General features: G+C 70.7%; 53 protein-coding genes and 4 tRNA genes (1 of these 57 running past the window's edge). 42 read left to right on the forward strand and 15 right to left on the reverse strand.

Annotated features, from left to right (window positions below; all coding sequences use genetic code 11):
* Window positions 1-695: 695 nt before the first annotated feature.
* The 6 genes from ACFZB3_RS10195 (at window position 696) to ACFZB3_RS10220 (ending at window position 7,678) form a co-directional block, all read left to right on the forward strand.
* Window positions 696-1,706: a polyprenyl synthetase family protein gene (locus ACFZB3_RS10195; protein ID WP_391372664.1), complete on the forward strand. Its 1,011-nt coding sequence runs from the start codon at window positions 696-698 to the stop codon at window positions 1,704-1,706.
* A gap of 118 nt (window positions 1,707-1,824) precedes the next feature.
* Window positions 1,825-2,760: a CHRD domain-containing protein gene (locus ACFZB3_RS10200; protein WP_391372667.1), complete on the forward strand. Its 936-nt coding sequence runs from the start codon at window positions 1,825-1,827 to the stop codon at window positions 2,758-2,760.
* A gap of 249 nt (window positions 2,761-3,009) precedes the next feature.
* Entirely contained in the window at window positions 3,010-4,266 is a 1,257-nt protein-coding gene (locus ACFZB3_RS10205; RefSeq protein ID WP_391372670.1) for an outer membrane lipoprotein carrier protein LolA, read from the forward strand.
* 60 nt (window positions 4,267-4,326) lie between these two features.
* Entirely contained in the window at window positions 4,327-5,346 is a 1,020-nt protein-coding gene (locus ACFZB3_RS10210) for an ATP-binding cassette domain-containing protein (RefSeq protein ID WP_391372673.1), read from the forward strand.
* Window positions 5,333-6,220, forward strand: a complete 888-nt coding sequence (locus ACFZB3_RS10215; RefSeq protein ID WP_391372676.1) for an ABC transporter permease — start codon at window positions 5,333-5,335, stop codon at window positions 6,218-6,220. Before ACFZB3_RS10210 ends, ACFZB3_RS10215 begins: the two co-directional genes overlap by 14 nt.
* 168 nt (window positions 6,221-6,388) lie before the next feature.
* Window positions 6,389-7,678, forward strand: coding sequence for a tetratricopeptide repeat protein (locus tag ACFZB3_RS10220; protein ID WP_391372679.1), 1,290 nt, complete (start codon window positions 6,389-6,391; stop codon window positions 7,676-7,678).
* Window positions 7,679-7,693: 15 nt separating this feature from the next.
* On the opposite strand, the gene ACFZB3_RS10225 is transcribed toward ACFZB3_RS10220, so the two are convergent.
* From ACFZB3_RS10225 to ACFZB3_RS10235, 3 genes are all read right to left on the reverse strand, one after another.
* On the reverse strand, window positions 7,694-8,158 hold the full coding sequence (locus ACFZB3_RS10225; RefSeq protein ID WP_391372682.1) for a VOC family protein: 465 nt from the start codon (window positions 8,156-8,158) through the stop codon (window positions 7,694-7,696).
* 31 nt (window positions 8,159-8,189) lie between these two features.
* Window positions 8,190-9,155, reverse strand: coding sequence for an EamA family transporter RarD (gene rarD / locus ACFZB3_RS10230; RefSeq protein ID WP_391372685.1), 966 nt, complete (start codon window positions 9,153-9,155; stop codon window positions 8,190-8,192).
* Between the two features lie 123 nt (window positions 9,156-9,278).
* Window positions 9,279-10,130: an NAD(P)H-binding protein gene (locus tag ACFZB3_RS10235; protein ID WP_391372688.1), complete on the reverse strand. Its 852-nt coding sequence runs from the start codon at window positions 10,128-10,130 to the stop codon at window positions 9,279-9,281.
* Window positions 10,131-10,372: 242 nt separating this feature from the next.
* Between ACFZB3_RS10235 and ACFZB3_RS10240 the strand changes: the two genes are divergently transcribed.
* Window positions 10,373-10,711, forward strand: coding sequence for a helix-turn-helix domain-containing protein (locus tag ACFZB3_RS10240; RefSeq protein ID WP_361283349.1), 339 nt, complete (start codon window positions 10,373-10,375; stop codon window positions 10,709-10,711).
* A gap of 87 nt (window positions 10,712-10,798) precedes the next feature.
* Here ACFZB3_RS10240 and ACFZB3_RS10245 read toward each other — a convergent pair whose 3' ends face one another.
* The 5 genes from ACFZB3_RS10245 to ACFZB3_RS10265 form a co-directional block, all read right to left on the reverse strand.
* Entirely contained in the window at window positions 10,799-11,872 is a 1,074-nt protein-coding gene (locus tag ACFZB3_RS10245; protein WP_391372691.1) for a thiamine pyrophosphate-dependent enzyme, read from the reverse strand.
* Window positions 11,865-13,793 carry a 2-oxoacid:acceptor oxidoreductase subunit alpha gene (locus tag ACFZB3_RS10250; RefSeq protein ID WP_391372693.1) on the reverse strand — a complete coding sequence of 643 codons (1,929 nt, stop codon included), beginning with the start codon at window positions 13,791-13,793 and terminating at the stop codon, window positions 11,865-11,867. The genes ACFZB3_RS10245 and ACFZB3_RS10250 overlap by 8 nt, the downstream gene beginning before the upstream one ends.
* 202 nt (window positions 13,794-13,995) lie before the next feature.
* Window positions 13,996-14,703 carry a LuxR C-terminal-related transcriptional regulator gene (locus tag ACFZB3_RS10255; RefSeq protein WP_391372696.1) on the reverse strand — a complete coding sequence of 236 codons (708 nt, stop codon included), beginning with the start codon at window positions 14,701-14,703 and terminating at the stop codon, window positions 13,996-13,998.
* A 422-nt stretch (window positions 14,704-15,125) separates the two neighbouring features.
* The gene (locus ACFZB3_RS10260; protein ID WP_391374009.1) at window positions 15,126-16,481 is read right to left on the reverse strand and encodes a sensor domain-containing protein; all 1,356 of its coding nucleotides are present in this window, start codon (window positions 16,479-16,481) and stop codon (window positions 15,126-15,128) included.
* 135 nt (window positions 16,482-16,616) lie between these two features.
* Window positions 16,617-17,807 (reverse strand): sensor domain-containing protein, encoded by a 1,191-nt coding sequence (locus ACFZB3_RS10265; RefSeq protein WP_391372698.1) that lies wholly within the window; start codon window positions 17,805-17,807, stop codon window positions 16,617-16,619.
* A 249-nt stretch (window positions 17,808-18,056) separates the two neighbouring features.
* Here ACFZB3_RS10265 and ACFZB3_RS10270 point away from each other — a divergent pair, with 249 nt between their 5' ends.
* From ACFZB3_RS10270 to ACFZB3_RS10330, 13 genes are all read left to right on the forward strand, one after another.
* Window positions 18,057-18,467 carry an NADH-quinone oxidoreductase subunit A gene (locus tag ACFZB3_RS10270; RefSeq protein WP_350780313.1) on the forward strand — a complete coding sequence of 137 codons (411 nt, stop codon included), beginning with the start codon at window positions 18,057-18,059 and terminating at the stop codon, window positions 18,465-18,467.
* Complete coding sequence (locus tag ACFZB3_RS10275) at window positions 18,458-19,063, forward strand: NADH-quinone oxidoreductase subunit NuoB (RefSeq protein WP_391372701.1); 606 nt, start codon at window positions 18,458-18,460, stop codon at window positions 19,061-19,063. The genes ACFZB3_RS10270 and ACFZB3_RS10275 overlap by 10 nt, the downstream gene beginning before the upstream one ends.
* Entirely contained in the window at window positions 19,060-20,511 is a 1,452-nt protein-coding gene (locus tag ACFZB3_RS10280) for an NADH-quinone oxidoreductase subunit C (protein ID WP_391372704.1), read from the forward strand. The genes ACFZB3_RS10275 and ACFZB3_RS10280 overlap by 4 nt, the downstream gene beginning before the upstream one ends.
* The gene (locus tag ACFZB3_RS10285) at window positions 20,508-21,476 is read left to right on the forward strand and encodes a complex I subunit 1 family protein (RefSeq protein ID WP_217549043.1); all 969 of its coding nucleotides are present in this window, start codon (window positions 20,508-20,510) and stop codon (window positions 21,474-21,476) included. The genes ACFZB3_RS10280 and ACFZB3_RS10285 overlap by 4 nt, the downstream gene beginning before the upstream one ends.
* Window positions 21,476-22,075, forward strand: coding sequence for a 4Fe-4S binding protein (locus tag ACFZB3_RS10290; protein WP_391372708.1), 600 nt, complete (start codon window positions 21,476-21,478; stop codon window positions 22,073-22,075). The genes ACFZB3_RS10285 and ACFZB3_RS10290 overlap by 1 nt, the downstream gene beginning before the upstream one ends.
* The gene (locus ACFZB3_RS10295; protein ID WP_391372710.1) at window positions 22,072-22,713 is read left to right on the forward strand and encodes an NADH-quinone oxidoreductase subunit J; all 642 of its coding nucleotides are present in this window, start codon (window positions 22,072-22,074) and stop codon (window positions 22,711-22,713) included. The genes ACFZB3_RS10290 and ACFZB3_RS10295 overlap by 4 nt, the downstream gene beginning before the upstream one ends.
* Entirely contained in the window at window positions 22,713-23,090 is a 378-nt protein-coding gene (gene nuoK / locus ACFZB3_RS10300) for an NADH-quinone oxidoreductase subunit NuoK (protein WP_391372712.1), read from the forward strand. The genes ACFZB3_RS10295 and nuoK overlap by 1 nt, the downstream gene beginning before the upstream one ends.
* Window positions 23,087-25,081 (forward strand): NADH-quinone oxidoreductase subunit L, encoded by a 1,995-nt coding sequence (locus tag ACFZB3_RS10305; protein ID WP_391372715.1) that lies wholly within the window; start codon window positions 23,087-23,089, stop codon window positions 25,079-25,081. The genes nuoK and ACFZB3_RS10305 overlap by 4 nt, the downstream gene beginning before the upstream one ends.
* Window positions 25,082-25,087: 6 nt before the next feature.
* Entirely contained in the window at window positions 25,088-26,671 is a 1,584-nt protein-coding gene (locus ACFZB3_RS10310) for an NADH-quinone oxidoreductase subunit M (protein ID WP_391372718.1), read from the forward strand.
* Window positions 26,668-28,191 carry a proton-conducting transporter membrane subunit gene (locus tag ACFZB3_RS10315; protein WP_391372721.1) on the forward strand — a complete coding sequence of 508 codons (1,524 nt, stop codon included), beginning with the start codon at window positions 26,668-26,670 and terminating at the stop codon, window positions 28,189-28,191. The genes ACFZB3_RS10310 and ACFZB3_RS10315 overlap by 4 nt, the downstream gene beginning before the upstream one ends.
* Before the next feature lie 227 nt (window positions 28,192-28,418).
* Complete coding sequence (gene htpX / locus ACFZB3_RS10320; RefSeq protein WP_089099496.1) at window positions 28,419-29,282, forward strand: zinc metalloprotease HtpX; 864 nt, start codon at window positions 28,419-28,421, stop codon at window positions 29,280-29,282.
* Entirely contained in the window at window positions 29,279-29,671 is a 393-nt protein-coding gene (locus ACFZB3_RS10325; RefSeq protein ID WP_351709018.1) for a YccF domain-containing protein, read from the forward strand. The genes htpX and ACFZB3_RS10325 overlap by 4 nt, the downstream gene beginning before the upstream one ends.
* A gap of 133 nt (window positions 29,672-29,804) precedes the next feature.
* Window positions 29,805-30,371, forward strand: coding sequence for an SMI1/KNR4 family protein (locus ACFZB3_RS10330; protein WP_391372726.1), 567 nt, complete (start codon window positions 29,805-29,807; stop codon window positions 30,369-30,371).
* Between the two features lie 197 nt (window positions 30,372-30,568).
* Here the strand turns inward: ACFZB3_RS10330 and ACFZB3_RS10335 are convergent, their stop codons facing one another.
* On the reverse strand, window positions 30,569-31,837 hold the full coding sequence (locus ACFZB3_RS10335; RefSeq protein ID WP_391372728.1) for an amino acid permease: 1,269 nt from the start codon (window positions 31,835-31,837) through the stop codon (window positions 30,569-30,571).
* Window positions 31,838-32,027: 190 nt separating this feature from the next.
* Between ACFZB3_RS10335 and ACFZB3_RS10340 the strand changes: the two genes are divergently transcribed.
* Window positions 32,028-32,294 (forward strand): GlsB/YeaQ/YmgE family stress response membrane protein, encoded by a 267-nt coding sequence (locus tag ACFZB3_RS10340; protein ID WP_391372731.1) that lies wholly within the window; start codon window positions 32,028-32,030, stop codon window positions 32,292-32,294.
* Between the two features lie 79 nt (window positions 32,295-32,373).
* Here the strand turns inward: ACFZB3_RS10340 and ACFZB3_RS10345 are convergent, their stop codons facing one another.
* Entirely contained in the window at window positions 32,374-32,862 is a 489-nt protein-coding gene (locus ACFZB3_RS10345) for a YajQ family cyclic di-GMP-binding protein (protein ID WP_132890235.1), read from the reverse strand.
* A 227-nt stretch (window positions 32,863-33,089) separates the two neighbouring features.
* On the opposite strand from ACFZB3_RS10345, the gene ACFZB3_RS10350 reads away from it, so the two are divergent.
* Window positions 33,090-33,171, forward strand: a tRNA-Tyr gene (locus ACFZB3_RS10350).
* Window positions 33,172-33,369: 198 nt separating this feature from the next.
* Window positions 33,370-33,582 carry a hypothetical protein gene (locus ACFZB3_RS10355; RefSeq protein WP_390043347.1) on the forward strand — a complete coding sequence of 71 codons (213 nt, stop codon included), beginning with the start codon at window positions 33,370-33,372 and terminating at the stop codon, window positions 33,580-33,582.
* 4 nt (window positions 33,583-33,586) lie between these two features.
* Here the strand turns inward: ACFZB3_RS10355 and ACFZB3_RS10360 are convergent, their stop codons facing one another.
* Window positions 33,587-34,243: an NAD(P)H-binding protein gene (locus ACFZB3_RS10360; protein WP_391372734.1), complete on the reverse strand. Its 657-nt coding sequence runs from the start codon at window positions 34,241-34,243 to the stop codon at window positions 33,587-33,589.
* Between the two features lie 178 nt (window positions 34,244-34,421).
* Complete coding sequence (locus ACFZB3_RS10365) at window positions 34,422-35,690, reverse strand: hydrolase (RefSeq protein ID WP_391372737.1); 1,269 nt, start codon at window positions 35,688-35,690, stop codon at window positions 34,422-34,424.
* A 266-nt stretch (window positions 35,691-35,956) separates the two neighbouring features.
* Between ACFZB3_RS10365 and ACFZB3_RS10370 the strand changes: the two genes are divergently transcribed.
* The 8 genes from ACFZB3_RS10370 to ACFZB3_RS10405 all read left to right on the forward strand — a co-directional run bounded on the left by ACFZB3_RS10370 (window position 35,957) and on the right by ACFZB3_RS10405 (window position 40,841).
* Window positions 35,957-36,029: transfer RNA gene (locus ACFZB3_RS10370), tRNA-Thr, on the forward strand.
* A gap of 46 nt (window positions 36,030-36,075) precedes the next feature.
* A tRNA-Met gene (locus tag ACFZB3_RS10375) sits at window positions 36,076-36,148 on the forward strand.
* A gap of 89 nt (window positions 36,149-36,237) precedes the next feature.
* Entirely contained in the window at window positions 36,238-36,402 is a 165-nt protein-coding gene (gene rpmG / locus ACFZB3_RS10380) for a 50S ribosomal protein L33 (protein WP_003948671.1), read from the forward strand.
* A gap of 116 nt (window positions 36,403-36,518) precedes the next feature.
* The gene (locus tag ACFZB3_RS10385; protein ID WP_391372739.1) at window positions 36,519-36,980 is read left to right on the forward strand and encodes a MaoC family dehydratase N-terminal domain-containing protein; all 462 of its coding nucleotides are present in this window, start codon (window positions 36,519-36,521) and stop codon (window positions 36,978-36,980) included.
* 7 nt (window positions 36,981-36,987) lie between these two features.
* Window positions 36,988-37,416, forward strand: a complete 429-nt coding sequence (locus tag ACFZB3_RS10390; RefSeq protein WP_391372742.1) for a MaoC/PaaZ C-terminal domain-containing protein — start codon at window positions 36,988-36,990, stop codon at window positions 37,414-37,416.
* A 144-nt stretch (window positions 37,417-37,560) separates the two neighbouring features.
* A complete protein-coding gene (locus ACFZB3_RS10395; RefSeq protein ID WP_391372744.1) occupies window positions 37,561-38,142 on the forward strand; it encodes a TetR family transcriptional regulator in 582 nt (193 codons plus the stop codon).
* Window positions 38,143-38,236: 94 nt separating this feature from the next.
* Entirely contained in the window at window positions 38,237-39,673 is a 1,437-nt protein-coding gene (locus ACFZB3_RS10400; protein WP_391372747.1) for a DHA2 family efflux MFS transporter permease subunit, read from the forward strand.
* Window positions 39,674-39,785: 112 nt separating this feature from the next.
* Window positions 39,786-40,841 carry a UDP-N-acetylmuramate dehydrogenase gene (locus ACFZB3_RS10405; protein WP_391372749.1) on the forward strand — a complete coding sequence of 352 codons (1,056 nt, stop codon included), beginning with the start codon at window positions 39,786-39,788 and terminating at the stop codon, window positions 40,839-40,841.
* 26 nt (window positions 40,842-40,867) lie between these two features.
* On the opposite strand, the gene ACFZB3_RS10410 is transcribed toward ACFZB3_RS10405, so the two are convergent.
* Entirely contained in the window at window positions 40,868-41,497 is a 630-nt protein-coding gene (locus ACFZB3_RS10410; protein WP_391372752.1) for an NAD(P)H-binding protein, read from the reverse strand.
* A 175-nt stretch (window positions 41,498-41,672) separates the two neighbouring features.
* Between ACFZB3_RS10410 and ACFZB3_RS10415 the strand changes: the two genes are divergently transcribed.
* The gene (locus tag ACFZB3_RS10415; protein WP_391372755.1) at window positions 41,673-42,302 is read left to right on the forward strand and encodes a TetR family transcriptional regulator; all 630 of its coding nucleotides are present in this window, start codon (window positions 41,673-41,675) and stop codon (window positions 42,300-42,302) included.
* A gap of 7 nt (window positions 42,303-42,309) precedes the next feature.
* On the opposite strand, the gene ACFZB3_RS10420 is transcribed toward ACFZB3_RS10415, so the two are convergent.
* Together ACFZB3_RS10420 and ACFZB3_RS10425 are read right to left on the reverse strand one after the other, a co-directional pair.
* Window positions 42,310-43,350, reverse strand: a complete 1,041-nt coding sequence (locus ACFZB3_RS10420) for an adenosine deaminase (RefSeq protein WP_391372758.1) — start codon at window positions 43,348-43,350, stop codon at window positions 42,310-42,312.
* Window positions 43,351-43,510: 160 nt separating this feature from the next.
* Window positions 43,511-44,737, reverse strand: a complete 1,227-nt coding sequence (locus ACFZB3_RS10425; protein WP_391372761.1) for an aminotransferase class I/II-fold pyridoxal phosphate-dependent enzyme — start codon at window positions 44,735-44,737, stop codon at window positions 43,511-43,513.
* Window positions 44,738-44,998: 261 nt separating this feature from the next.
* Between ACFZB3_RS10425 and ACFZB3_RS10430 the strand changes: the two genes are divergently transcribed.
* The 10 genes from ACFZB3_RS10430 to ACFZB3_RS10475 form a co-directional block, all read left to right on the forward strand.
* Window positions 44,999-45,071, forward strand: a tRNA-Trp gene (locus tag ACFZB3_RS10430).
* Between the two features lie 109 nt (window positions 45,072-45,180).
* Complete coding sequence (secE, locus tag ACFZB3_RS10435; protein ID WP_093499675.1) at window positions 45,181-45,465, forward strand: preprotein translocase subunit SecE; 285 nt, start codon at window positions 45,181-45,183, stop codon at window positions 45,463-45,465.
* Between the two features lie 80 nt (window positions 45,466-45,545).
* Window positions 45,546-46,406 (forward strand): transcription termination/antitermination protein NusG, encoded by an 861-nt coding sequence (gene nusG, locus ACFZB3_RS10440; RefSeq protein WP_391372764.1) that lies wholly within the window; start codon window positions 45,546-45,548, stop codon window positions 46,404-46,406.
* Window positions 46,407-46,632: 226 nt separating this feature from the next.
* Complete coding sequence (gene rplK, locus ACFZB3_RS10445) at window positions 46,633-47,067, forward strand: 50S ribosomal protein L11 (RefSeq protein WP_132857189.1); 435 nt, start codon at window positions 46,633-46,635, stop codon at window positions 47,065-47,067.
* Between the two features lie 81 nt (window positions 47,068-47,148).
* Window positions 47,149-47,874, forward strand: a complete 726-nt coding sequence (gene rplA, locus ACFZB3_RS10450) for a 50S ribosomal protein L1 (protein WP_189268819.1) — start codon at window positions 47,149-47,151, stop codon at window positions 47,872-47,874.
* 177 nt (window positions 47,875-48,051) lie between these two features.
* Window positions 48,052-48,972, forward strand: coding sequence for a hypothetical protein (locus ACFZB3_RS10455; RefSeq protein WP_391372768.1), 921 nt, complete (start codon window positions 48,052-48,054; stop codon window positions 48,970-48,972).
* 411 nt (window positions 48,973-49,383) lie between these two features.
* A complete protein-coding gene (gene rplJ, locus ACFZB3_RS10460; RefSeq protein WP_009330729.1) occupies window positions 49,384-49,914 on the forward strand; it encodes a 50S ribosomal protein L10 in 531 nt (176 codons plus the stop codon).
* Window positions 49,915-50,049: 135 nt separating this feature from the next.
* Window positions 50,050-50,433, forward strand: coding sequence for a 50S ribosomal protein L7/L12 (rplL, locus tag ACFZB3_RS10465; RefSeq protein ID WP_355720058.1), 384 nt, complete (start codon window positions 50,050-50,052; stop codon window positions 50,431-50,433).
* A 555-nt stretch (window positions 50,434-50,988) separates the two neighbouring features.
* Window positions 50,989-54,474, forward strand: coding sequence for a DNA-directed RNA polymerase subunit beta (rpoB, locus tag ACFZB3_RS10470; protein ID WP_391372770.1), 3,486 nt, complete (start codon window positions 50,989-50,991; stop codon window positions 54,472-54,474).
* A 97-nt stretch (window positions 54,475-54,571) separates the two neighbouring features.
* Window positions 54,572-55,958: the 5' end (the start) of a DNA-directed RNA polymerase subunit beta' gene (locus ACFZB3_RS10475; protein ID WP_391372773.1), read on the forward strand. It continues 2,513 nt past the right edge of the window; only the first 1,387 of its 3,900 coding nucleotides appear in the window; it begins with the start codon at window positions 54,572-54,574; its stop codon lies off the right edge, out of view.

Here is a 55,958-nt window from a genome sequence, read left to right on the forward strand (position 1 = left end):
CCGGTCGGGCTCAACGGCAAGGTCGAGGCGGCTGGTTGACGGGTCCGGGTGCCGGGGGTGCGCCGAGGGTCGTTGTGTGCACGTGATTCTCGTCACTTCGGGAGGGGTGGGTCGGGGGAAGCGGGCCGGGGAGCGGGGATCGCCGGTCCGGGTGTCCACCGTGAGGACGGAACCTCCCCTGTGGTGCGAGTCGTTGACATGGCGGCAGCCCGGGCGGGGATGCCGGTCGGGGGGTATGGGTCCAGGAGGCGCAGGCCGGGGGCGGAGGCCGAGGGGTGCAGGCCGATCGATCGCGGAGGTCGTCCTGCGTGGTCCCGTGGAGGAAGGGGGTGCGGATGGGTGCGGGGTGCCGCCGTTCGTGCATCGTGTGCCCCCGCCGGCTTGGACGGGCGGTGGAAGGGGTACGCCCGGGCGGGTGGCGTCACCCGGGATCCGGACCCGGCGCGGAGCCCGATGCGGGACACGACCCGGGCCCCGGTTCGGGACAACTGTGGGCACTTCCTGTTAAGTCAGTGGATGTCAGGTCGTATCGGCTGATCAAAAACATAACGGTCGTGATCCGATAGCGCCCGGGGTGTAACCGTGGGCGCTATCGGTGATCGAAACCTGACCGGATACGCTGACTTGAGTGATGGCAGCGACCTATCGACAAACCGTGTAATCGCCAGTAGACACCAGCAGACAGGAGACCCCTCGTGACCGTCGTCGGGCCGTTCGGGCTGAGCGTGCGGGACCAGGCTCTGGAAGCCGATGTCCAGGCCGGATTGACGGCTGTCGAGGAGGGCTTGCTAGAAGCCACCAAGAGCGAGGTCCCGTTCATCACGGAGGCCGCGCAGCACCTCGTCCGGGCCGGCGGGAAGCGGTTCCGCCCGCTGCTGGTGATGCTCGCCGCGCAGTTCGGCGACCCGTACGCGCCCGGTGTCGTGCCGTCGGCCGTCGTCGTCGAGCTCACCCACCTGGCCACGCTGTACCACGACGACGTCATGGACGAGGCCGCCGTGCGGCGCGGTGTCGACAGCGCCAACACCCGCTGGGGCAACTCGCTCGCCGTCCTCACCGGCGACTTCCTCTTCGCCCGCGCCTCCCAGATCCTCGCCGACCTCGGCCCCGAGGCGGTCCGGGTCCAGGCCCTCGCGTTCGAGCGGCTGGTGACCGGTCAGATCCTTGAGACGGCAGGCCCGTCGGACGGTCGTGACCCGGTCGAGCACTACCTCGACGTGCTCAGCGGCAAGACCGGCTCGCTGGTCGCGGTCTCCTGCCGCTTCGGCGCCATGCTCTCCGGTGCCGACGAGACGGTCGTCGACGTCCTCACCCAGTACGGCGAACGGCTCGGTGTCGCCTTCCAGCTCGCCGACGACGTCCTGGACATCGCCTCCGACTCCCAGGAGTCCGGGAAGACCCCGGGGACGGACCTCCGCGAGGGCGTCCCCACGCTTCCGGTGCTGCGGCTGCGGGAGCGGGCGGCCCGGCTGGGGCTGGCCGAGGACATCGCCCTGTGCGAGCTGCTGGACTCCGACCTCACGGACGACGCGCGGCACGCGGAGGCGCTGACGGCGCTGCGGGCGCATCCGGCGCTGGAGCTGGCCCGCCGGGACGCGGTCCGGTATGCGGAGGAGGCGCGGGCCGCGCTGGCTCCGCTTCCGGAGTGCGACCCGAAGGCCGCGCTGGTGGAGCTGTGCGACGCGGTGGTGCACCGAGCCGGATAGTCCGATATGTGACCCAGGTCACATAATTGGACTGAGTCCAATCCAGGACGCGTTCCGTACTCCTACCCAGAAGCCGACGCAGGGGGCGTCGGCTGACACAGGGGGAGAAAACGGAATCATGGTCATCGACGCAACGCGCCGCAAGAGCCTCGTCGCCGCCGCCATCACCGTCACCGCTCTCGGCCTCACCGCCGTCCCGGCATCGGCCGCCACCAGCCACGGCTCCACCGCCGGTCACGGCTCCACCGCCTCCGTCGTCCTCGCCGCCAGCCTGCGCGGCGCCAACGAGGTGCCCGTCGCCGGTGGACCCGCCGTCGGGGACAAGGACGGTGCGGCGCTGGAGTTCATCCAGGTCAAGGGGGACGAGGTGACCGTCGCCGTGACCTGGCGCGGTACCGGCAGGCCCACCGACCTGCACATCCACCAGGGCGCCAAGGGCACCAACGGCGGCGTCAAAATCGACTTCGGGAAGCTGCTGAAGAAGGCCAAGGGCCACAGCGTCACCGGCAGCGTCAAGGTCACCGACAAGGCCCTGCTCAAGCAGCTCACCACCGACCCCGGGGCCTTCTACGCCAACCTGCACACCGCCGAGTTCCCCGGCGGAGCCCTCCGCGGCCAGCTGCACGCCGTCACCACCGTCTCCGGCCTCAAGGGCGGCTTCCAGGCCTCCGTCGTCACCGGCAGGCAGATCTACGAGTGCAAGCCTGCCGACGGCGGCGGCTACGCCTTCGCCCAGCGCGATGTCAGCGCCAAGCTCGGCGGCGGTATCCGCCACTCCTTCGTCGCACCGAACTCCGGTACCCCGCAGTGGGTCGCACCCGACGGCACCGCGGTCACCGGAGCCGTCCTGACCAAGACGGCGAACGGCACCGGCAACATCCCCGAACTGGACCTCAAGACCACCCGGTCCGGCAAGAAGCACGGGCTGCTCGCCCACACCGGCGAGATCCTGCGCCTGAACACCGTCGGCGGCGTCGCCCCGGCCGGCTCCTGCACCCCGGGCGCCGTCGTCGGCGTCCCCTACCGGGCGGACTACGTGTTCGTGCAGCACTGAGCCGACACGGCACGTGACAGGAGGCGCCTTCGCCGCACGACCCCTACGGGTCACGGGAGGCGCCTCCACCCTTGTGTCATACCGCAGGTGTACGCGGAGTTGGCTCCGTGGGCTGACGACTGACCGCCCTCGATTTGGTGAGATGGAAACCACGGAAATCACCACCACTCACCGATTCGGGTGAGAATGGCGGCTCAGGGTGGGACACGTGCGAGGACGGCCGCCGCCGACGACGGAGGTAAGGCACACATGGCACCGTACGAATCCGACGACAGCACGGGGGCCGCGCAGGCGGACGACGAGCTGCGCGCCGAGTTGCGCGCCGAGCGGCGGCGCAAGGCCGCACGATATGTCGTCCCGGTCGCGGTGGTAGGCGTGGCCGCGGCCACCATCGGCCTGGTCCCGGCGCTCGCCGACTCCGGCGACCCCGACCTGCCGAAGATCACCGCGCAGGAACTCATCGACAAGATCGCCAAGTCGGACGTGCAGCAGCTGTCCGGCACCGTGAAGATCAGCACCGACCTCGGCCTGCCCGACCTCGGCGGTCTGGAGAGCGGCCTGCTGTCGGGCGCGACGCAGGGCGGCGGCGACGGCTCGTCGGCCGACCCGACGAGCAAGCTCACCGAGCTGGCCTCCGGCACGCACACCCTGCGGGTGGCCGCCGACGGCCCCGAGAAGCAGAAGGTGTCGGTGCTGGAGAGCGGCGCCGAGTACAGCCTCATCCACAACGGCACCGACGTGTGGGGCTACGACAGCAAGTCCAACGAGGTCTACCACTCCACCGCCGCCGACTCCGGCAAGGCCGAGCAGCACGAAACCCCCGCCACGCCCAAGGACTTCGCCGACGAGGTCCTCAAGTCGGTCGACGACACCACGTCGGTGACGGTGGACGGCACCGCCCAGGTGGCCGGCCGGGACGCCTACCGGCTCGTCATCAAGCCCAAGCAGTCCGGTACGACGGTCGGCGCGATCAGCATCGCGGTGGACGCCAGGACCGGTACCCCGCTGAAGTTCACGCTCACCCCGTCGAGCGGCGGCGCGGCCGTGATCGACGCCGGCTACACCCAGGTCAGCTTCGCGAAGCCGGCCGCCTCCACCTTCGACTTCACCCCGCCCAAGGGCGCCAAGGTCACCGAGGGCGACAAGGCCGGCAAGGACACCGGGACCGACGGGTGGGACAAGGGAGGCAAGGCCTCCGAGACGCCCGGCCACGGCTCCGCCAAGGGCCTCGACAAGTCCGGTTTCGACGTCCTCGGCAAGGGCTGGAACTCCATAGCCGTCCTTGACACCGGCAGCAAGGGCGGGCTGCCCACCGGCTCCGGCTCCGCCGCCGGCGGCGACCTGAGCGGCTTCCTCGGCTCGCTCGGAGACCCCGTCTCCGGCAAGTTCGGCAAGGGCACCGTCTTCTCCACCCGGCTGATCAACGCCCTGATCACGGACGACGGGAAGGTGTACGTCGGCGCCGTCGACAAGGCCGCGCTGGTGAAGGCCGCCGACGCGGGGTAGCAGAGAGGGCGGCGCGGGTGCGGTCAGCACCCTCTGCCGCACGACGAATCGAGGGAGCCGATGGACCGACCGTCCGCCGCGGAGCGGGAGCCGGAGGACCCGGGGAACTCCGGGCACCCCGGGGACCCGGGGGACGACGCGCCGGTGGCCGCGGGTGTCATCGACACCCGCGGCCTCACCAAGCGCTACCGCGGCGGACAGCTCGCCGTGGACGGTCTCGACCTGACCGTCCCCGCGGGCAGCGTCTTCGGCTTCCTCGGCCCGAACGGCTCCGGCAAGACCACCACCATCCGCATGCTGATGGGCCTGATCGCCCCCACCTCGGGCACGGCCCGCGTCCTCGGCCACCCGATGCCGCGCGCCTCCCGTGTCGTACTGCCGCAGGTCGGCGCCCTCATCGAGGGCCCGGCGCTGTACGGCTTCCTCTCCGGCCGCGACAACCTGCTCCGGTACGACGCCGCCGACCCGGCCGCCGACCCCCGCACCCGGCGCGCCCGCGTCGAGGCCGCGCTGGAGAGGGTGGGCCTCGCGGCCGCCGCGGCGAAGAAGGCGAAGGCCTACTCCCTCGGCATGAAGCAGCGCCTGGGCCTGGCCGCCGCGCTGCTCCAGCCCCGCAGGCTGCTGGTCCTGGATGAGCCGACCAACGGCCTCGACCCGCAGGGCATGCGGGAGATCCGCACCCTGGTGCGGGAGCTGGCCGGGGACGGCACCACCGTCTTCCTCTCCTCCCACCTCCTCGACGAGATCGAGCAGGTCTGCAGCCACGCGGCCGTGATGGCGCAGGGCCGGCTGATCGCCCAGGGCGCGGTGGCCGACCTGGTGGCCGGGGCCCGCGGCCGGCTCGTGGTGACCACCCCGGACCCCGCGGAGGCGGCCCGGGTGCTCAAGGAGCAGGGCGTCGCGGACGTCGTCGTCGCCGAGGACCGGGTGACCGGCGAGCCGCCCGAGCGCGACCTCGCCGAGGTGAACGCGGCGCTCGTCACGGCGGGCGTCCGGGTCCGCGGCTTCACCGTGGAACGGGCCTCCCTGGAGGACGCGTTCGTGGCACTGACCGGAGAGGGCTTCGATGTCGCGGGCTGACCTGGCCGTCCCGGACACAGCGGCCGCACGGCCGAACCCGCTGTGGAGCCTCGGCCTGTTGCGCAGCGAACTCGTCACCACGTTCCGCCGCTGGCGCACCCTCGCCCTGCTGGGCGTACTGGCGGCGGTGCCGATCCTCGTCGGGGTCGCCGTCCGGATCGAGACGCGGGGCGGCGGGGAGGTCGGCCGAGGCGGCGGCGCGGGCCCGGCGTTCATCGCCCAGGTCACCAACAACGGACTGTTCCTGGTGTTCACGGCACTGGCCGCGACCCTCCCGTTCTTCCTGCCGATGGCCGTCGGAGTGGTCGCCGGGGACGCGGTCGCGGGCGAGGCCGACGCCGGCACCCTGCGCTATCTGCTGGTCGCCCCGGCGGGCCGCACCCGCCTCCTGCTGGCCAAGTACGCGACGACGATGGCCTTCTGCCTGGTCGCGACCCTGGTCGTGGCGGCCTCCGCGCTCGCCGTCGGTGCACTCCTCTTCCCGCTCGGCGACCTGACGACGATCTCGGGCACCCGGATCTCCTTTGCCGACGGCCTCGGCCGCGCCCTGCTGATCGCCCTGGTGGTCGCCGTGTCCCTGGCCGGCCTCGCCGCCCTCGGCCTGTTCGTGTCCACCCTGACCAACAGCGGCATCGCGGCCATGGCGACGACCGTGGGCCTGCTCATCACGGTCCAGATCCTCGACCAGATACCCCAGCTGCACGCGCTGCAGCCGTACTTCTTCTCCCACTACTGGCTGTCCTTCGCCGACCTGATGCGCGACCCCGTCTACTGGGACGACCTGGTCAAGAACCTGGAGCTGCAGGCCCTGTACACGGCGGTGTTCGGATCGGCGGCCTGGGCGCGGTTCACGACGAGGGACATCACGGCCTAGCGGGGCCCGCAGGGTCCTGGTCCGGCCGGGGCCCGCCGGGCGCTCCTTCCTGGTGCGAGGCTGTGACGTCGCGGTGACGCGCGAGTCGTGCCGGGCGGAGACACTGGATCGTACGCACGAGTACGACCTGGGTACGACCGGATGGTGACGCCGGGGGAATGAGGGCCGATGTCCCGACTCAGCCGCGAGGAGAAGCGGGAAGTCCAGCACGAGGGGCGCCTGGTACCGGTCGACGTCCGGGTGGCGGGCGCGGCCGCGTCCGTGGACGGCGTACCGCTGTTCCCGGGTCCGGGTGAGGAACCCCAGCAGGCGGTCCTCAACCACCTCCAGCGCCTCGCCCGCGCCGCCGGCCGGCCGGTCCTCGCCACCGTCCACGACACCCGCATCGGCTATGTGGTCCCCCTCCAGGTGAACCTGGACGGCTCCAGCAGCTTCACCGGCGACCCGGTGCGCCTGGCCCAACCGGCGGCCGAAACGGCGGAACAGCCCGCGCGGAACGCATCCGGGCCGAACGCATCCGCGCCGCAGCCATCCACTCCGACGGAAACGGCATCGACGGAACAGGCACCGAAGGAACAGGCACCGAAGGAACCGGCACCGAAGGAACCCGCGCAGGCCGTGGTGCCCGCGTTCCCGCAGCAGGCGTTGCGGCCGTTGCGGGCGGTGCCGCAACCGCCCGCCGCCCCGCCGGCACCGCCGGTGCCGCCGACACCGCCCGTCCCGCCGGCCGTGGTCCCGCCCCTGCCGCCCGCTCCGGGCACCGTGCGGCCGCCCACCGGCGTCTTCGGCCCGCCGCCCGTGATGAGCCCTCCGGCTCCTGCTCCTGCCTCTGCTCCGGCCGCTGAGACGGCCTCCGCCCCCGCCCCCGAAGCGCCGCCGGCCGACCGGAACCCGGACCCCGACCCCCGTGCCACCCCCACCCCCGCCCGCGGCTTCGACGCGGTCGCCGAGGGCGTGCTCGGGGACGAGCCCGTGACGCTGACGGCGGAAGGGGCCGCGCTGCTCACCGAGCCGGTGGCGCGGATCAACGAGGCCGTCCGGACGGGCCGTATCGAAGCGGCGGCCGAGCTCGCGGAGCGCACCGTCGCCAAGGCCGCCGCGGTCCTCGGCGAGGACCACACCGAGGTCCTGCACCTGGGCGAGCTGACGGCGTACATCTCCTACCTGGCGGGCGACCCGGTGCGGGCCTTCCACCTCTCCCTCGACCTGGCCCGGCAGCGCCGGCACGCGCGGGACGGCGAGGCGGCCTACGGGAACGTGCGGAGCGCGGCGACCGCCTGGCGCGCGGTGCGCGACCCCGAGCACGGGCTGCGCCTGGGCCGCGAGCTGATCGACCTGTGGGCGCAGCTCGCCGCCGAGGAGGGCCCGGCGGCCGACGACGCCGAGGACCTGGAGTCGGCCCGCGCCCGGATGGCCCGCCTCACGGAACGCGCCCGTCGCGCGGCCGGGAACGCCTGAGCGTCGCCGCCGTCGTCACTGCACGCAGAACTCGTTGCCCTCCGGATCGGCCATCACGGTCCACGCCCCGGAGGGTTCGGAGACATGCCGCACCACGGCCGCGCCCAGCGCCTCCAGGCGCGCCACCTCGTCCGCCCGCCGCCCCTCCCCGGCGTGCAGGTCGATGTGGAGCCTGTTCTTGCCGGACTTCGCCTCCGGCACCCGCTGGAACAGCAGCCGCCGTCCCAGCCCCGTCCCGCGCTCCTCGTCGTACGGGTCGTCCGGGTGCCGTACGGCGATCAGGTCACGGAAGGCGGCCCGGCCGTGGTACTCCAGGGTCGCCGCGCCCGGCAGCGCGCCCAGCTCCAGCAGCCGGGCCACGAACGCGCTGTTGTCCTCGGCCACGTAGTGCAGCGCGGCGGCCCAGAAGTCGGCCTGCGCGTGCGGGTCACGGGCGTCGACGACGAGCTTCCAGTGCAGGGGTGCGGGCGTCTGCGTCATGCCGCCCACTTATAGCCGACGGCTCCGACAGTCACACCTGACTTGCGGGAGTCTCCGCGACCGGGGCGGCCGGCCGTGGTACCGGCGCCGCCGCGAGCGCCTGCGCGGCCCGGCGGGCGGTGCGCAGCGCGTCCCAGGTGAGCAGGGCGAGGGCGAGCCAGACCAGGGCGAAGCCGGCCCAGCGCTCAGCGGGCATGGCCTCGTGGAAGTAGAGGATGCCGAGCAGGAACTGGAAGACCGGTGCCAGGTACTGCAGCAGGCCGAGCGTGGAGAGCGGCACGCGGATCGCGGCGGCGCCGAAGCAGACCAGCGGGACGGCGGTGACGATGCCGGTGGAGGCCAGCAGGGCCGCGTGCCCGGCGCCGTCGTTGACGAAGCTCGACTTGCCGTGGCCGACCAGCCACAGCAGATAGCCGAGCGCCGGCAGGAACTGGATCGCGGTCTCCGCCGCGAGCGACTCGATGCCGCCGAGGTTGACCTTCTTCTTGACGAGTCCGTAGGTGGCGAAGGAGAAGGCGAGGACGAGGGAGATCCACGGCGGCTGCCCGTAACCGACGGCCAGCACGACGACGGCGGCGAATCCGACGCCCACCGCCGCCCACTGCGCCGGCCGCAGCCGTTCCTTCAGCAGCAGCACGCCCATGGCGATGGTCACCAGGGGGTTGATGAAGTAGCCGAGGGACGCCTCGACCACGTGCCCGGCGTTCACGGCCCAGATGTAGACGCCCCAGTTGACGGTGATCACGGCGGCGGCGACCGTCACCAGGGCCAGCCGGCGCGGCTGCCGCAGCAGCTCGCCCGCCCAGGCCCAGCGCCGTACGAAGACGAGTGCGACGGCGACGAAGACGAGGGACCACACCATCCGGTGGGCCAGGATCTCCACCGACCCGGCGGGCTTCAGCAGCGGCCAGAACAGGGGGACCAGCCCCCACATCCCGTAGGCCGCGAAGCCGTTCACCAGTCCTGTCCGCCGCTCACCCTTCGATATGTCGGCCACCGGCCCTCCTCACGCCCAGTTTCTTCAGCACACCGGGACGAAGGTAGCGCCGAGCACCCCGGTCTGTCATGGCCGTATCGGCATACGGTCATGACAGACCGGGGTGGGTCGTCTCTTCCGGGTCTACTTGAGCGCGGCGGTGATCGCCTCCGAGATCGGGGAGGTCGGGCGGCCGGCCAGACGGGAGAGGTCGCCGGAGTCGACGACCAGCTCGCCCTTGGCGATCGACGCATCGACGTCGACCAGGATCGCGGCGAACATCTCCGGCACGCCCGCGCCGGTGAGGATGCCCTGGAGTACCTCGCCGGGCACGGAGTTGTAGGCGATCTCCTTGCCGGTCTGCTTCGTGAGCTCGGCCGCGTACTCGGCGAAGCTCCAGGCGACGTCGCCGCCCAGCTCGTACGTCTGGTTCTCGTGGCCCTCGCCGGTCAGCACGGCCACCGCGGCGGCCGCGTAGTCGGCGCGGGAGGCCGAGGAGACCCGGCCCTCGCCGGCGGCCGTGACGACGGCGTCGTGCGCGAGGACCGGGGCGAGGTTCTCGGTGTAGTTCTCGTGGTACCAGCCGTTGCGCAGCAGGGTGTACGGCAGGCCGGAGGCGAGCAGCACCTCCTCGGTGGCCCGGTGGTCGTCCACCAGCGAGGCGTGCAGGCTGCCCGGGGCGCTGGTGTACGCCAGCAGGGCCACGCCGGCCGCCTTGGCGGCGTCGATGACGACCTTGTGCTGGGCGGGGCGGCCCTTGTCGAACTCGTTGCCGGAGATCAGCAGCACCTTGTCGCCGGCGGCGAAGAGACCGTCGAAGGTCTCGGGGGTGTTGTAGTCCGCGACGGCGATCGTCACGCCCGCGGCGGCGAAGTCGGCGGCCTTGGCCTCGTCGCGCACGACGGCGGTGATCTGCTCGGCCGGGACCTTCTCCAGCAGCTGCGTCACGACGTGACGGCCGAGGTGTCCGGTGGCTCCGGTGACAACGATGCTCATGGTGTGCGATCTCCTTGTGGGGTTCCGATGCCACTAACCCTAGGAGGAGCGCTAACCAGAAGAAAGTACCCACTTTGAAGTAAGGTACTGGCATGCCCGTAAGTGCCGCCGAAGCCGAAGCCGAAGCCGAAACCCAAGCCGAAGCCGAAACCCAAGCCGAAGCCAAAGCCAAAGCCAAAGCTGAAGTCGAAGCCAAGATCGAAGCCGCGCCGAAGGCCGGGACGTACGTCGTCGGTGTGGAGATGTGCCCGTACCGCCTGGTCCTGGAGCACGTCACCAGCCGCTGGGGCGTCCTGGTCCTGATCCAGCTCCTCGACCGCCCGCACCGCTTCAGCGAGCTGCGCCGGGCGATCGGCCGGGTCAGCGAGAAGATGCTCACCCAGACCCTGCAGACCCTGGAACGCGACGGCCTCGTCCACCGCGACGCCAAGCCCGTCATCCCGCCCCGCGTCGACTACTCCCTCACCGACCTCGGCCGCGAGGCCGCCCAGCAGGTGCGGGACCTGGCCCTGTGGACCGAGCGGCGGATGGCGGACGTGGAGCGCGCCCGGACGGCGTACGACGACGCGAAGCGCGCCTGAGGCCGCTGCCCCCCGGGAACACGAGTGGGGCCCGGACGCACCGTCCGGGCCCCGCTCACCGTTTTCCCGTCCTGCGGACTCCCCGGGTCAGCCCACGACCGTCCAGGTGTCCCCGCCGGCCAGCAGCCCCGCGAGGTCGCCCTTGCCGTGCTGCTCGACCGCGGTGTCCAGCTGCTCGGACATCTGCACGTCGTAGACGGGCCGTTCCACCGAGCGGAAGACACCGAGTGGCGTGTGGTGCAGGGTGTCGGGGTCGGCGAGGCGGGAGAGGGCGAACGCCGTGGTCGGGGAGGGGGAGTGGGCGTCGTGGACGAGGACCTCGGCTTCGTTGTCCGCGGTCACGTCGATGACTTTCAGGTCGCCGGTGAGCCGGTCCCGTACGACGCCGCGCGCGCCGTCCGTGCCGAAGCGGATGGGCTTGCCGTGCTCCAGGCGGATCACCGCCTCGTCGGCCGACTGCTGGTCCTTGAGCGCGTCGAAGGCGCCGTCGTTGAAGATGTTGCAGTTCTGGTAGATCTCGATGAGGGCGGTGCCCGGGTGGGCGGCGGCGGCGCGCAGTACTTCGGTGAGGTGTTTGCGGTCGGAGTCGATGGTGCGGGCGACGAAGGACGCCTCCGCGCCGATCGCGAGGGACACGGGGTTGAAGGGGGCGTCCAGTGAGCCCATCGGCGTCGATTTGGTGATCTTGCCGACTTCGGAGGTGGGGGAGTACTGGCCCTTCGTCAACCCGTAGATGCGGTTGTTGAAGAGGAGGATCTTGAGGTTGACGTTGCGGCGGAGGGCGTGGATGAGGTGGTTGCCGCCGATGGAGAGGGCGTCGCCGTCGCCGGTGACCACCCATACCGACAGGTCCCGTCGGCTGGTGGCCAGCCCGGTGGCGATGGCGGGGGCGCGGCCGTGGATGGAGTGCATGCCGTAGGTGTTCATGTAGTACGGGAAGCGGGAGGAGCAGCCGATGCCCGAGACGAAGACGATGTTCTCCTTCGCCAGTCCCAGCTCCGGCATGAACCCCTGCACGGCCGCGAGGATCGCGTAGTCACCGCAGCCCGGGCACCAGCGCACCTCCTGGTCCGACTTGAAGTCCTTCATGGACTGCTTGGCCTCGGCCTTGGGGACGAGCTGCAGCAGTCCGTCGGCGGCGTCGGTCACGGCGTCAGTCATGGATGGCCTCCTTGAGCGCAGTGGCGAGCTGCTCGGCCTTGAACGGCATGCCGTTGACCTGGTTGTACGAATGCGCGTCCACCAGGTACTTCGCCCGGATGAGGGTGGCGAGCTGGCCGAGGTTCATCTCGGGGATCACCACCTTGTCGTAGCCCTTGAGCACCGCACCGAGATTCTTCGGGAACGGGTTGAGATGCCGCAGGTGCGCCTGTGCGATCGGCTCGCCGGCCGCCCGCAGCCGCCGCACCGCCGCCGTGATCGGCCCGTACGTCGACCCCCAGCCCAGTACCAGGGTGCGGGCGCCGTCCGGGTCGTCGACCTCGATGTCGGGGACGACGATGCCGTCGATCTTGGCCTGCCGGGTGCGGACCATGAAGTCGTGGTTGGCGGGGTCGTAGGAGATGTTGCCCGTGCCGTCCTGCTTCTCGATGCCGCCGATGCGGTGCTCCAGCCCCGGTGTCCCGGGAACGGCCCAGGGGCGGGCCAGGGTCTGCGGATCCCGTTTGTACGGCCAGAAGACCTCGGTGCCGTCGTCGAGGGTGTGGTTCGGGCCGCTCGCGAACTGCACCCGCAGGTCGGGCAGTTCCTCCAGCTCCGGGATCCGCCAGGGCTCGCTGCCGTTGGCCAGGTAGCCGTCGGAGAGCAGCATGACCGGCGTCCGGTAGGTCAGCGCGATCCGGGCCGCCTCCAGAGCCGCGTCGAAGCAGTCGGCCGGCGTCCGCGGGGCGACGACCGGGACCGGTGCCTCGCCGTTGCGGCCGAACATCGCCTGCAGCAGGTCGGCCTGCTCGGTCTTGGTCGGCAGCCCGGTGGACGGCCCGCCCCGCTGGATGTCGACCACCAGCAGCGGAAGCTCCAGCGAGACCGCGAGCCCGACCGTCTCCGCCTTCAGGGCGACACCCGGACCGGACGTCGTCGTCACCGCCAGCGAGCCGCCGAACGCCGCCCCCAGGGCCGCGCCGATGCCGGCGATCTCGTCCTCGGCCTGGAAGGTGCGCACGCCGAAGTTCTTGTGCTTGGACAGCTCGTGCAGGATGTCGGAGGCCGGGGTGATCGGGTACGACCCGAGGAACAGCGGCAGATCCGCCTGCCGGCTCGCGGTGACCAGGCCGTAGGCCAGGGCCAGGTTCCCCGAGATGTTCCGGTACGTGCCGACCGGGAACGCGGTCGTCGCGGGGGCGATCTCGTAGGAGACGGCGAAGTCCTCGGTGGTCTCGCCGAAGTTCCAGCCCGCGCGGAACGCCGCCAGGTTGGCCTTCATGACCTCGGGCTTGCGGGCGAACTTCTGCTGGAGGAACCTCTCCGTGCCCTCGGTGGGCCGGTGGTACATCCATGACAAGAGGCCGAGCGCGAACATGTTCTTGCTGCGCTCGGCCTCCTTGCGGCTGAGGTCGAATTCCTTGAGTGCCTCCACGGTCAGCGTGGTCAGCGGCACCGGGTGGAGGCTGTAGCCGTCGAGCGACCCGTCCTCCAGGGGCGAGGCGTCGTAGCCGACCTTCTGCATCGCCCGTTTGGTGAACTCGTCCGTGTTGACGATGATCTCCGCACCGCGCGGCAGATCCCCGATGTTCGCCTTCAGCGCGGCCGGGTTCATCGCGACCAGCACGTTCGGCGCGTCACCCGGGGTGAGGATGTCGTGGTCGGCGAAGTGCAACTGGAACGACGAGACCCCCGGCAGAGTGCCTGCGGGGGCCCGGATCTCGGCGGGGAAGTTCGGCAGGGTCGACAGATCATTGCCGAAGGACGCTGTCTCCGACGTGAACCGGTCACCGGTGAGCTGCATACCGTCACCCGAGTCCCCCGCGAACCGGATGATCACCCGATCGAGGCGCCGGACGGCCTTCACACCGCCCGGCCTGCGCTGCTCTCCCACGACGGTTCCGTCGGCCTGTTCCGTTGTCCTGCTGACCTGGCTGGTCACTGAACTGGACCTCCTTCGAGGCGGCTGTCCGGGCGTGGCCGTCCCACGGACCATCCCGTAATCAACCCTACGTCGGTTAGGGTCGCCTTCCCGTGCCCGCTCGCATGCTGGACGGAGTTCTGAGACGACCTGTCGCCCTGACTTGTCACGATTTTCCCTCGCCCTGGCCGCCTTCCGGTGCCGACACGGTGCCGTCGGCCCGTCAGGAGTTCAGATACGTCAGAACGGCCAGAACGCGCCGGTGGTCACCGTCGCTCTGGGAGAGCCCCAGCTTGAGGAAGATGTTGCTGACGTGCTTCTCGACGGCCCCGTCGCTCACGACCAGCTGCCGGGCGATCGCCGAGTTCGTCCGCCCCTCGGCCATCAGCCCCAGCACCTCCCGCTCCCGCGGGGTGAGGCCCGCAAGGACGTCCTGCTTACGACTGCGGCCCAGCAACTGGGCGACGACCTCCGGATCGAGCGCCGTACCGCCCTCGGCGACCCGCACCACGGCGTCCACGAACTCCCGCACCTCGGCGACCCGGTCCTTCAGCAGATACCCCACGCCCCGGCTGGATCCGGCCAGCAGTTCGGTGGCGTAGCGCTCCTCCACGTACTGCGACAGCACCAGCACCCCGAGCCCCGGATGCGCCTTCCGCAGCTGTACGGCGGCCCGCACGCCCTCGTCCGTGTGTGTCGGCGGCATCCGCACATCCGCGACGACGACGTCCGGCAGCGCATCCTGCGCGTCCAGGTCGGCGATGGTCTTGACCAGCGCCTCCGCGTCCCCGACACCTGCGACGACGTCATGCCCCCGGTCGGTCAACAGCCGGGTCAGCCCCTCTCGGAGCAGCACGGAATCCTCGGCGATGACCACCCGCACCCTGTCCTCCACGATCTCCCGGCCCCCCACACCCCGTCCGGCGTACATGCCTGCCCTGTCGGAAAGTCCAGCATTCCAGCATTCGGATCGGAGTGCGTGCGGGTAAGGAGAGGAGACGAACCAAATCAGACCGTGGGGCCACGTTCTCGGTCGGCCTGGACCCCCACTGTCCAGCCCGTCCGGCGTTCGAGGGCGAGGGTCGGCCGGCACCACGACTCAGCCCGTCCGGCGTCCGAGGACGAGAGCCGACCGGCACCACGACTCAGCCCGTAAGGCGTTCGAGTACGAGGACTGGCCGACACGACAACTCAGCCCGTCCGGCGTTTGAGGACGAGGCCGTTCAGGCCGATGCGGGGGTCCGGGGGCGGCAGCCCCCGAACAGCGCGGCGGTCGCGACCGGGAGGTCGAAGGGGGCGCACCCCCTTCAGGACGGGACGGGTAGGGGCGGCGGGGGCGAGAAAAACCCGCCCTCAGCCCCGCCAGGGCAGCTCCGCCGTCACCCGCGTGGGCCCGCCCACCGGCGAGTCCACCACCAGAATCCCGTCGACCGCGTCCAGCCGCTCGGCCAGCCCCGCCAGCCCCGACCCCCTCGCCGTGTCCGCACCCCCCACCCCGTCGTCCACGACCTGCAGCATCAACCGGTCCTCACTCCGCCACACATCCACCGCCGCCGCACTCGCCCGCGCATGCTTGCTGACGTTCTGCAGCAACTCGGACACCGTGAAATACGCGATCCCCTCGATCGCCGCCGCCGGCCGCTCCGCCAGATCGACCTCCACCCGCACCGGCACCGTGCACCGCGAGGCCACCGACGACAGCGCCGCATCCAGCCCCCGGTCGGTCAGCACGGCCGGATGGATCCCGCGGGCCAGGTCCCGCAACTCCTGCAGCGCGGTCTTCACCTCACCGTGCGCCTCGTCCACCATCCGCGCCGCGACCTGCGGATCCTCCCGCAGCTTCTCCTTCGCCAGCCCCAGATCCATGGCCAGCGCCACCAGCCGCGCCTGCGCCCCGTCGTGCAGGTCCCGCTCGATCCGCCGCAGATCGGCGGCGGCCGTGTCCACCACGATCCCCCGGTCCGACTCCAGCTCCACCACCCGCGACGCCAGCTTCGACGGCCCCAGCAGCCCGTTCACCATCACCCGGTCCACCAGCGTCAGCGCCCGGACGATCCACGGCGTCGCCAGTGTGAACAGCAGCCCCACCAGCGCGGTCACGGTGATCTCGAACGGGTTGTCGAGGTAGACGCTGTGGTGAGCGTCGCCGTACAGCTGGAGCCCGCCCTGCCCGGCCCACATCGGGAACACCCAGAACCACAGCGGATACGTCAGCAGGGCCCATCCGTACGCCCAGAAGTTGAGGGCGACGACGAAGGAGAACATCGACCAGGGGAACTGCAGGACCGCGTACAGCAGGTGACGCCAGGACGTGCCGCTCTTCAGCACCGCGCCGACCCAGGCGAAGAACCCCGGCTTGCGCATCCGCAGCGGCTCCGGGTCGGCCACCTCCAGCTTCAGCAGCCCACGCGCGCGTGCCCGTTCCAGCGCCCCGAAGCCGCGGCATCCGGCGAGGGCCACCGCCAGCAGCGGGATCCCGATGAAGGTCACCACCAGACCGACCCCGAGGGACAGCATCGTCACGGTCCACACGAACAGCGTGACGCCGACCGGCAGGCCCAGCAGGACATAGCCGAACTCACGCCAGCTGCGCGCCTCGAACGGTGCCCGCAGCACCGCCGGCACCCGATGCCGGCGCTCGCCGTACGGCTCGTAGCCGTATCCGGGGTCCTGCCCGTACCCGTACTGGTGTCCGTACTCCGTGGCCATCGGTGCCGTCCCGTCCTCTCCCAGTCTCATCGGCCCTGTCCTGCCGTATCTCCACCCTGCTCTGTCGCAGGTCGGGTGACCATGGAGTCCGTCGGCGTCTTGAACGGGGGGTTTTCCCCACCCCCCGGCGCTGGCCTACGCCCGGTCGCGCCAGGGCAGCTCGGCGGTGACCGTCGTGGGCCCGCCGGCCGGTGAGTCGACGACGAACAGGCCGTCGACCGCGCCCAGCCGGTCCGCGAGCCCGCGCATCCCGGAGCCGCCGTCCAGGCTCGCCCCGCCGTGCCCGTCGTCCCGTACCTGGATCAGCAGCCGGTCGTCGGCCCGCCACACCTCCACCGAGGCGGTACGCGCCCCGCTGTGCTTGCTGATGTTCTGCAGCAGCTCGGAGACGGTGAAGTAGGCGATGCCCTCGATCGCGGGCGCCGGTCTGGACGGCAGGTCGGCGGTCACCTGGACCGGCACCGTGCAGCGCGAGGCCACCGACGACAGCGCCGCGTCCAGCCCCCGGTCGGTCAGCACCGCCGGATGGATGCCCCGGGCGAGATCCCTGAGCTCCTGCAACGCCAGCTTCACCTCACCGTGCGCCTCCGCGACCATCGCGGCGGCGGCGTCGGGATCCTCCAGCAGCTTCTCCTTCGCCAGACCGAGCCCCATCGCCAGACTGACGAGCCGGGCCTGCGCGCCGTCGTGCAGGTCCCGCTCGATGCGCCGCAGGTCGGCGGCGGCCGTGTCGACGACCACTCCGCGGTCCGACTCCAGTTCGGCGATACGGCGCTCCAGCTCGTCGGAGGGCGACAGCAGGCCGCGCACCATCGCCCGGTCCACGTTGGCCAGCCCGCGCGCGACGAACGGCAGCACCGGCCACAGCACGAACAGCGAGACCAGCGTGACGCAGAAGGTGAGGACGCCCCACGGCAGCCGGATGAAGTCGTACAGCAGCGTCCGCCAGCCCACCGGGTCCTTCAACGTCAACCACAGCCGCCCGGTGCCCGCACCGCGTCTGCTCCACGGCAGCGGGGTCGGCTCCTCCACCCGCACCCCGAGCAGCGCACGCGCGCGTGCCCGCTCCAGCTTCCCCAGCTGCCGGGCGCCCAGCAGAGTCGCGGCGAGCAGGGGTATGCCGATCACCGTCAGTGTCAGCACACCGCTCACCCACACCGTCGTGACGACGTAGACGAAGCCGAACAGCGACATCGGCAGGTTCAGCAGGAGATGTGCGATCTCCTTCCAGGTGTGACCGTCGAACGCGAAGCGCACGGGCGGCAGCCGGTCAGGGTCCTCCCCGTCGTCGGCGATGCTGGGGGATCGGGGTGCTGGTGCGGTCATATGCGCCAGCGTGCCGTGTGCCGTGGCACGACGCCATGGAGTTCCCCGCCCGAGCCGCCCTGGGGAAAACCCCACCAGCCGGCCCCGGTCTCCTGTCCCACCGTGCCCCACCGCGTGACGACCTGCTTACCGTGTCTTTATCAGGGCCTAGACTCCCGTGCGTACAGATCGTCGAATCAAGAGTTGACTGAGGTCACGGCACCGGGCCAGGTCGGGCCTGTGGTCTGTCGAGGGAGCGAGGGACGGACGATGCGGGAGACGGTGGGCGGTGAACCGACCGCGGTCGTCGCCGCGGACTACTTCGCGTCCTACTCGGTCGTGGGACTGCTGACACTGGTCGGCGTGCTCTTCGTCGCCGTCGCCTTCGGCGCCGGCCGGCTGCTGCGCCCGGTGGTCCCCACGCCCGAGAAACTCCTCACCTACGAGTGCGGTGTCGACCCTGTCGGCGAGGGCTGGGCCCACACCCAGGTCCGCTACTACGTCTACGCCTTCCTCTACGTCATCTTCGCCGTCGACTCGATCTTCCTGTTCCCCTGGGCGACGGTCTTCGCCGCCCCCGGCTACGGCGCCACGACGCTCGTGGAGATGTTCATCTTCCTCGGCTTCCTCGCCGTCGGCCTGCTGTACGCATACAAGAAGGGCGTCCTGACATGGACGTGACGCCGGAGCCCGTGCTCCTGCCGGAACCGAAGCGGCTGGGCGCGCTCGCCCGCCTCGCCCCCGAGCCGATGAAGGTCGTCCTCAACTGGGGCCGCCGCTACTCGCTCTGGGTCTTCAACTTCGGCCTCGCCTGCTGCGCGATCGAGTTCATCGCCGCGTCGATGGCCCGCCACGACTTCATCCGCCTCGGCGTGATCCCCTTCGCGCCGGGCCCCCGCCAGGCCGACCTGATGGTGGTCTCGGGCACGGTCACGGACAAGATGGCCCCGGCGGTCAAGCGCCTGTACGAGCAGATGCCCGAACCGAAGTACGTCATCTCCTTCGGCGCCTGCTCGAACTGCGGCGGCCCCTACTGGGACTCCTACTCCGTCACCAAGGGCGTCGACCAGATCATCCCCGTCGACGTCTACGTCCCCGGCTGCCCGCCGCGCCCCGAGGCGCTCCTGCAGGGCATCCTCAAACTCCAGGAGAAGATCGCCGCGGAGTCCCTGGGCGAGCGCTACGGCACCCCCCGCCCGTCCGCCGCGGCCCTCCAGAGCGGCCTGGTCCGTCCGCCCACCCCCAGCGGCGCCGAGGACGAAGGGGACGCGCCATGACGGCCCCGGCCGGCTGGCTGCCGGCCCCCGTCGAGGAACTCTTCGGCACGGACGCCACGGCCGACGAGTCCTACGACGTCCTCACGGTCGACGTCCCTCCCTCCTCCTGGCTCGCCGCCCTGGAGATCGCCCGTACGACGCTCTCCTGCACCTACTTCGACTGGCTGAGCGCGGTCGACGAACCCGGCACCGGCTTCCGCGTCTCCGCCCACGTCGTCGCCCTCGCCCCGGTCCGCCGCCTGCTCCTGCGCACGACCGTCCCGCACACCGCCCCCGAACTCCCGTCCGCCGTCGGCGTCTACGCGGGCGCACGCTGGCACGAACGCGAGACCCACGAGATGTTCGGCGTCCGCTTCACCGGCCACCCCGGCCTGGCCCACCTCCTCCTCCCGGAGAACTTCGAAGGCCACCCCCTCCGCAAGGACTTCGTGCTCGCCGCCCGCGTCGCCAAGGCCTGGCCCGGCGCCAAGGAACCGGGCGAGTCCGACCACGGCGGCCCCAAGCGCCGCCAGATGCTTCCCCCGGGCGTCCCCGACCCGAACGAGTGGGGCCCCCTCAAGGGCCAGCTCCCGGCCGCCCCCGCCCGCCCGGCCCGCACCGCCGCAAGCCGCCCAGCCGGCGACCGCCCGTCCCGTCCGCCCCGCACCGCCGAAGACCGCCCGGCGCGCCGCTCACGCACGGCCGCGGACGGCTCGGCGAGCCAGGCGACCGAGCCGACGGCGGCGGCCGAGGCGACCGGGGCTGCCGGGGCTGCCGGGGCCACTGCGGCGGCCGAGGCGACCGCGGCGTCGGGTGCGTCAGGCGCGCCTGGGCCGACGGCCGCCCCGCGCAGGGCACGGACCGCGGGCGAGGGGTCCGCCTCGCAGCGGACAGCCTCCGGCACGCAGGACGCGTCCGCCGAGAGGACCGCCGAGGAGGCCGCTCAGAAGACCGCCGAGGAGGCCGCCGAAGAGGTCGTTGTCGTTGCGGAAGGCACCGGTGCAGAGGGGGCCGCTCCGGCGGCGGGGCCGTCGGCTGCGCCACGAGGGCCACGCCGGTCGCGTACCGCCTCGGGCGGCTCCGCCTCCCAGCGTGCGCAGGAGACCGAAGCGCCGGCGGTACCCGCCACCCCGGCCCGCCCCGCAGCCCCCCGCAGCTCGGACGCGCCGTGGCACCACGCCCGTCCGGCCTTCGACGAACCGGAGGCCGGGAAGCCACGCGGGACGCCGGCCGACCCGGCGGAGGGAACCGGGACCGGGACCGAGAGCGGGGCCGCGGCCAGGGCCGAGGAGCCGGTGCTCGCGGAGCCCGCTGTGGAGCCGGTGGCGGAGTCGACCCCCGCCGCGCCGAAGGCGACCCCCGCCGCGCCGAAAGAGCCCGAGCCGGACCCCGCCGAGCCCGACGCACCCGAGGATTCCGCCCCCGAACACCCCGCCCCCCACGACGACCCCCCAGGAGGCCCGCAGTGAACGACGCTCTGGACGTCGCCCTGCGACTCCTCGTCGTGTTCGTCGTCTTCCTCACCTTCCCCCTGATCGTCGGTCAGACCGAGCACAAGGTGATGGCCCATATGCAGGGCCGTCTCGGTCCGATGTACGCCGGTGGCTTCCACGGCTGGGCCCAGCTGATCGCCGACGGCGTGAAGTTCGCGCAGAAGGAGGACGTGGTCCCGGCCGGCGCGGACCGCCGTGTCTTCCAGCTGGCCCCCGCGGTGGCCCTCCTCCCGTATCTGCTCGTGCTGCTCGCCATCCCGATCGGCCCCGGCGAGGGCGCGGTCGGCCAGGTCCTGGACGCGGGCGTGTTCTTCGTGCTGGCCGTGATGGGCGTCGGCGTCCTCGGCTCGCTCATGGCCGGCTGGGCCAGCGCCAACAAGTTCTCCCTCCTCGGTGGTCTGCGCACCGCCGCTCAGCTCCTCGCCTACGAACTCCCGATGCTGCTCGCCGCCGCCTCCGTGGCGATGGCGGCCGGTACCGTCTCGCTGCCGGGCATCGTCGGCTCCTTCCACTGGTGGTGGCTGCCCTGGCAGATCACCGGAGGCCTGGTCTTCTTCGTCGCCGGCCTCGCGGAACTCCAGCGGCCCCCGTTCGACATGCCCGTCGCCGACTCGGAGATCATCTTCGGCGCGTACACCGAGTACACCGGCCTGCGCTTCGCCCTGTTCCTGCTCGCCGAGTACGCCGGGATCGTCGTCCTGTGCGGCCTGACCACCGTCCTCTTCCTGGGCGGCTGGCACGGCCCGTGGGGTGCCGACGGCCTCGGCTGGCTGTGGACCCTCCTGAAGACGGCGCTCCTCGCCTTCGTCGTGATCTGGCTCCGCGTGACCTACCCCCGGCTGCGCGAGGACCAGTTGCAGAAGTTCTCCTGGACCCTCCTCGTCCCCCTTTCTCTCGCCCAGATCGCCCTCACCGGCATCGTCAAGGTGGTGATCTCCTAGTGGCCCCCATCCCTGGCTCGGGCCTGGCCAAGGGCCTGGCCGTCACCCTGCGCACGATGACCCGGAAGTCGGTCACCGAGCAGTACCCGGACGCCCTTCCCGACCTCCCGCCCCGCACCCGGGGTGTGATCGGGCTGTTCGAGGAGAACTGCACGGTCTGCATGCTCTGCGCCCGTGAGTGCCCCGACTGGTGCATCTACATCGACTCCCACAAGGAGACCGTCCCGGCGGCGGCCCCGGGCGGCCGTGAACGCAGCCGCAACGTCCTGGACCGCTTCGCCATCGACTTCTCCCTGTGCATGTACTGCGGTATCTGCATCGAGGTCTGTCCTTTCGACGCCCTGTTCTGGTCCCCGGAGTTCGAGTACGCCGAGACCGACATTCGCGAACTCACCCACGAGCGCGACAAGCTCCGCGAGTGGATGTGGACGGTCCCGGCCCCGCCCGCCCTCGACCCCGGTGCGGAGGAGCCGAAGGAGATCGCCGCCGCCCGCAAGTCCGCCGAGAAGCTCGCTGCCGCCGAGGCCGCCGCTGCCGCCGAGGCCGCCGAGGCCGAGCGGGCCACCGGACAGGCTGAGCTGGGGGAGGGGGAGGAGTGAGCCCGCTCGCCCAAGCGCCGCACGGCTTCCTGTCCCCGACCGGTGTGGAGATCGCCTTCCTTCTCGTCGGCCTGGTCACCTTCGGCGCAGCCCTCGTCACGGTGACCACCCGTCAGCTGGTGCACGCCGCTCTGTGGCTGGTGGTCGCCCTCGGCGGGCTCGCCGTCGAATACCTGCTGCTCACCGCCGAGTTCATCGCCTGGGTGCAGGTCCTCATCTACGTGGGTTCCGTTGTCGTCCTCCTCCTCTTCGGTCTGATGCTCACCAGGGCCCCGATCGGCCGCTCCCCGGACGCCGACTCCGGAAACCGCTGGATCGCGCTGGCCGTCGCCGTGGCCGCCGCGGCCGCTCTGGTCTGGGTGGTCGTGGACGCCTTCCGCACCACCTGGATCGACCTGGGCGGCGCCGCCGCCGGCTCGACGAAGGTCACCGGCGCGAGCCTCTTCCAGAACTGGGTCCTGCCCTTCGAGGCCCTCTCCGTCCTCCTCCTGGCCGCCCTGGTCGGCGCGATCGTCCTGTCCCGGAAGGCGAAGGCGGATTCGGCCCCGCCCCCTGTGAACGGCCGGGCCGTCACGCAGAGTTCCCCTTCCGTCACAGGATCCGGGATTCACCCGATCGAGCAGGAAGGCGCCCGCTGATGCACCTCGCCTATCCCGCCGTCCTCTCCGCTCTCCTCTTCTGCACCGGCCTGTACGGCGTCCTCGCCCGCCGCAACGCGATCCTGGTCCTGATGTCGGTCGAGCTGATGCTCAACGCCGTCAACCTCAACCTCGTCGCCTTCGACGTCTGGCTGAGCAAGGCCGCCCGGGACACCCTGCACTCCGGCCAGGCCCTGACCCTGTTCACCATCGCCATCGCCGCCGCCGAGATCGGCATCGGCCTGGCGATCGTCCTCGCCGTCTACCGCAACCGCGGCACCTCCGACATCGACCGGCTCCGCGACACCGCCGAGGGCCACGAGGACGGCACGCCCCCGGACGAGGCGGCCGACGAGAAGGCTGAGGCCACCGCGTGACCACGACCACCCTCGCCGTCCTCGTCCCCCTCCTGCCCTTCCTCGGCGCCGCCGCCGGCCTGCTCCTCGGCCGCACCGCTCCCGGTTTCGTCCGCCCGCTCGCGGTCCTGCCGACGCTCGCCGCGCTGGCCCTGGCCTGCACGGTCGCCGCCGACCAGGGCGGCGGCCAGGCCCTGGACGCCCACACCGAGCTCACCCCGACCGGCTCGGTCCCCATCGAACTCGCCCTGCACATCGACGGCTTCGCCGCCCTCGTCGCCGTCCTGGTCGCCTTCGTCGCCACCTGCGTGCAGATCTACTCGACCGGCTACCTCCGCGGCGACCCGCGCTACCCCTCGTACGCCGCCCTCGTCTCCCTGTTCACCTCCGCGATGCTGCTGGTCGTCTACTCCGGCGACCTGATCGTGCTGCTGGTCGGCTGGGAAGTCATGGGCATCTGCTCCTACTTCCTGGTCGGTCACTACTGGGAGACCCCCGAGGCACGCGCCGCCTCCATGAAGGCCTTCCTCGTCACCAAGCTCGGCGACGTGCCGTTCCTGATCGGCCTGTTCGCGCTGGCCACCGACGCCGGGTCGTTCCGTGTCACCACCGTCCTCGACACCGTCGCCAACGGCGGGCTGCACCATCCCACCCTGGTCGGGCTGCTGCTCCTGTGCGGAGTGGCCGGCAAGTCCGCGCAGTTCCCGCTGCACACCTGGCTCCCCGACGCGATGGCCGGCCCGACCCCGGTCTCCGCGCTGATCCACGCCGCGACGATGGTCGCCGCCGGTGTCTACTTCGTCGCCCGTCTCCTCCCGGTCTTCGAGGCCAGTGCGGCCGTGATGGTCGTCCTCGCCGTCATGAGTGCCGTCACGATGGCCGGTTCGGCCCTCGCCGCGCTCGCCCAGGACGACATCAAGCGTGTCCTCGCCTACTCGACGATCGGCCAGCTCGGCTACATGACCGGTGCCCTCGCCGTCGGCGACCGCGGAGCCGCCGTCTTCCACCTCCTGTCCCACGGCGCCTTCAAGGCGCTGCTGTTCCTCGCGGCCGGCGTGATCATCCATGCCGCGGGCACCAACTCGCTGGCCGTCATGTCCCGCACCTCCGGCCTGCGCGACCGCGTCCCGGACGCCTACTGGACGATGACCGTGGCCCTGCTCGCGCTCGCCGCGATCCCTCCCTTCAGCGGCTTCTTCTCCAAGGAGTCCGTCCTCGGAGCCGCCGAGCACGCGACGACCGGTCACGCCGAACACGTCCCCGACAGCGCCGGCTGGATCGTCCTGATCGCGGGCCTGGCCACCGCCCTGCTCACCGCCGCCTACGCGACCCGGCTGTGGCTGCTCACCTTCCGGGGCCGGGGAGCCGAGGCCGAGGACCACGGGCGGCAACCGCGGTCCATGACCGTGGTCCTGTGGGTTCTGGCCGTCCCGTCCCTCGCCTTCGGCGGGTTCGCCTACCGCTCGCTGCCCGGCTGGTTCGACGGCCGCGCCCTCACCCCGACCCTCACCACGTCGGTCCTCGGCACCGGCCTCGCCCTGGTCGGCGGACTCGTCACCTACGGCGCCTGGCAGCGCACCAGGACGCTGGCCGCCCGGGTCCCCCTCGGGGCGGTCGTCACCCATCCCGAGGCCGAACCCGGACTCGTCGAGGCCGAGGCCATCGCCGCCCACAAGCAGGTGTTCGGCGACGTGGCCTACGCACCCGACCCGGCGGACCCGGGCCGGCTGCTGCTCGGCCCGCTGCACCGGCACGCGGCCGAGGGCTTCCACCTGGACGCCGTCTACGACGCGCTGTTCGTCCGCCCGGTGCTGGCCGCCGCGAGCCTCGTCCAGTTCCTCGACCGCGAGGTCGTCGACACCTACGTCCGCGGGGCGGGAGCCCTGCCCCGCCTGCTCGGCGCCGCCGTACGGCGCGCCCAGACCGGCAACGTCCAGACCTATGTGAGCGCGCTGCTCGCCGGCACCGTCGTCCTGGCGGTCGCCGTCCTCCTCGTCGCCACGGGAGCGTGAGCAGGCGTGATCGATATCAGCGAGTCCGTGATGCAAGTCCTTCTGGCACTGATCGTCGTCGGCCCGCTTCTCGGCGCCGTCGCCGCCCTGCTGCCGGCCCCGCCCGGGCTGAAGGGGAAGTCGCCCGAGCAGGCCGTGCTCCGCCACGGCGTGACCGTGACCGGCGCGATCCTCATCGCCGCGATCGTCCTCGCGCTCGGCTTCGACCACGACCACCCGTCGAGGATGCAGGCCACGACCGACATCAGCTGGATCCCCGCACTCGACGTGCGCATCCACCTCGGCATCGACGGCATCTCCCTCCCCCTCGTGGTCCTGACCGCGCTGCTGACCTTCCTCTGCGCGCTCTACTCGTACTTCAACCCGCCCGCGGGCCCGTCCGGCCCTTCCCCGAAGGCCTTCGTCGCCCTGCTGCTCGTTTTGGAGTCCGGCACCCTCGCGAGCTTCGCCGTCCTCGACCTGCTGCTGTTCTTCCTCGCCTTCGAGACGGTGCTCATCCCGATGTACTTCCTCATCGCCCGCTGGGGCGGCGCGGGACGGACCCGGGCCGCCTGGAAGTTCATCCTCTTCACCCTGCTCGGGTCCGTCGTCATGCTGCTCGGCCTGCTCCTGATCGGAATCAAGGCGGGCACCTTCGACATGGTGGCACTCGCCACTGACAACGGCCGGTCGCTGACCACATCCGTGCAGGTCATCGCCGTTCTGGCGATCGGGATCGGGCTCGCGGTCAAGACCCCGATGTGGCCCCTGCACAGCTGGCTGCCGGACGCCCACACCTCCGCGCCGACCGTCGGCTCGGTACTGCTGGCCGGGGTCCTGCTGAAGATGGGCACGTACGGGTTCGTCCGGATCCTGCTGCCGGTCGCGCCGGACGGATTCCGCATCTTCGCGCCGTACCTTGCCGCGTTCGCCGTCGTCGGGATCATCTACGGGTCCCTGGCCTGCCTGAACCTGGCCAAGCGTGGCGCACGGGGCGACCTCAAGCGGCTGATCGCCTACTCGTCCGTCGGCCACATGGGCTTCGTCCTGCTCGGCATCGCCACCATGACCCCGACCGGCGTCAACGGCGCCCTCTTCGCCAACATCGCCCACGGCCTCATCACCGGCCTGCTGTTCTTCCTGGTCGGCGGCCTGAAGGACCGCACCGGCACCACCGACCTGGACACCCTGGCCGAGGAGACGGGTGCCGCGCTGTACGGCAAGGCACCGCGTCTCGGCGGACTGCTCGCGTTCGCCGCCGTCGCCTCGCTCGGGCTGCCCGGCCTCGCGGGGTTCTGGGGCGAGATGCTGGCCCTGTTCGGCGCCTTCGAGCCCGCCGCCGGCCTCAGCCGCCCGGCCTTCCTGACCTTCATGGGGATCGCCGCCTTCGGCACCCTCCTGACGGCCGCGTACATGCTGGCCGTGGTCCGCCGCGTCTGCATGGGCGCCGTACCGCAGGACATGCCGAAACTCGCCGACGTCCGCACCTACGAGTTCGCGGCCTGGACCCCGCTCGTCGCCCTCACCGTCGTCGCCGGACTCTGGCCGAAGGCCCTGCTCGGTCTGACCGACCCGGCCGTGCAGCAGCTCCTCGCAGGAGGCACCCGATGAGCGCCCTGGCCCAGCCACTGGCCGCGAACCTCGTCCAGTCCGTCGACTGGCTGGCCATCGCCCCGCCCACCCTCACCGCGGTCGTCGGCCTGGCCGTCCTGGTCGCCGACCTGTTCGTACCCGAGGCCAGGAAGCCGCTCCTCGGCTGGATCTCGGTCGCCGGACTCGCCGCGGCCGCCCTCCTGCTGCTCCCGCTCCTCGACCACGACCGCAGCACCTTCTGCCTGACCGGCACCACGCGCGCGTGCAGCTACACGGCCGACCGGTTCACCCTGGTCGTGCAGTTCCTCGTCCTCGGCGGCGCCCTGCTCACGGCCCTGCTGTCCGTGACCGCCCTCAAGGACGGCAGCCGCCGCTACCCCCAGGGCGAGTTCTGGTTCCTGCTGCTCTCCTCGGCCGCCGGCGCCGCCCTGCTCCCCGCCTCCCGCGACCTCGCCACCCTGATCGTCGCTCTGGAGGTCGCCTCCCTGCCCGCCTTCGCCCTCGTCGGCATCCGGCACGGCGACAAGAGGTCCTCCGAAGCGGCCCTGAAGTTCTTCCTGTCCTCGGTGACCGCGACCGCCGTCAGCCTCATGGGCGTCAGCTTCGTGTACGCCACCACCGGCAGCCTCTACCTCACCCAGGTCGCCGACCGGATCCAGCACGTCGACGGACAGCTGCACACCCTCGCCCAGACGGGTGTCGTCCTCACCCTCGTGGGTTTCGCCTTCAAGACGGCCGCCGTCCCGTTCCACTTCTGGGTACCCGACACCTACGTGGGAGCCCCGCTCCCGATCGCCGCCTACCTGTCGGTCGTCGGCAAGGCCGTCGGCTTCTCGGGCCTGATCCTGGTCACCGTCGTCGCCTTCCCGTCCTACGCCGACGTCTGGGGACCCGCGCTCGCCGCCCTGGCCGCGCTCACCATGACCGTCGGCAACGTGGCGGCCCTGCGCCAGCAGGCCACGCGCGCGTACAGCGCGGTACGGCTGCTCGCCTGGTCCTCGGTGGGCCAGGCCGGATATCTGCTGGTGCCGATCGCCGCCGCCGGATACACCGAGGACGCCCGGAAGGCCGTCGGCTCCACCGTCGCCTACGCCCTCATGTACGCCGCCGTGAACCTCGGCGCCTTCGCCGTGGCCGCCGCCGTCGCCCGTACCCGGCGGCTCAACCGGATCTCCGACTACCGGGGCCTGTACGCCAGGAACCCGCTCACCGCGCTGCTCCTCGCGTTCTTCCTGCTGTGCCTCGCCGGCCTCCCGCCCGGCATCATCGGCCTGTTCGCCAAGGTCACCGTCTTCTCGGCGGCCGTCGACGCCGGCCTCGGCTGGCTCGCCGTCGTCATGGCCGTCAACGTCGTGATGGCCCTCTACTACTACCTCCAGTGGACGGCCCTCCTGTTCCGCGCCCCCGAGGGCGAGCCGGTCAGGCACCGCCTTCCCGCCCCGCTCACGGCCGCTCTCGCCCTCACCGGCACCCTCGGCGTCGTCCTCTCCGGCGCTCCGCAGCTGGTACTCCGCTTCGCCGCCACCGGCCTGTTCTGACGGCCCCCACGCGCGCGTGCGAACCGTCACGCGCGCCCGGGTGCTGCCCTCACCCGGACGGCTCACCCCGCACACAGCGGACACAAGGGAACTAGTGGCCGTCGCCTGGCGTTGACCAGTGCGGGAGGGTCCACTGGACGTGACACCACGACACCGGTGGCATCGCAGATCGGAAGGCAGCACCGCAGGCAAAGGGTTCCCCTGCCGCACGACTTGGAGGGCGTACCGTGCACCGCCGGCACAACGGGCTCAGGACCGCAGTTCTCCTCGGGGGACTGTCGGCACTCATCATCGTCATCGGCAGCTTCTTCGGCCGAACGGGTCTGATCGTCGCGGTCCTCGTCGCCCTCGGCACGAACGCGTACGCGTACTGGAACAGCGACAAGCTGGCGCTACGCGCGATGCGCGCGCGCCCCGTGAGCGAGTTCGAGGCCCCGGCCCTGTACCGGATGGTCCGCGACCTCTCCACCCAGGCCCGCCAGCCCATGCCCCGCCTGTACATCTCCCCGACGGAGGCGCCGAACGCGTTCGCCACGGGCCGCAACCCGCGCAACGCGGCCGTGTGCTGCACGGAGGGCATCCTGCGCATCCTGGACGAGCGGGAACTGCGCGGGGTCATCGGCCACGAGCTCAGCCACGTCTACAACCGCGACATCCTCATCTCGTCGGTCGCCGGTGCCCTCGCTTCGGTGATCATGTTCCTGGTCAACTTCGCCTGGCTGATCCCGGTCGGCCGTTCGGACGACGACGACGGCCCCGGCTTCCTCGGCCTGCTGCTGATCATGATCCTGGGCCCGCTCGCCGCCAGCCTCATCCAGCTCGCCATCAGCCGCTCCCGCGAGTACGAGGCGGACGCCTCCGGTGCCCAGCTCACCGGCGACCCGCTCGCCCTCGCCAGCGCCCTGCGCAAGCTGGACGCCGGCACCAAGCAGCTCCCGCTGCCTCCCGAGCCCCGGATCGAGACCGCGAGCCACATGATGATCGCGAACCCCTTCCGCCCGGGCCAGGGACTGTCCAAGATGTTCTCGACGCACCCGCCCATGGCGGAACGGATCGCCCGGCTAGAGAAGATGGCAGGTCGCCCGCAGTGAAGACCATCCTGAACATCATTTGGCTCGTCCTGAGCGGCTTCTGGCTGTTCCTCGGCTACCTGCTGGCCGGGGTGATCCTCTGCATCACGATCATCGGCATCCCGTTCGGCATAGCGGCGTTCCGTATCGGCGTCTACGCCCTGTGGCCCTTCGGGTACACGACCGTGGAGCGCCGCGACGCGGGTGCCCCGTCCTGCGTCGGCAACGTCCTGTGGCTGGTCCTCGCGGGCTGGTGGCTGGCGCTCGCCCACATCGTCACGGGCATCGCGATGTGTCTGACGATCATCGGCATCCCGTTCGGCATCGCCAACTTCAAGCTGATCCCGGTCTCCCTGCTGCCGCTCGGACGCGAGATCGTCCCCACGGACCAGCCGTTCGCGACCCGCTGACCGCACGTCATCCGACCCGCCCCGGCGCCTCCGGCCGCAGGAGTTGTCCACAGGCCGGAGCGAGGGCCGGTCGGCGGCGGGAGGTTGTCCACAGGCCGGCGCGATTGTCGGTGGCGGCCTGCATCATGAAGCCATGACCGAGATCGAGCAGTTGCTGACACGGGTGACCGTACAGGCCCGCAACTCCCGCCCGTGGGGCTGGCCTTCGCTCCCCGCGCCGGTCGACGCCGCCACGCTCGACCGCGCCGGTCAGGCCCTGGGGTTCCCGCTCCCGCCCCTCCTCGCCGCGCTCTACGAGCGGGTGGGCGACGGCGGTTTCGGCCCGTCGTACGGGCTGCTGCCGCTGCTCGACTCCGCGCCCTCGGGGGAACCGGCCGCCGTCGCCCAGTACCTCACCAACCGCGAGTACGGCCGCAAGAACCCGGACTGGCCCTGGCCGGAGGGCGTCCTGCCGATATCCCACTGGGGCTGCGGCATGTACGCGTGCGTGGACTGCCGGAGCCCGCAGTCCACGGTCCTGCTCTACGAGCCCAACGCCGACGACGCCGACGGCGCCTGGTTCGTGGACGCGCCCAGCCTCACCGACTGGCTGCACGTCTGGCTGGAGGGCAGAGGCTGGTACGAGGAGACCGACGAGGGCACGGACCTGGCGCCCTGGGCACACTTCCGGCCCCGCACGGCCCCGGAGCAGGCCTTCTGAGAGACGGCGCCACCCGCCGAGAGACGAGAGACGAGAGACGGAGTCTCCCGAACGCGGCAGCGTCGCCGCCGCAGGCCGCAGCGCGCAGTCTCCGTGGCAGGCCGCGTCGCGCAGCCGCCGTCGCAGGCCACAGCCCGCGGGCACTGTCGCCGTCGCCGTGGCGGCCACCGTGGCTACCGGGCCGCCACCCACCGTGGCTACCGGGCCGCCACCCACCGTCGCACGGCGTACGCCGCCGCACCCACCGCCAGTACGGCCGCCCCCGCGGCCACCGAGACCACCGGCAGTGCGAAGGCGAGGATCACGCACCCCAGCAGTCCCGCCACCGGCACCACCCGCGCCCGGGGCGCCGGATCCAGCGTCCACGCCGAGGCGTTGGCCACCGCGTAGTACGCCAGCACACCGAAGGAGGAGAAACCGATGGCGCCCCGGACGTCCGCGGTCGCCGCCACCACGGCGACCACCGCGCCGACGGCCAGTTCCGCGCGGTGCGGGACCTGGAAACGCGGGTGCACGGCGGCCAGCGCCGGAGGCAGATGACCGTCGCGGGCCATGGCAAGCGTCGTCCGCGACACCCCCAGGATCAGCGCCAGCAGCGAGCCGAGCGCGGCCACCGCGGCCCCCACCCGCACCACGGGCACCAGTCCCGGCACCCCGGCCGCCCGCACCGCGTCGGCAAGCGGCGCGGCCGCCCGCCCGAGCCCGTCCGTGCCCAGCACGGAGACCACGGCCACCGCCACGCACGCGTACACCACCAGCGTGATCCCCAGGGCCAGCGGGATCGCACGCGGAATGGTGTGTGCCGGGTCCCGCACCTCCTCGCCGAGGGTCGCGATCCGCGCGTACCCGGCGAACGCGAAGAACAGCAGGCCCGAAGCCTGGAGCAGCCCGCCCACGCCCGCCGACAGCCCGATGTCCAGCCGCCCCGCGTCCGCCGTCCCGGACGTCAGGCACACGACCACCACGGAAGCGAGGACCGCCAGGACCACGGCCACGATCACCCGTGTCAGCCAGGCCGACTTCTGGATGCCGCCGTAGTTCACGGCGGTCAGCGCCACCACGGCGGCGACCGCCACCGCGTGCGCCTGCCCCGGCCAGACGTAGGTGCCCACGGTGAGCGCCATCGCGGCGCAGGACGCCGTCTTGCCGACGATGAACGCCCAGCCCGCGAGGTACCCCCAGAAGGCGCCGAGCCGCTCCCGTCCGTACACGTAGGTGCCGCCCGACTGCGGGTACCGGGCGGCCAGGCGCGCCGAGGACATGGCGTTGCAGTAGGCGACCAGCGCGGCGACGGCCAGTGCGGGAAGCAGCCCCGACCCGGCGGCGCGGGCCGCGGGGCCCAGGGCGGAGAACACGCCGGCCCCGACCATCGAGCCCAGGCCGACGATCACGGCGTCGCGCACGCCCAGCGTGCGTCGCAGACCGGAAGGAGGAGAGGAAGCCACGCGGCGCACCCTACTGATCACTGCAACCGTGCGGTATCGGCCAGGCGTCCTCGTCATCGACAAGGAACGAACACACGCGCGACGGACAGATGCGGATGGCTCGGACGGCTCGGACGACCCGTCCGGCACGACCTGTCCGGCACAGCCGGCCCGGACCGAAATCACAGGGCCGGAACAGTGCGAACACAGCGCGGAAGGGCAGGTTCAGGTCATGGGCATCATCAGCTGGATCATCCTGGGACTGTTGGCCGGCGCCATAGCCAAGGTCCTGCTGCCGGGACGCGACCCGGGCGGCTTCATCGGCACGACCCTCATCGGCATCGTGGGCGCGTTCCTGGGCGGCTGGATATCGGCCCGCTGGCTGGACCACCCGATCACCAGGAACTTCTACGACGGCGCGACCTGGGTGGCGGCGATCGGCGGCTCGCTGGTCCTGCTGATCGCCTACCGCATCCTGTTCGGCAACTCGCGCGACTGACCACCCTCGGCCGGAGCCGACGTACGAGAAGGGCGGGCACGACGCGGTGCCCGCCCTTCTCGTACTTCGACGGCGCTGACTACCGGTAGTTCACGAACTGGAGCGCGAAGTCGAAGTCCTGGCCCTTCAGGAGCGCGATCACGGCCTGGAGGTCGTCGCGGCTCTTGGAGCTGACACGCAGTTCGTCGCCCTGGACCTGGGCCTTCACGCCCTTGGGACCCTCGTCGCGGATGATCTTCGCGACCTTCTTCGCGTTCTCCTGGGAGATGCCCTCCTCGATCGACGCGAAGATCTTGTACTCCTTGCCGGAGAGCTGCGGCTCACCCGCGTCCAGCGCCTTCAGCGAGATGCCGCGCTTGATCAGCTTCGACTGGAAGACGTCGAGGATCGCCTTGACCCGTTCCTCGGAGTTCGCCTGCATCAGGATCTTCTCGCCGGACCAGGAGATCGAGGCGTCCACGCCCTTGAAGTCGTAGCGCTGCGAGACCTCCTTGGCGGCCTGGTTGAGGGCGTTGTCGACCTCCTGCCGCTCGACCTTCGAGACGATGTCGAAACTGGAGTCGGCCATGTCCTGTGGCTCCTTGTATCGGGGGGTGTGACGGAATGCGTTGCGGCACGCGACGGCGGCCGCCGAGCCCGGGGTGGGGACCGGGCCGTATCCGCACCAGCCTAGCCATCCCGGGTCCCGTGGGCGGCGATCAATCGGGTGGCGGAGCACCCCTGTGGATCGGGTATTGTTTACGTCGTTGCCAGGGAGCACCGCCGAAAAGCGGTTCGAGCTGGTGGCAAAACCCCGGCGGTGTGCCCGAGCGGCCAAAGGGAGCAGACTGTAAATCTGCCGGCTCAGCCTTCCCAGGTTCGAATCCTGGCGCCGCCACACGGGAACGAAGGGCCCGTGACCTGCGATCAAGCAGGTCACGGGCCCTTCGTCGTGTACCCGGGCGTACGCCTTGGTGCGGAAGGAGCCCGTGGACGCGGAGGCGAGCCGTGATGAAGATCATGGGGGGCGGTGCGTCGGTGAGGCGGCCGGGCCGCGGTCCGTCGCGGATGCCCTGTCCCGGGGCACACTGAACACATGTCCTCCCGACGCAGAACCTGCCCGGTGTGCCGCCGTGAAATCGCCGTCGTGGCAGGCCGTTTCGCGCGGCACGACCCGCCCGGGGCGCGCGAGGCCGGGGAACTGGTCTCCTGCTCGGGCTCACGGCAGCAGGCCCTGATCGGGGCCGTGGAGCCCTCGTTGGACGGCTACGTCCTGCCGGAGTTCCCCGGGCAGCTGCCGCTGTTCTGAGAACTCAGTTCCCGGCCACCGACTTCACGGCCACCGTGACCGGCGTCGACCCGCCGATCAGCTCCAGGGTCAGGCCCGCCGTCGCCGAGGTGTCCACCAACTCCGCCAGTACGGCGGCCACGTCGTCGCGCGTGACCGCGCCCCGGCCCGTGTGCGCCTCCAGCCGCACCAGACCCGTGCCCGGCGCGTCCGTCAGCGCACCGGGCCGCAGGACCGTCCAGTCCAGGGCATTCAGCCGGGTCACATAAGCGTCGGCCTCGCCCTTGGCCCGCAGATACACGTCGAACACGTCGTCGCCCCGGTGCGCCGGATCCGCGCCCATCGAGGAGACGACCACGAAACGGCGTACGCCCGCGCGCACGGCCGCGTCCGCGAACAGCACCGCCGCACCCTTGTCCACCGTCTCCTTGCGCGCCGTGCCGCTGCCCGGACCCGCGCCCGCCGCGAACACCGCCGCGTCCGCCCCCTGCAGGAGCGCCGCGACCTCCTCCACCGACGCCGACTCCAGGTCCAGCAGCACCGGTTCGGCACCGGCCGCCCGCAGGTCGTCGCCCTGCTCGGCCCTCCGGATGATCCCCGCGACCTCGTCCCCACGCGCGGAGAGCAGCCGCTCCAGCCGCAGCGCGATCTGACCATGACCACCAGCGATGACAATGCGCATGTTTCAGACCGTACGCCCGAAGCCCCGCATCCGCTGCACGACTTCATGCGCCCCACGCGCCCGGGTGGTTCCGGCCGGCGCACCGGACCGGCTGCAGCGCGCTGTGGTAACCCCCTGCTCCGTGCCGCGCGCTCCCGCGCCCCGGCCCGCGCCTCGGGCGCCCGCGCTCCCGGGTCCCTCAGGACAACTCCCCGCGCCCCTGCCGCGGCAGCCCCAGTTCAGCTGCCACCGCCGAGTTGCAGTACTCGCGGACCGCGCTCGTGCGTGCCACCACGCGCCCCCGGTGCACCACGATCCGGCTGTACGCGAGGGAGAGCGCGCCGGCCAGGTGGTCGCCGCGGACGGCGAGGAGTTCGGCGGGGAAGCCGGCCTCCACGCGGACCTCGGGCAGGCCGAGGGCGGCGCGGGAGACGGTGCTCACGGCGTCGTAGGCGTCCTCGGGACGCAGGCCGTGCCGGGAGGCCAGCAGGTAGGCGGCCTCCAGGGGGTCGCCGCGGCCGACGGGGTTCGACAGGTCGCGCAGGGCGCCGCTGCCGGCGGCGATCCGCACACCGGCCGCGCGCAGCAGCCGTACCGGAGCCGTGCCGCGGCGGTCCACGGAGCCGCAGCCGCCCTGGGGCAGGCACACCACCGTGATGCCGGCCGCGGCGAGCTGGTCCGCGACCCGCCCGGCCACCTCGGCGGGCAGGCGCGCGAGTCCGGCGCACGGGCCGAGGACCACGCCGGGGCGCAGGCCGGCGGCCATCGCCGCGAGCCTGGCCAGCCTGGCCGGGTCGGTGGCGTCGGTGTGCAGGTCGACCGGGCAACCGTGTTCGGAGGCCACCTCCAGGACCGCCTCCGCGTAGCCCGTGGGGTCCGGGTCCAGGTCGGGACAGCCGCCCACCACGGAGGCGCCCATCTTCGCGGCGTCCCGCAGTATGGCGAGTCCGTCGGCGCCGGCGATCCCGGTGAGCACGCGCGGCATCGCGACCGCCGTGAGCTCCGCGAGCCCGCGCAGCGAGCGGCGCGCCTGGAGGACGGCGGCAAGGGCGCCCAGCCCCTGGACGTCGCCCACGCGCACGTGCGCGCGTACCGCCGTCGCACCGTGCCCGAGCTGCAGCAGGGCCGCCTCGGTGGCGCGGCGCTGGACGTCCTCGGGTTCGTACGAGACGGGGCCGTCGTGTTCGGCGGAGAGCGCGGTGTCGCCGTGCGCGTGCGGTTCGGCCGGGGCGGGGAGGAGGAGGTAGCCGGTCAGGTCCACGCGCGTGCCGCCCGAGCGGGCCGGGCCGGGCGCCAGGCTGCCGGCCGTACCCACCGCCTCGATGCGTCCGCAGCCCAGCCGTACGTCCACGGTCCGGCCGTCGGTGAGCCGTGCCCCGCACAGCAGGAGTGCTGCGGGGTCGGGCTGGCCCGAGGAACCCTGCGGGTTGGACGACGACGAGGGCGGCTGCGGCTGGCTGTCGGGCATCGCGCTCCATGAGGGTCGGTCCAGGCATTGGACTCAAGATCACGCAGAGTGAGTCGAGCCTAGGGTGGCGAGCCGCGCGGGGCGGGGAGGAGCGCAATAGTCGTACCGGAGCCGTCGGACCTGCGGGGAACGGTTCGGTACGCGCGCGTGGGGAGTGCCGGAAGGGGCCCGGGAGGCCGTCGTGAGCCGTGCGGAAGGGGCCGGGAAGGGCGGCGGGAAACGGATTTGGGCGAACGGCAGCCAAGCGTGTAATGTCTTCATCGCTCGCCCCAATAGCTCAGTCGGCAGAGCGTCTCCATGGTAAGGAGAAGGTCTACGGTTCGATTCCGTATTGGGGCTCTGGTGTGAGAGGTTCCCGTCGCGAGACGGGAGCCGATCTCATCAAAGCGGTGTAGCTCAGTCGGTAGAGCAAGCGGCTCATAATCGCTGTGTCACCGGTTCAAGTCCGGTCACCGCTACTGACGGTAGCCGATTGCGGGGTCGGTCCTTCGATCGGCTACTCTTCTATGCGTTAAACCATCCCATCCGTTCGTCAAGGAGCACTCACGTGGCTGCCACCGACGTCCGCCCGAAGATCACGCTGGCCTGCGTGGAGTGCAAGGAGCGGAACTACATCACCAAGAAGAACCGGCGTAACAACCCGGACCGTCTTGAGATGAAGAAGCACTGCCCGCGTTGCAACGCGCACACCGCGCACCGCGAGACGCGATAACAACAGGCTCGTCCGTGAGGCCGTCCCCATCCGGGGGCGGCCTCACGGCGTTTCGGGGGACGGCTTTCCCGCTAGTTTGTGGGGCATCACAGCAGACATCAGGAGGTGCCGGGCCAATGGCGCTCGACCAGTCCTTCGTGGGACGGACCTACCCACCCACCGAGCCCTACGAGGTGGGCCGGGAGAAGATCCGTGAGTTCGCCGAGGCGGTGGGCGACGCCAACCCGGTGTACACGGACCCGGAGGCCGCCAAGGCGCTCGGCTATTCCGATGTGATCGCCCCGCCGACCTTTGTCTTCTCGATCACCTTCCGCGCGGCCGGACAGGTCGTCGAGGATCCGCAGCTCGGCCTGGACTACAGCCGGGTGGTGCACGGCGACCAGAAGTTCGCCTACCGGCGCCCGGTGCGTGCCGGCGACCGGCTGAGCGTCACCTCCACCATCGAGGCCATCAAGTCCCTCGCGGGCAACGACGTGATCGACATCCGCGGTGACGTCCGCGACGAGGCGGGCGAACTCGTGGTGAGCGCCCTGACCAAGCTGGTGGCCCGCGCGGCGGACGAAGAAGGCGGGGCGTGAGGATCCGATGACGTCGAAGATCGCGTACGAGGACGTCGAGGTCGGCACCGAACTGCCGGCGCAGACCTTCCCCGTGACCCGCGCCACGCTGGTGCGGTACGCGGGTGCCTCCGGGGACTTCAACCCGATCCACTGGAACGAGAAGTTCGCCAAGGAGGTCGGACTGCCGGACGTCATCGCGCACGGCATGTTCACCATGGCCGAGGCGATCCGTGTGGTGACCGACTGGGTCGGTGACCCGGGTGCGGTGGTCGACTACGGCGTCCGCTTCACCAAGCCCGTCGTCGTCCCGAACGACGACCAGGGCGCCCTGGTCGAGGTCAGCGGCAAGGTCGCGGCCAAGCTCGACGACAACACCGTGCGCGTCGACCTGACGGCGACGAGCGCCGGCCAGAAGGTCCTGGGCATGTCGCGTGCGGTCGTGCGGCTGGGCTGAGCCCGGCGACTCGGTAAGGGGTGCCCTCAGTGCGGGGCGCCCCTTACGCGTACAGGGCGCGCCCCTTGTACGCGCGCTGCCCGCCCCGCAGGAGGAGGCCGGCCCCTCTTGACTTAGTTAGTGATTGAGTACTAACTTTCTCGCATGGTCAGGATGAGCGCAGAGGAGCGGCGCGAGAGCGTCATCCGCGCGGCGATCGCGGAGTTCGCGCAGAGGGGCTACTACGGCACCTCCACCGAGGCGATCGCCAAGCGGGTCGGGGTCTCGCAGCCCTACCTCTTCCGGCTCTTCCCGGGCAAGAAGGCGATCTTCGCCGTCGCCTCGCAGCGCTGTATCGACGAGATGTGCGAGCTCTTCGAGAGCGTGGCCGCGGGGCTGCGCAGCGAAGAGGCCCTCAAGGCCATGGGTGACGCGTATGTGCGGCTCATCCAGGAGCGGCCGGAGCGGCTGCAGATGCAGATGCAGACGTACATCGCCGTCGCGGCCGCCGAGGCGGAGGGCGAGCACGAGTTCGGTGAGCTCGTGCGGGCCGGCTGGGGGCGGCTGTGGGACACCGTCCACCTGATCCTGGGGGCGGACGTCGACCGCACCACGGCCTTCCTGGCCAAAGGGATGCTCATCAACACCTATGCGGCCATGGGGTTTCCGCCCGAGCACCGGGTCTGGCAGGGGATGTACCCGGATGCCGGAGCCACGGGGCGGCTGGAGAAGTGCAGCGACGGGTGACGGGCGGTCCGCCGTTCCCGGTCCGGGCCCTTTTTCATGGGTCAGAAAATTAGTGACTAATAACTAATCAAACTGAGCACGCTCTGGGGGAGCGATGTCACAAGAGAACGCACGTCGCGGGGGCGCCGGATGGGCGCTCGTCATCACCAGCGTCGCCGGATTCATGGCGGCCCTGGACAACCTCGTCGTCACCACCGCCCTGCCCTCGATCCGCAAGGACCTCGGCGGAGCCCTGGACGACCTCGAATGGACCGTGAGCGCCTACACGCTCACCTTCGCCGTCCTGCTGATGTTCGGCGCCGCCCTCGGTGACCGCTTCGGCCGGCGCCGGCTCTTCCTCGCCGGGCTCACCGTCTTCACCGGCGCCTCCGCCGCCGCGGCCATGGCACCCGGCATCGACTCCCTGATCGCCGCCCGCGCGGTGCAGGGCGTCGGCGCGGCGATCATGATGCCGCTCACCCTCACCCTGCTGACGGCCGCCGTGCCCGAGGCCAGGCGCGGGATGGCGTACGGCATCTGGGGCGCCGTCAACGGGCTCGCGGTCGCCTCCGGGCCGCTCATCGGCGGCAGCCTCACCGAACACGTGTCCTGGCACTGGATCTTCTGGCTGAACGTCCCGCTCGGCCTGGCCCTGCTGCCGCTCGCCCGCCTCCGCCTCGCCGAGTCGCACGGCACCGGCGCCCCGCTCGACATCCCCGGCACCCTGCTCGCCAGCGGCGGCCTCTTCGGGATCGTCTACGGCCTGGTGCGCGGCCCCGCCGACGGCTGGACCAGCCCGCTCGTGCTCACCGGGCTGTTCGCGGGCGGCGCCCTGCTCGCCGGCTTCGTCCTGCACGGCAGCCGCGCCAGGAACCCCATGCTCCCGATGCGGCTCTTCCGGTCCCGCGCGTTCTCCGGGATCAACGCGGCCAGCCTGCTGATGTTCCTCGGGATGTTCGGATCGATCTTCCTGCTCAGCCAGTACATGCAGGGCGTGCTCGGCTACTCGCCCACCGAGGCGGGCCTCAGGATGCTGCCCTGGACCGGCATGCCGATGATCGTCGCGCCGATCGCGGGCATCCTGTCCGACCGCATGGGCGGCCGCCCGGTCGTCGCCGCCGGACTCTTCCTGCAGGCCGCCGGGCTCGGCTACCTGGCCTACGTCGTCACCGCCGACGCCTCCTACGCCGCCCAGCTGCCCGGCCTGATCGTCAGCGGCATCGGCATGGCCCTGTACTTCGCCCCGGCCGCCAACCTGGTGATGTCCGCCGTACGCCCGCAGGAACAGGGCATCGCCTCCGGCGCCAACAACGCGCTGCGCGAGGTCGGCGGCGCGCTCGGCGTCGCGGTCATGTCGTCCATCTTCTCCGCCCAGGGCGGCTACCAGAGCGCCCAGAGCTTCGTGGACGGACTGAAGCCCGCCCTCTACACCGGCTCGGCCGTGGTGGTCCTCGCCGGGATCGCCGCCCTGGCCATCCCCGGCCGGCGGCGCGCCGCACGGCTGGTGGCCGAGGGGGAGCCGGCCCCGGCGCTGGAGACCGTCGGCGGCTGACGACGGCTGACGGCACGCGCGCGTGGGGCCCCGTTTCCGACGGACGGGGCCCCACGCGCGCGTGCGGCTCGTGGCGGCGGGAGTGTCGGTGGCGTCTCGTAGTCTTGGGCGCGTGCAGGAACTCCACGACGCCCCCCTCGCCCCCCTCACCACCTTCCGGCTCGGCGGCCCCGCCACCCGGCTGGTCACCGCGACCACCGACGCCGAGGTGATCGCCGCCGTCCGCGCGGCCGACGACAGCGGGACCCCGCTGCTGGTCATCGGCGGCGGCTCGAACCTGGTCATCGGCGACAAGGGCTTCGACGGCACCGCCCTGCGCATCGCCACCACCGGCTTCGAACTGCGCGGTACGACGCTGGAGCTGGCGGCCGGCGAGGTGTGGACCGACGCGGTCGCCCGCACCGTCGAGGCCGGCCTCGCGGGCATCGAGTGCCTCGCCGGGATTCCGGGGTCCGCGGGCGCCACGCCCATCCAGAACGTGGGGGCGTACGGTCAGGAGGTCTCCTCGACCGTCACCGAGGTCGTCGCGTACGACCGGCGGTCCGGCGAGACGGTGACGCTGGCCAACGAGGAGTGCGCGTTCTCGTACCGGCACAGCCGCTTCAAGGCCGACCCCGAGCGGTACGTCGTGCTGCGCGTCCGGTTCGGACTGGAGGACGCGGGCGGGCTGTCGGCGCCGGTGCGGTACGCGGAGGCCGCGCGGGCGCTCGGGGCGGAGCCGGGCGACCGGGTGCCGCTCGCCCGGGCCCGCGAGGTCGTGCTCAAGCTGCGTGCCGGGAAGGGGATGGTGCTGGATCCCGAGGACCACGACACCTGGTCGGCGGGGTCCTTCTTCACCAACCCGATCCTCACGGACGGGCAGTTCGCCGCCTTCCACGCGCGCGTGCGCGAGCGCCTGGGCGATGCCGCCGAGCCGCCCGCCTACCCCGCCGGAGACGGGCGTACCAAGACCTCGGCGGCCTGGCTGATCGACAAGGCCGGGTTCACCAAGGGGTACGGCAGCGGCGCGGCCCGGATCTCCACGAAGCACACGCTGGCGCTGACCAACCGGGGCGGGGCCACCACCGAGGAGCTGCTGGAGCTGGCGCGGGAGGTCGTCGCCGGGGTCCGGGAGGCCTTCGGCGTGACCCTGGTCAACGAACCGGTGACCGTCGGCGTGAGCCTGTAGGGCCGCACCGGCCGCGGGCCGGCGGCTCAGTACGCCACGCCCACCCCCTGCTTCACCGTCCCCGCGTCCTCGGTCATCGACAGCATCGCGTGCGCCACGTCCGCCCGCGCGATGAAGCGGCCCCTGGGCGGGAAGCCGCCCACCACCGTGCGGTAGGTACCGGTCAGCGGCTTGTCCTGCAGGCGCGGCGGGCGTACGGAGGTCCAGTCGGTGCCGCTGCGGGACAGTTCGGCCTCCATCTCGCGCAGGTCGTCGTAGACCGGCCTGAGGAGGGTGGAGACCAGACCGCGCATGGTGCGGTCCAGGAGACCGTCGTCCGGTTCCGGACCCACCGGCGCGGCGCTGACCACCACCAGCCGACGTACGGCCTCCGCCTCCATGGCGGCCAGGACCGTGCGGGTCAGCCGGGCGGCGACGCCGGCGTCTGCCCGACGGCGCGGGCCCAGGCCGGAAAGGACCGCGTTCCGGCCGGTCAGCGCCGGGCGGATCACCTCGGGGTCGGTGAGGTCCGCGCGGACCACCTCCAGGCCCGTGCCGGTCACGGTCAGCCGGGCGGGGTCGCGGACGACCGCCGTGACCCGGTGGCCGGACGCCAGCGCCTGACGGACGAGCTCCCGGCCGATCCCGCCGGTCGCGCCGAACACAGTGAGATTCATGACTGCTCCCGTTCCAGCACAGCAAGAGTGAGGCGTGAGTGAGGGGAGGCAGTGGTGGGTGAGTATTCACTCACCACTGCCTCCCCCTAGGGTGGGTAAGTATTCACTCACCAGTCAAGGCCCTTCGGGGAAGTCCCTCGAAGCCGCTGGAAGGGGCATGTGATCCTTGGGTGCCATGGAGCAGAAACCGGCCCGCGTCCGCATCCTCGACGCCGCTCACGAGCTGATGCGCACCGTCGGGCTCGCCCGCGCCACCACCAAGGAGATCGCCAGGGCGGCCGGCTGCTCCGAGGCGGCCCTCTACAAGTACTTCCCCAGCAAGGAAGAGCTGTTCGTGCACGTGCTCACCGAGCGGCTGCCGCGGCTTCTCCCGCTCCTCGGCGAACTCACCCTCGAACCCGGCCGGGGCAGCCTGGAGGACAACCTCACCCGGATCGCCCGCCAGGCCGCCCTCTTCTACGAGGCGAGCTTCCCGATCACCGCCTCCCTCTACGCCGAGCAGCAGCTCAAGCGGAAGCTCGACGACAAGCTGCGCACCATCGGCGCGGGACCGCACGTGCCGATGCGAGCCCTCGACGCCTACCTGCGCGCCGAGCAGGCGGTGGGCAGGATCCGGCCCGGCGCCGACACCGCCGCGGCCGCCTCCCTGCTCCTCGGCGCCTGTGTCCAGCGCGTCTTCGCCTACGAGGCGACCCCGACCGGCGAGCGCCCGCCGGTCGACACGTTCGCCGCCGGCATCGCCCGCACCCTGCTGGGCGGGCTCTCCGGTGCCGAGGAGCCCGCCCGGCCTGCCGCCGGGGCGTGAGGGGGAATCAGGACACCGGGGCGACCAGCCAGGCGTCGATGTCCGCGAGGAGCCCGGCCTTCACGTCCTCCGGTGCCGCCGACCCCCGGACCGACTGACGGGCCAGTTCGGCCAGTTCGGCGTCGGAGAAGGCGTGGTGCACGCGCGCGATGTCGTACTGCGCGGCCAGCCGGGAGCCGAACAGCAGCGGGTCGTCGGCACCCAGGGCCAGCGGGACGCCGGCCTCGAAGAGGGTGCGCAGCGGGACGTCCTCGGGCTTCTCGTAGACGCCCAGGGCCACGTTGGAGGCCGGGCACACCTCGCAGGTGATCTCCCGGTCCGCCAGCCGCTTGAGCAGCCTCGGGTCCTCCGCCGCCCGCACCCCGTGCCCGATCCGGGAGGCGTGCAGGTCGTCCAGGCAGTCCCGCACCGACGCCGGGCCGGTCAGCTCGCCGCCGTGCGGGGCCGCCAGCAGGCCGCCCTCGCGCGCGATGTGGAACGCCCGGTCGAAGTCCCGCGCCATGCCCCGCCGCTCGTCGTTGGACAGCCCGAAGCCGACCACGCCCCGGTCCGCGTACCGCACGGCGAGCCGGGCCAGCGTGCGCGCGTCCAGGGGATGCTTCATACGGTTCGCGGCCACCAGGACGCGCATGCCGAGGCCGGTCTCCCGGGAGGTCGTCTCGACCGCGTCCAGGATGATCTCCAGGGCCGGGATCAGACCGCCGAGGCGCGGGGCGTACGACGTCGGGTCCACCTGGATCTCCAGCCAGCGCGAGCCGTCCTTCAGATCCTCCTCGGCGGCCTCCCGGACCAGGCGCCGGATGTCCTCGGGCTCTCTCAGGCAGGAGCGCGCAGCGTCGTACAGCCGCTGGAAGCGGAACCAGCCCCGCTCGTCGGTGGCCCGCAGTCTCGGTGGTTCGCCGCTGGTCAGGGCTTCGGTCAGCGCCTCGGGGAGGCGCACGCCGTACTTGTCGGCCAGTTCCAGGACGGTTTCCGGCCGCATCGAACCGGTGAAGTGCAGATGCAGATGAGCTTTCGGCAGCTCAGTGACATCACGTACGTGCTCCATTCCAGGATCCTGCCGTACGCGGCTGCCGTACCGGTAGCGGATTCCCCGTTAGTGGCCTTGCTCGCACACGAGAACGCACCGGACCGGACACGGGAACGGGCCGTCTCCCCGGAAGGAGACGGCCCGTACGCGCGCGTGGAGCCCGTTTTCGCGGCGGACGTCAGTCCTTGGCCTCCGCCAGCAGCTTCTGCATCCGGCTCACGCCCTCGACGAGGTCCTCGTCACCCAGTGCGTACGACAGGCGCAGGTAACCGGGCGTGCCGAAGGCCTCGCCGGGGACGACCGCGACCTCGGCCTCCTCCAGGATCAGCGCGGCCAGCTCGACCGAGTCCTGCGGGCGCTTCCCGCGGATCTCCTTGCCGAGCAGCGCCTTGACCGACGGGTAGGCGTAGAAGGCGCCCTCCGGCTCGGGGCAGACCACGCCGTCGATCTCGTTGAGCATCCGCACGATCGTCTGGCGGCGCCGGTCGAAGGCCTCGCGCATCTCCGCCACGGCCGCCAGGTCGCCGGTGACGGCGGCCAGGGCGGCGACCTGCGCCACGTTGGAGACGTTGGACGTGGCGTGCGACTGGAGGTTGGTGGCCGCCTTGACGACGTCCTTGGGGCCGATGACCCAGCCGACCCGCCAGCCGGTCATGGCGTACGTCTTCGCCACGCCGTTGACCACGATGCACTTGTCGCGCAGCTCGGGCAGGATCGCCGGCAGCGAGGTGAACTTCGCGTCGCCGTAGACCAGGTGCTCGTAGATCTCGTCCGTGAGCACCCACAGGCCGTGCTCCACGGCCCAGCGGCCGATCGCCTCGGTCTCGGCCTCGCTGTAGACCGCGCCGGTCGGGTTCGACGGGGAGACGAAGAGCACCACCTTCGTCTTCTCGGTGCGGGCCGCCTCCAACTGCTCCACGGAGACCCGGTAGCCGGTGGTCTCGTCCGCGACGACCTCGACCGGGACACCGCCGGCCAGGCGGATGGACTCCGGGTACGTCGTCCAGTAGGGCGCGGGGACGATGACCTCGTCGCCCGGGTCGAGGATCGCGGCGAAGGCCTCGTAGATGGCCTGCTTGCCGCCGTTGGTGACCAGGACCTGGGAGGCGTCGACCTCGTAGCCGGAGTCGCGCAGCGTCTTCGCGGCGATCGCGGTCTTCAGCTCGGGCAGGCCGCCGGCCGGGGTGTAGCGGTGGTACTTCGGGTTCTTGCAGGCCTCGATGGCGGCCTCGACGATGTAGTCCGGCGTCGGGAAGTCGGGCTCACCGGCGCCGAAGCCGATCACCGGACGCCCGGCGGCCTTGAGGGCCTTGGCCTTGGCGTCCACGGCGAGGGTGGCGGACTCGGAGATCGCGCCGACTCGGGCGGAGACCCGGCGCTCGGTGGGAGGGGTTGCAGCGCTCATGGGGCCCATCGTTTCAGACCGGAAACCTGCCCGGCACGCCGGTTTCACGGACTGAACAACTACGGGCCGAACCATGAACAAGCGTGCGGATCCGCCCCCGGGCCAGGACGATCTTCCGTACGGTCGGCCCGGACTGCCGCTTTCTGTTCGACGCGGCGCCGCGGACCACGTACACTCTCCACTCGTTGGCCTCCAGCGGCCGTGCGTGAGCGGGTGCACACCGAGCACCCGGTCGGATGCGGTACGTTGGGGACACAGCAAAGGGTCGTAGCTCAATTGGTAGAGCACCGGTCTCCAAAACCGGCGGTTGGGGGTTCAAGTCCCTCCGGCCCTGCTACACACACCGCCAGGATGTGTGCGCATGTACGTACAAGCATTGCACCGCCGTGCGGCTCCAGAAACCGGGCGCGGCACGGCCATGACCCGGGACCAGGTGAGGACGAATGACGGACGCCGTGGGCTCCATCGACACGCCTGATGCCGATGAGGTGCAGGAGTCCAAGAAGAAGGGCCGCAAGGGCGGCAAGCGTGCCAAGAAGGGCCCGCTGAAGCGCCTTGCCACCTTCTACCGCCAGATCATCGCGGAACTCCGCAAGGTCGTCTGGCCGACTCGAAACCAGCTGACGTCGTACACCACCGTGGTGATCTTCTTCGTCGCCATCATGATCGCTCTGGTGACCGTGATTGACTATGGACTCAACCACGCGGCCAAGTACGTCTTCGGCTGAGCACAGAGCGAAGGGCGCCGTGGTACCGGCGCCCGTTTTCGCATGTTCCACCCCTATGTATCCAGGAAGAAGCAGCCATCGTGTCTGACCCGAACCTGAACGACGCCGTCGAGGCCGTCGAGCCCGAAGAGGCCGTCGAAGACGAGCTGGACATCGTCGAGGGCGCGGACGAGCAGGACGAGTTCGAGGCTGCCGAGGCCGAACTGGGGGAGCCGGCCGAGGAGGCCGCGGTCCACGTCGAGGACGAGGACGTGGTGGAGGACGAGGACGCCGACGAGACCGAAGAGGTCGAGGAGGCTCTTGAGGAAGAGCCCGCCGAGCCGGTCGACCCCGTCCAGGCGCTGCGCGAGGAGCTTCGCGTGCTCCCCGGCGAGTGGTACGTCATCCACACCTACGCCGGCTACGAGAACCGCGTGAAGACCAACCTGGAGCAGCGCGCCGTCTCGCTGAACGTCGAGGACTACATCTTCCAGGCCGAGGTGCCGCAGGAAGAGGTCGTCCAGATCAAGAACGGCGACCGCAAGACCATCAAGCAGAACAAGCTGCCCGGTTACGTGCTGGTCCGCATGGACCTCACCAACGAGTCCTGGGGTGTCGTCCGCAACACCCCCGGCGTCACCGGCTTCGTCGGCAACGCGTACGACCCCTACCCGCTGACCCTGGACGAGATCGTCAAGATGCTCGCGCCGGAGGCCGAGGAGAAGGCGGCGCGCGAGGCGGCGGAGGCCGAGGGCAAGCCGGTGCCGCAGCGCAAGGTCGAGGTCCAGGTGCTGGACTTCGAGGTGGGCGACTCGGTGACGGTGACCGACGGTCCGTTCGCCACGCTGCAGGCGACGATCAACGAGATCAACCCGGACTCCAAGAAGGTCAAGGGTCTGGTGGAGATCTTCGGGCGGGAGACGCCGGTGGAGCTTTCGTTCGACCAGATCCAGAAGAACTGAGGTAGCACCTCGGCTGCGGGACGGTGGGGGCTGGTCGCGCAGTTCTCCGCGCCCCTTCGGGGGCGCCCCAGCTGGACGTCCGTGTCAGGTCAGGCGCCTTTTCCCGGCTCCTGACCTGCTCGGTTTTTGGCCGCGCATCTATACCCGTTATCGTTGTGCGGTATGCCTGCGTTCGGGTTGGTCCCCTCGCGCAGGCAGGACCCGAAATGAAAGGACCCGGAGAGCTATGCCTCCCAAGAAGAAGAAGGTCACGGGGCTCATCAAGCTCCAGATCAACGCCGGTGCGGCGAACCCGGCCCCGCCGGTCGGTCCCGCGCTCGGCCAGCACGGCGTCAACATCATGGAGTTCTGCAAGGCCTACAACGCCGCGACCGAGTCGCAGCGCGGTTGGGTCATCCCGGTGGAGATCACGGTCTACGAGGACCGCTCCTTCACCTTCGTGACCAAGACCCCGCCGGCCGCGAAGATGATCCTCAAGGCCGCTGGTGTCGAGAAGGGCTCCGGCGAGCCCCACAAGACCAAGGTCGCCAAGATCACCCAGGAGCAGGTCCGGGAGATCGCCCAGACCAAGCTTCCCGACCTGAACGCCAACGACCTGGACGCCGCGTCGAAGATCATCGCCGGCACCGCCCGCTCCATGGGCATCACGGTCGAGGGCTGAACCCCACCTTCGTAGAAACACCGTGGTAGGGCCTGCTCGGCCCGTACACCACGACTCCTTCGGAACACACAGGAGCAAGTTGTGAGCAAGCGCAGCAAGGCTCTCCGCGCTGCGGACGAGAAGATCGACCGGGAGAAGCTGTACGCCCCGCTCGAAGCCGTCCGTCTCGCCAAGGAGACCTCCACGACCAAGTTCGACGGCACCGTCGAGGTCGCCTTCCGCCTGGGTGTCGACCCGCGCAAGGCCGACCAGATGGTCCGTGGCACCGTGAACCTCCCGCACGGCACCGGCAAGACCGCCCGGGTCCTGGTCTTCGCGACCGGTGACCGTGCCGAGGCCGCGCGTGCCGCGGGCGCCGACATCGTCGGCGCCGACGAACTGATCGACGAGGTGGCGAAGGGCCGTCTGGACTTCGACGCCGTCGTCGCCACCCCGGACCTCATGGGCAAGGTCGGCCGCCTCGGCCGCGTCCTCGGCCCGCGTGGTCTGATGCCGAACCCGAAGACCGGCACCGTGACCCCGGACACCGCCAAGGCTGTGACCGAGATCAAGGGCGGCAAGATCGAGTTCCGCGTCGACAAGCACTCGAACCTGCACTTCATCATCGGCAAGACGTCCTTCGAGGACGACAAGCTGGTGGAGAACTACGGCGCGGCGCTGGAGGAGATCCTCCGTCTGAAGCCGTCCGCCGCCAAGGGCCGCTACATCAAGAAGGCCGCGGTCAGCACCACCATGGGCCCCGGCATCCCGGTCGACCCGAACCGCACCCGCAACCTCCTCACCGAGGAGGACCCGGCCGCCGTCTGAGCCCCGCGCTCGGTCCGGTAGCCGCGTCAGGGACGCGACACCATCAGGACGGGCCCCGCAACCTCCCGGTTGCGGGGCCCGTCCTGCTGTTTGAGCGACTCCCCGCGCGTTGTCGGTGCCCTGGGTTAGCGTCGGGGTACCGGACCGGGGTACGGGACCTTCATGGGGGTGGGCGGGATGAAGAGCAGGCGAGTGCGTCGTACGGCCGTCTCGATCGCGGTGGCGGCCGCGCTGACCGGGGTGGCCGCCTGCAGCTCCGCGGGGGGCTCGGCCGGCTCCGGGGGCTCCGGCAAGGAGGACCGGGCCGGTGCCCGTGCCGCGACCAGGGTCAGCCCGATCGCCGCGCTGCGCTCCGCGGAGCAGTCCACCGACAAGGCCGACTCGGCCCGGGTCCGCTCCACCACGACCATGGGCTCCCTGCTCTCCATGACGACGGACGGCAGCCTCTCCTGGGACGACGGCATCACCGGCACCGTCACCATCACCTACACCGGCGGCAGCACGGCCGAGCTGATGCGCAAACTCGGTACGACGTCGATGGAGGCCCGCTATCTGCCCGACGCGTACTACGCGAAGATGAGCGACACGTTCGCCGCGCAGACGGGCGGCAAGCACTGGATCCGGTACGGGTACGGCGACCTGGCCTCCGTCGCCGGCAGCTCGGGCGCCCTGCTCAAGGACCAGATGCAGAACACCACGCCCAACAAGTCGGTGCAGATGCTGCTGGCCTCCGGCGACGTGCGCAAGGTCGGCGAGGAGCAGGTCGACGGCCAGGCCACCACCCACTACGCGGGCACCGTGGACGTGGCCGACCTGGCCGGGCGGAGCAGCAGCCTCACGGCGGGCCAGCTGGCCGCCCTGAAGAAGCAGCTCACCCAGGCCGGCGTCAGCACCGAGACCGTCGACATCTGGGTCAACGGCCAGGACCTGCTGGTCAAGAAGACCGAGAAGGCCGCCACGGCGACCGGCACGATGACCCAGACCGCGCACTACAGCGACTACGGGGTGAAGGTCAGCGCGCAGAAGCCTCCGGCCGGGGACACCGAGGATTTCAAGGCGCTGCTCAAGGCGCAGGGCGGGACCGGGCTGACCTCCTGAGCCGTCGGGTTGCCGCCCCCCCGGGTAGGGCAGAGCGGCGGCTGTTCGGCTGACGGTCGGTGGGGGCTGGTCGCGCAGTTCCTCCCCCCGCCTTCGGCCGGGGGTACCCCCGGCGCCCCTTCAGAGGGCGCCGCCGGGGCCGATTTGCTCGACAGTGCCCGGGTCCCGTACTCTCCTACAGAAGCCAAAGACCGCTGGTCGTTGCCGTGTGCTCGCGAGAGCGTGCGGTGGCCGAAGGATCCGCTGAACCGCGGACGACCCGCGCAGGTGACTGTGGAAGTGCTCCCGGAGCCGCATGCGTCGCGCATGTGATTTCGGTCGAGCTACGCCCCGTGCGCCTGCGCCGGGGCGTTTCGTTTTCCCCAGCCCCTTCTGAGCGGTCCTCATCACCCGGAAGGAGGCCGACGCTCTATGGCAAGGCCCGACAAGGCTGCCGCGGTAGCCGAGCTGACGGAGCAGTTCCGCAGCTCGAACGCCGCCGTGCTGACCGAGTACCGGGGTCTCACCGTGGCGCAGCTCAAGACGCTGCGCCGCTCGCTCGGTGAGAACGCCCAGTACGCCGTGGTGAAGAACACGCTGACCAAGATTGCGGCCAACGAGGCCGGGATCACGACGCTCGACGACCTGTTCAACGGTCCGACGGCGGTCGCCTTCGTCACCGGTGACCCGGTGGAGTCGGCGAAGGGTCTTCGTGACTTCGCCAAGGACAACCCGAACCTCGTCATCAAGGGCGGTGTCCTTGACGGCAAGGCGCTGTCCGCCGACGAGATCAAGAAGCTTGCGGACCTTGAGTCCCGCGAGGTTCTGCTCGCCAAGCTGGCGGGCGCCCTGAAGGGCAAGCAGACGCAGGCTGCTCAGGTCTTCCAGGCGCTCCCGTCGAAGCTCGTCCGCACCGTGGACGCGCTTCGCGCCAAGCAGGACGAGCAGGGCGGTGCCGAGTAACTCGGCTCGCGAAATGACCGCCGCCTGAGGCTCGCCGTCCAAGGCGACCCGCCTGAGGAAGCGGTCGTAGCGGGCCGAACGTACGCCCGCCAGACATGTACATACGGCACCAGCCGAATTAGTGGAAGGAAAGCCATCGTGGCTCTCACCCAGGACGAACTGCTCGCCGAGTTCGAGACGATGACCCTGATCCAGCTCTCCGAGTTCGTGAAGGCGTTCGAGGAGAAGTTCGACGTCACCGCCGCCGCCGCGGTTGCCGTCGCGGGCCCGGCCGGTCCGGCCGCCGCCGCCCCGGTCGAGGAGGAGAAGGACGAGTTCGACGTCATCCTCACCGGTGCCGGCGACAAGAAGATCCAGGTCATCAAGGTCGTGCGTGAGCTGACCTCGCTCGGCCTGAAGGAGGCCAAGGACCTGGTGGACGGCGCCCCGAAGCCCGTCCTCGAGAAGGTCGCCAAGGACGCCGCCGAGAAGGCCGCCGAGTCCCTCAAGGGCGCCGGCGCCTCCGTCGAGGTCAAGTAACACCTCCGAGGTCGCGCAGACCTCTGTGCGCTGAAACACGTCCCTCGGGGCTGTAACGCGCGGACCGCGAAGAGCGATCATCCATCCGGGTGGTCGCTCTTCGGCGTTCCTGGGAGGCCGACCACGGTTGCCTTGCACCCGCCCCGGCGGGAGGTATGGTGATCTTCGTCGTGTCACCGGGCGCACCGGGTTTGCGCAGGGGGGCCTTGACGAACCGCACGCAGCGCGCAATTCTCAGGACGCGTCGCCAGAACGGTCCGAATCCGAGGCATGGATCGGCGACGAAGAGGGCAGTATCAACGTGCGTTGAGGGCAGGCATGACGCAGGCGTTGACGATGAAGAGGGTCTCAGAAAATGGGGACTGGACATCAGTGTGCCAAGTGGCTACACTGACCCTTTGCGCTGCCTGTTAGCCTTCCCCTGCCCGTCACCAGGGGTCTGCCCTCACCCGAATGCCGACGACCGAACCTCCTCTGAACTGGGGTTTCTGTCTCTGTGTCCGGGAAGGGACCGGGGAGCGCGTAGTGAGTCCGAGCCCTCGGAAGGACCCCCTCTTGGCCGCCTCGCGCACTGCCTCGAACGCGAATATGAACAACGGCGCCAGCACCGCCCCGCTGCGCATCTCTTTTGCAAAGATCAAGGAGCCTCTCGAGGTTCCCAACCTGCTCGCGCTGCAGACCGAGAGCTTTGACTGGCTGCTCGGGAACACCGCCTGGCAGAGTCGGGTCGAGGAGGCTCTGGAGTCAGGTCAGGACGTCCCCACCAAGTCCGGTCTGGAGGAGATCTTCGAGGAGATCTCCCCGATCGAGGACTTCTCCGGGTCGATGTCGCTGACGTTCCGCGACCACCGCTTCGAGCCGCCGAAGAACAGCATCGACGAGTGCAAGGAGCGCGACTTCACGTACGCCGCCCCGCTCTTCGTGACGGCCGAGTTCACCAACAACGAGACCGGTGAGATCAAGTCCCAGACGGTCTTCATGGGCGACTTCCCGCTCATGACGAACAAGGGCACCTTCGTCATCAACGGCACCGAGCGTGTCGTGGTGTCGCAGCTGGTCCGTTCGCCCGGTGTCTACTTCGACTCCTCCATCGACAAGACGTCCGACAAGGACATCTTCTCCGCCAAGATCATCCCCTCCCGGGGTGCCTGGCTGGAGATGGAGATCGACAAGCGCGACATGGTCGGTGTCCGTATCGACCGCAAGCGCAAGCAGTCCGTGACCGTCCTCCTGAAGGCGCTCGGCTGGACCACCGAGCAGATCCTCGAGGAGTTCGGCGAGTACGAGTCGATGCGCGCCACCCTGGAGAAGGACCACACCCAGGGCCAGGACGACGCGCTGCTCGACATCTACCGCAAGCTGCGTCCGGGCGAGCCCCCCACGCGCGAGGCCGCGCAGACGCTTCTGGAGAACCTGTACTTCAACCCGAAGCGCTACGACCTCGCCAAGGTCGGCCGCTACAAGGTCAACAAGAAGCTGGGCGCGGACGCCCCGCTGGACGCCGGTGTCCTGACCGTCGAGGACGTCATCTCGACGATCAAGTACCTGGTCAAGCTGCACGCGGGCGAGACCGAGACGGTCGGCGACAGCGGTGGCACGATCGTCGTCGAGACCGACGACATCGACCACTTCGGCAACCGTCGTCTGCGCAGCGTCGGCGAGCTCATCCAGAACCAGGTCCGTACCGGTCTGGCCCGTATGGAGCGCGTCGTCCGCGAGCGCATGACCACCCAGGACGTCGAGGCGATCACGCCGCAGACCCTGATCAACATCCGGCCGGTCGTCGCCTCCATCAAGGAGTTCTTCGGCACCAGCCAGCTGTCCCAGTTCATGGACCAGAACAACCCGCTGTCGGGTCTCACCCACAAGCGCCGTCTGTCGGCTCTTGGCCCGGGTGGTCTCTCCCGTGAGCGGGCCGGCTTCGAGGTCCGTGACGTGCACCCGTCGCACTACGGCCGCATGTGCCCGATCGAGACCCCCGAAGGCCCGAACATCGGCCTGATCGGCTCGCTCGCCTCCTACGGCCGGGTCAACGCGTTCGGTTTCGTCGAGACCCCGTACCGCAAGGTCGTCGACGGCCAGGTCACCGACGAGGTGGACTACCTGACCGCCGACGAGGAGGACCGCTTCGTCATCGCGCAGGCCAACGCCGGCCTCAACGACGACATGCGCTTCTCCGAGGCCCGCGTCCTGGTCCGCCGCCGTGGCGGCGAGGTCGACTACGTCGCCGGTGACGACGTGGACTACATGGACGTCTCGCCGCGCCAGATGGTGTCGGTCGCGACCGCCATGATCCCGTTCCTTGAGCACGACGACGCCAACCGTGCCCTCATGGGCGCGAACATGATGCGGCAGGCCGTGCCGCTCATCAAGAGCGAGTCCCCGCTCGTCGGCACCGGCATGGAGTACCGCTCCGCGGTCGACGCCGGCGACGTGGTCAAGGCCGAGAAGGCCGGTGTGGTCCAGGAGGTCTCCGCGGACTACATCACCACCGCCAACGACGACGGCACGTACATCACGTACCGCCTGGCCAAGTTCGCCCGCTCCAACCAGGGCACCTCGGTCAACCAGAAGGTCATCGTGCTGGAGGGCGACCGGATCGTCGAGGGCCAGGTCCTCGCCGACGGTCCCGCCACCGAGAACGGCGAGATGGCGCTCGGCAAGAACCTGCTCGTGGCGTTCATGCCGTGGGAGGGTCACAACTACGAGGACGCGATCATCCTGTCGCAGCGCCTCGTGCAGGACGACGTCCTCTCCTCGATCCACATCGAGGAGCACGAGGTCGACGCCCGTGACACCAAGCTCGGCCCCGAGGAGATCACCCGGGACATCCCGAACGTCTCCGAGGAGGTCCTCGCCGACCTCGACGAGCGCGGCATCATCCGCATCGGCGCCGAGGTCATCGCCGGTGACATCCTGGTCGGCAAGGTCACCCCGAAGGGCGAGACCGAGCTGACGCCGGAGGAGCGCCTGCTGCGCGCGATCTTCGGTGAGAAGGCCCGTGAGGTCCGCGACACCTCGCTGAAGGTGCCGCACGGTGAGACCGGCAAGGTCATCGGCGTGCGCGTCTTCGACCGCGAGGAGGGCGACGAGCTTCCCCCCGGTGTGAACCAGCTGGTGCGCGTCTACGTCGCGCAGAAGCGCAAGATCACCGACGGTGACAAGCTCGCCGGCCGGCACGGCAACAAGGGTGTCATCTCCAAGATCCTGCCGATCGAGGACATGCCGTTCCTGGAGGACGGCACCCCGGTCGACATCATCCTCAACCCGCTGGGTGTGCCGTCCCGAATGAACCCGGGACAGGTCCTGGAGATCCACCTCGGCTGGCTCGCCAGCCGCGGCTGGGACGTCTCCGGCCTCGCCGACGACTGGGCCCAGCGGCTCCAGGCCATCGGCGCCGACCAGGTCGCCCCGCGCACCAACGTCGCGACCCCGGTCTTCGACGGTGCCCGTGAGGACGAGCTGGCGGGTCTGCTGCAGCACACCATCCCGAACCGCGACGGCGACCGCCTGGTGCAGCCGACCGGCAAGGCGCGGCTGTTCGACGGCCGCTCCGGTGAGCCGTTCCCGGACCCGATCTCCATCGGCTACATGTACATCCTCAAGCTCCACCACCTGGTCGACGACAAGCTGCACGCCCGTTCGACCGGCCCGTACTCGATGATCACCCAGCAGCCGCTGGGTGGTAAGGCCCAGTTCGGTGGCCAGCGATTCGGTGAGATGGAGGTGTGGGCGCTGGAGGCTTACGGCGCCGCGTACGCCCTCCAGGAGCTGCTGACGATCAAGTCCGACGACGTCACCGGCCGCGTGAAGGTCTACGAGGCCATCGTCAAGGGCGAGAACATCCCCGAGCCCGGCATCCCCGAGTCCTTCAAGGTGCTCATCAAGGAGATGCAGTCGCTCTGCCTGAACGTGGAGGTGCTGTCCAGCGACGGTATGTCCATCGAGATGCGTGACACCGACGAGGACGTCTTCCGCGCGGCGGAGGAGCTCGGCATCGACCTGTCCCGGCGCGAGCCGAGCAGCGTCGAAGAGGTCTGACGGGAGTCCGGCGGGCCCTGAGCGATCAGGGCCCCGCCGACCCCCAGGCCCCCGTTTCAGACCAAAGACTCACAACCCTGAGAGGGATTGACGCATAGTGCTCGACGTCAACTTCTTCGACGAGCTCCGGATCGGCCTGGCCACCGCGGACGACATCCGTCAGTGGAGCCACGGCGAGGTCAAGAAGCCCGAGACGATCAACTACCGCACCCTCAAGCCGGAAAAGGACGGGCTCTTCTGCGAGAAGATCTTCGGCCCCACCCGGGACTGGGAGTGCTACTGCGGCAAGTACAAGCGTGTCCGCTTCAAGGGCATCATCTGTGAGCGCTGCGGCGTCGAGGTGACCCGCGCCAAGGTGCGCCGTGAGCGGATGGGCCACATCGAGCTGGCCGCGCCCGTCACGCACATCTGGTACTTCAAGGGTGTCCCGAGCCGGCTGGGCTACCTGCTCGACCTTGCTCCCAAGGACCTCGAGAAGGTCATCTACTTCGCGGCGTACATGATCACGTTCGTCGACGAGGAGCGCCGTACCCGCGACCTGCCCTCCCTGGAGGCGCACGTCTCCGTGGAGCGCCAGCAGGTCGAGAACCGCCGGGACGCCGACCTGGAGGCCCGTGCCAAGAAGCTGGAAAGCGACCTGGCCGAGCTGGAGGCCGAGGGCGCCAAGGCCGACGTGCGCCGCAAGGTGCGCGAGGGTGCCGAGCGTGAGATGAAGCAGCTGCGCGACCGTTCGCAGCGCGAGATCGACCGCCTGGACGAGGTCTGGACCCGCTTCAAGAACCTCAAGGTCCAGGACCTGGAGGGCGACGAGCTCCTCTACCGCGAGCTGCGTGACCGCTTCGGCACGTACTTCGACGGCTCGATGGGTGCCGCGGCGCTGCAGAAGCGCCTGGAGTCCTTCGACCTCGACGAGGAGGCCGAGAAGCTCCGCGAGATCATCCGCACCGGCAAGGGCCAGAAGAAGACCCGTGCGCTCAAGCGCCTGAAGGTCGTCTCCGCGTTCCTGCAGACCAGCAACAGCCCCAAGGGCATGGTGCTGGACTGCGTGCCGGTCATCCCGCCGGACCTCCGCCCGATGGTGCAGCTGGACGGTGGCCGCTTCGCGACCTCCGACCTGAACGACCTGTACCGCCGTGTGATCAACCGCAACAACCGCCTGAAGCGGCTTCTCGACCTCGGTGCGCCCGAGATCATCGTGAACAACGAGAAGCGCATGCTCCAGGAGGCCGTGGACGCCCTCTTCGACAACGGTCGTCGTGGTCGCCCGGTCACCGGTCCCGGCAACCGCCCGCTGAAGTCCCTGAGCGACATGCTCAAGGGCAAGCAGGGCCGCTTCCGTCAGAACCTGCTCGGCAAGCGAGTCGACTACTCGGCGCGTTCCGTCATCGTCGTCGGCCCGCAGCTGAAGCTGCACCAGTGCGGTCTGCCCAAGGCCATGGCGCTGGAGCTCTTCAAGCCGTTCGTGATGAAGCGCCTGGTCGACC

The organism is Streptomyces sp. NPDC008092 (genome assembly GCF_042957285.1).
Taxonomy (GTDB): Bacteria; Actinomycetota; Actinomycetes; order Streptomycetales; family Streptomycetaceae; genus Streptomyces.

Bases quoted from the DNA above. Each gene is read 5' to 3' on its own strand.
- ACFZB3_RS10200 (WP_391372667.1), top strand. From the start codon at position 1,825: ATGGTCATCGACGCAACGCGCCGCAAGAGCCTCGTCGCCGCCGCCATC.
- ACFZB3_RS10205 (WP_391372670.1), top strand. From the start codon at position 3,010: ATGGCACCGTACGAATCCGACGACAGCACGGGGGCCGCGCAGGCGGAC.
- ACFZB3_RS10210 (WP_391372673.1), top strand. From the start codon at position 4,327: ATGGACCGACCGTCCGCCGCGGAGCGGGAGCCGGAGGACCCGGGGAAC.
- ACFZB3_RS10215 (WP_391372676.1), top strand. From the start codon at position 5,333: ATGTCGCGGGCTGACCTGGCCGTCCCGGACACAGCGGCCGCACGGCCG.
- ACFZB3_RS10220 (WP_391372679.1), top strand. From the start codon at position 6,389: ATGTCCCGACTCAGCCGCGAGGAGAAGCGGGAAGTCCAGCACGAGGGG.
- ACFZB3_RS10225 (WP_391372682.1), bottom strand. From the start codon at position 8,158: ATGACGCAGACGCCCGCACCCCTGCACTGGAAGCTCGTCGTCGACGCC.
- ACFZB3_RS10235 (WP_391372688.1), bottom strand. From the start codon at position 10,130: ATGAGCATCGTTGTCACCGGAGCCACCGGACACCTCGGCCGTCACGTC.
- ACFZB3_RS10240 (WP_361283349.1), top strand. From the start codon at position 10,373: ATGTGCCCGTACCGCCTGGTCCTGGAGCACGTCACCAGCCGCTGGGGC.
- ACFZB3_RS10245 (WP_391372691.1), bottom strand. From the start codon at position 11,872: ATGACTGACGCCGTGACCGACGCCGCCGACGGACTGCTGCAGCTCGTC.
- ACFZB3_RS10255 (WP_391372696.1), bottom strand. From the start codon at position 14,703: ATGTACGCCGGACGGGGTGTGGGGGGCCGGGAGATCGTGGAGGACAGG.
- ACFZB3_RS10260 (WP_391374009.1), bottom strand. From the start codon at position 16,481: ATGGCCACGGAGTACGGACACCAGTACGGGTACGGGCAGGACCCCGGA.
- ACFZB3_RS10265 (WP_391372698.1), bottom strand. From the start codon at position 17,807: ATGACCGCACCAGCACCCCGATCCCCCAGCATCGCCGACGACGGGGAG.
- ACFZB3_RS10270 (WP_350780313.1), top strand. From the start codon at position 18,057: ATGCGGGAGACGGTGGGCGGTGAACCGACCGCGGTCGTCGCCGCGGAC.
- ACFZB3_RS10275 (WP_391372701.1), top strand. From the start codon at position 18,458: ATGGACGTGACGCCGGAGCCCGTGCTCCTGCCGGAACCGAAGCGGCTG.
- ACFZB3_RS10280 (WP_391372704.1), top strand. From the start codon at position 19,060: ATGACGGCCCCGGCCGGCTGGCTGCCGGCCCCCGTCGAGGAACTCTTC.
- nuoK (WP_391372712.1), top strand. From the start codon at position 22,713: ATGCACCTCGCCTATCCCGCCGTCCTCTCCGCTCTCCTCTTCTGCACC.
- ACFZB3_RS10315 (WP_391372721.1), top strand. From the start codon at position 26,668: ATGAGCGCCCTGGCCCAGCCACTGGCCGCGAACCTCGTCCAGTCCGTC.
- ACFZB3_RS10330 (WP_391372726.1), top strand. From the start codon at position 29,805: ATGACCGAGATCGAGCAGTTGCTGACACGGGTGACCGTACAGGCCCGC.
- ACFZB3_RS10340 (WP_391372731.1), top strand. From the start codon at position 32,028: ATGGGCATCATCAGCTGGATCATCCTGGGACTGTTGGCCGGCGCCATA.
- ACFZB3_RS10345 (WP_132890235.1), bottom strand. From the start codon at position 32,862: ATGGCCGACTCCAGTTTCGACATCGTCTCGAAGGTCGAGCGGCAGGAG.
- ACFZB3_RS10355 (WP_390043347.1), top strand. From the start codon at position 33,370: ATGTCCTCCCGACGCAGAACCTGCCCGGTGTGCCGCCGTGAAATCGCC.
- ACFZB3_RS10360 (WP_391372734.1), bottom strand. From the start codon at position 34,243: ATGCGCATTGTCATCGCTGGTGGTCATGGTCAGATCGCGCTGCGGCTG.
- ACFZB3_RS10365 (WP_391372737.1), bottom strand. From the start codon at position 35,690: ATGCCCGACAGCCAGCCGCAGCCGCCCTCGTCGTCGTCCAACCCGCAG.
- ACFZB3_RS10385 (WP_391372739.1), top strand. From the start codon at position 36,519: ATGGCGCTCGACCAGTCCTTCGTGGGACGGACCTACCCACCCACCGAG.
- ACFZB3_RS10390 (WP_391372742.1), top strand. From the start codon at position 36,988: ATGACGTCGAAGATCGCGTACGAGGACGTCGAGGTCGGCACCGAACTG.
- ACFZB3_RS10395 (WP_391372744.1), top strand. From the start codon at position 37,561: ATGGTCAGGATGAGCGCAGAGGAGCGGCGCGAGAGCGTCATCCGCGCG.
- ACFZB3_RS10400 (WP_391372747.1), top strand. From the start codon at position 38,237: ATGTCACAAGAGAACGCACGTCGCGGGGGCGCCGGATGGGCGCTCGTC.
- ACFZB3_RS10410 (WP_391372752.1), bottom strand. From the start codon at position 41,497: ATGAATCTCACTGTGTTCGGCGCGACCGGCGGGATCGGCCGGGAGCTC.
- ACFZB3_RS10415 (WP_391372755.1), top strand. From the start codon at position 41,673: ATGGAGCAGAAACCGGCCCGCGTCCGCATCCTCGACGCCGCTCACGAG.
- ACFZB3_RS10420 (WP_391372758.1), bottom strand. From the start codon at position 43,350: ATGGAGCACGTACGTGATGTCACTGAGCTGCCGAAAGCTCATCTGCAT.
- ACFZB3_RS10425 (WP_391372761.1), bottom strand. From the start codon at position 44,737: ATGAGCGCTGCAACCCCTCCCACCGAGCGCCGGGTCTCCGCCCGAGTC.
- secE (WP_093499675.1), top strand. From the start codon at position 45,181: ATGACGGACGCCGTGGGCTCCATCGACACGCCTGATGCCGATGAGGTG.
- rplK (WP_132857189.1), top strand. From the start codon at position 46,633: ATGCCTCCCAAGAAGAAGAAGGTCACGGGGCTCATCAAGCTCCAGATC.
- ACFZB3_RS10455 (WP_391372768.1), top strand. From the start codon at position 48,052: ATGAAGAGCAGGCGAGTGCGTCGTACGGCCGTCTCGATCGCGGTGGCG.
- rplJ (WP_009330729.1), top strand. From the start codon at position 49,384: ATGGCAAGGCCCGACAAGGCTGCCGCGGTAGCCGAGCTGACGGAGCAG.